Raw genomic sequence first — 57196 nt, 5'->3', positions numbered from 1 at the left:
CGCGCCTCGGTGTCGGCCTGGCCGACCTCGTCGAAGGCCATCACCACCACGGCGGCGCCATAGCGCTTGCACAGCTTGGCGTGGTGAATGAACTGCTCCACGCCTTCTTTCATGCTGATGGAGTTGACGATGCCCTTGCCCTGGATGCACTTGAGGCCGGCTTCGATCACTTCCCACTTCGAGGAGTCGATCATGATCGGCACGCGGGAGATGTCCGGCTCGCCGGCGATCAGATTGAGGAAGGTGACCATGGCCTTCTTCGAGTCCAGCATCCCCTCGTCCATGTTGATGTCGATCACCTGGGCGCCGGCTTCCACCTGCTGCAGGGCGACTTCCAGGGCCTCGGTGTAGTTGTCCTCGCGGATCAGCCGGGCGAACTTGGCCGAGCCGGTGATGTTGGTGCGTTCACCGACGTTCACGAACAGCGAGTTGCGATCGATGGTGAAGGGTTCCAGGCCCGACAGGCGGCAGGCCTTGGGAATGTCCGGGATCTGTCGCGGGGCGTAGCCGGCCACCGCTTTGGCGATGGCGGCAATGTGCCCCGGGGTGGTGCCGCAGCAGCCGCCGACGATGTTCAGGAAGCCGCTCTGGGCGAACTCCTCGATGACCTTGGCGGTTTGTTCCGGCAACTCGTCGTATTCGCCGAATTCGTTGGGCAGGCCGGCGTTGGGGTGCGCCGAGACGTGGGTGCCGGCCTTGTTCGACAGCTCTTCCAGGTACGGGCGCAGTTCGCTGGCGCCCAGGGCGCAGTTCAGGCCCACCGAGATCGGCTTGGCGTGGGCCACGGAGTTCCAGAAGGCCTCGGTGGTCTGGCCCGACAGGGTCCGCCCGGAGGCATCGGTGATGGTTCCGGAAATCATGATCGGCAGTTCGAAACCCAACTCCTCGAACACGCCCTGCACGGCGAAGATCGCTGCCTTGGCGTTCAAGGTGTCGAAGATGGTTTCGATCAGGATCAGGTCGGCGCCGCCTTCGATCAGGCCTTTGGTGGCCTCGGTGTAGTTCTCCACCAGTTCATCGAAGGTGACGTTGCGGTAGCCGGGGTTGTTGACGTCCGGCGACAGCGAACAGGTGCGGCTGGTCGGGCCCAGGACACCGGCGACGAAACGCGGCTTGCCCGGGGTCTCCTGGGTCTTGGCGTCGGCCACCTTGCGGGCCAGTCGTGCGCCCTCTAGGTTTAATTCGTAGGCCAGTTCTTCCATGCCGTAATCGGCCATGGAAATGCGTGTGGCGTTGAAGGTGTTGGTTTCCAGGATGTCGGCGCCGGCATCCAGATAGGCTTTTTCGATGCCGCCGATCACGTCCGGACGGGTGATCACCAACAGGTCGTTGTTGCCCTTGACGTCGCTGGGCCAGTCGGCGAAGCGCTTGCCACGGTAGTCCTGCTCTTCGAGCTTGTAGCTCTGGATCATGGTGCCCATGCCGCCATCGAGAATCAGAATGCGCTCTTTGAGGGCTTGCTTAAGAGCGTGGAGGCGAGCACTGCGATCAGACATGAGAACTACCTGGTAGGGCCATTACGAAGGGCGTGGATCATAGCAAACCTGCATGGTTTTGCGGCATGTGCGGGTTTTGCATGAATATCGCTCATGTTGGTGGCCGGGCGACATCGGTAGAATCGCGGCGTTTTTTTACTTTCGGGACCAGGGACATGCCGTACCGTTTTGTCGTTGCCAGCGCTTTGCTGCTGCTCAGTTCATGGTGCATGGCCCAAGGTCCGGCACCGGCCATTTCCTACACCCGCGACATCCAGCCGATCTTTACCGAGAAGTGCGTGGCCTGCCATGCCTGCTACGACTCTGCCTGTCAGCTCAACCTGGGCAGCGGCGAGGGAGCCGGGCGCGGCGCGTCGAAGATTCCGGTGTACGACGGCGAGCGCAGTCAGGCGCAGGCACCAACCCGGCTGTTCTATGACGCCAGCGGCAAGGCGGCCTGGCAGCGCCAGGGCTTTTATTCGGTGCTCGACGCCCAGGGCAGCCAGGCGGCGCTGATGGCGCGGATGCTCGAACTCGGTCATCGCACCCCGCTGCAACCCAATGCCAAGCTACCCAGTGATATCGCCCTGGGCCTGAGCCGGGAGAACATGTGTCCGCAGCCGGCGGAGTTCGATGCCTATGCCGGCGCCCACCCGAAAGAGGGCATGCCGTTGGCGGTCACCGGCCTCACCGACCAGCAATACCAGACCCTGCAGCGCTGGCTGGCTTCCGGCGCGCCGATCGACGAACAGGGCCTGGCCCCCAGTGCCCGGGAAAGCCTGCAAGTGGCGCAGTGGGAGAACCTGCTTAACGCCCCCGGCGCCCGGGAAAGCCTGGTGGCGCGCTGGCTCTACGAGCACTGGTTCCTCGCCCATATCTATTTTGAAGGCGGCGAGCCGGGGCACTTCTTCCAGTGGGTGCGCTCGCGTACCCCCAGCGGCCAGCCGATCGACCTGATCAACACCCGCCGCCCCAACGACGACCCGGGCACCCAGGTGTATTACCGCCTGTGGCCGGTGCAAGGGGTGATCGTGCACAAGACCCACATCACCTACCCGCTGAGCGCGGCGAAGATGGCCCGGGTCAAGACCCTGTTCTACAGCGGCGACTGGCAGGTCACTGCCTTGCCGGGCTACGGGCCGGCGCGCCGGGCCAACCCGTTCGAAACCTTCGAAGCGATTCCGGCCAAGGCCCGCTACCAGTTCATGCTGGATAACGCCGAGTACTTCGTGCGCACCTTTATTCGTGGCCCGGTGTGTCGCGGGCAGATCGCCACCGATGTGATTCGCGATAACTTCTGGGCGCTGTTCCAGGCCCCGGAACACGACCTGTACATCACCGATCCGGCCTATCGCGGCCAGGCCACGCCACTTTTGGCCATGCCCGGGCAGAACGACGACGTCGGCAGCGTGCTCAGCCTGTGGCTGGCCTACCGCGACAAGCGCAACGAATACGAAGCCCTGCGCCGCGACTTTTATGCCCACGCCCCGGCGCCGAGCTGGTCGAGCCTGTGGGCCGGCAACGACAACGCGTTGCTGAGCATCTTCCGCCACTTCGACAGTGCCTCGGTGACCAAGGGCCTGATCGGCGAGGTGCCGCAAACGATGTGGCTGTTCGACTACCCGCTGCTGGAGCGCACCTACTATCAGCTGGCGGTGAATTTCGACGTGTTCGGCAACGTCTCCCACCAGGCCCAGACCCGGTTGTACTTCGACCTGATCCGCAATGGCGCCGAGCAGAACTTCCTGCGCCTGATGCCTGCCGGCACCCGCGAGGACTTCCTCGACGATTGGTACCAGAACAGCGGCAAGTTCAAGATGTGGCTGGATTACGAGTCCATCGACGACGGCAAGCGCAGCGCGCTGAAGCTCGACCCCAAGGACCCGAAAAAGGACTTCGCCAAGCAGTTGCTGGCCCGCTACGGCGAGCTCAACGCCAAGCCGGACCCGATCAACCGCTGTGACGGCGCCTACTGTTCGCGCCCGAACATCGACCCGGCGCTGCAGGACGCCGAACAGGCCCTGAGCCGCCTGGCGTCGCGCCCGGCGGCGGGGCTCAAGGTCATCGAACAGTTGCCGGAGGCGACGCTGCTGCGGGTCCAGGCCCCGAGCGGCAAGCGCGAGTTCTACAGCATGCTGCGCAACCGCGCCCACAGTAACGTGGCGTTCATGCTCGGCGAGTCGTTGCGCTACCAGCCGGGCCTGGACACCCTGACGATTTTCCCGGGGATTCTCAGCAGTTACCCGAACTTCATGTTCAACGTTCCGGCCGAGCAGGTGCCGGCCTTTGTCGATGCGCTGCAGGCGGTGAGCGATGGCGCAAGTTTCGAGAAGGTCGTCGAGCGCTGGGGCATCCGCCGCAGCCATCCGCAGTTCTGGCAGTACTTTCACGATCAGACCCGCTACCTGCAGGAAGTCGATCCGCTGGAAGCCGGGGTCATGGACATGAACCGTTACGAAAACCTCTGATATAGAGCCGTTATCGGTCCTCGGGACGCCCGCTGGCGGGCCCCCGAGGCGCCCTATACCAAGGTCTATCCCGACAAAAATACTAGGACTTTGTCAGCGGCGTCGATTGGCGTAAACTGCGCCCACGTCTGCGAGGAACCACCATGAGCGCCATAACCATTACCGACGCCGCCCACGATTATCTGGCTGATCTGCTGTCCAAGCAGAACACCCCGGGGATCGGCATCCGCATCTTCATCACCCAGCCAGGGACTCAGTACGCCGAGACCTGCATCGCCTATTGCAAGCCGGGCGAAGAGAAACCCGAAGACAAGGCCCTGGGCCTGAAAAGCTTCACCGCCTACATCGACGCCTTCAGCGAAGCTTTCCTCGATGACGCGGTGGTCGACTACGCCACCGACCGCATGGGCGGCCAGCTGACCATCAAGGCGCCCAACGCCAAGGTGCCGATGGTCAACGCCGACAGCCCGATCAACGAGCGTATCAACTACTACCTGCAAACCGAGATCAACCCCGGGCTGGCCAGCCACGGTGGTCAGGTCAGCCTGATCGACGTCGTTGACGACGGCATCGCCGTGCTGCAATTCGGCGGTGGTTGCCAGGGCTGCGGCCAGGCCGACGTCACCCTGAAGGAAGGCATCGAACGCACCCTGCTCGAGCGCATCCCCGAGCTTAAGGGCGTGCGCGACGTCACCGACCACACGCAGAAAGAAAACGCCTACTACTAAGGCGTTCGCTGCGAACAAAAAAACGGCGCCCCGTGAGCGCCGTTTTTTTATGCCCGCAGCCCGCGCCTCGAAATAAGCCTCCGTAGGAGCCGGCTTGCCGGCGAAAAGGCCCTCAAGCCTTGCACGACGCCAAGATCGCTTTCGCTGGCAAGCCAGCTCCTACACAGGATGTGTGTCAGGGGCGATAGAGGTGCGCGTGTCCGGCGCGATACAGCGATGACTCGCTGAAAACATCCGTGGCCAGCACCCGGCCTACCAGGATCAGCGCCGTGCGCCGGAAGCCCTTGGCCGCGACTTTGTCGGCAATGTCCGCCAGGGTGCCCAGGACCCAGTCCTGGTCCGGCCAGGTGGCCCGGTGCACCACGGCAATCGGGCAGTCGGCGCCGTAATGGGGCAGCAGCTCTGTGACGATCTTCTCCAGGTGGTTGACCCCCAGGTGAATCGCCATGGTGGCGCCGTGGGCCGCGAGGCTGGCGAATTCTTCACCGGCCGGCATGGCGGTCTTGTCCGCATAGCGGGTCAGGATCACGCTCTGGGACACGTCCGGCAGGGTCAGTTCGGCCCCCAGCAATGCGGCGCAGGCGGCGGTGGCGGTGACGCCAGGGATGATCTCGAAGGGAATGCCCAGCTCCCGCAGGCAGCGAATCTGTTCGCCAATGGCGCCGTACAGGCTCGGGTCGCCGGAATGCACCCGGGCCACATCCTGGCCCTGGTCGTGGGCGTGCCTGATCGCCTCGATGATCTGTTCCAGGTGCAGCTCGGCGCTGTTGATCACTCGTATCGCGCTGTGACCTTCGAGGACGGCCTCGGGCACCAGCGAGCCGGCGTAGATGATCACCGGGCAGCGATGGATCAGGCGCTGGCCCTTGACGGTGATCAGCTCCGGGTCGCCGGGACCGGCACCGATGAAATAGACAGTCATGGCTGTGTCCTGTGCAAAAAAAGGCGGGAGCAGAGCGGCATATGAAGAACGCTCATGTTCGAAGAAGGGAATTGTCGGCGATTCTACCGGGCAGTGGCCAATGCCAGGGTGGCCTGGGCGCATTTTTGCCTGGGAACCAGCAGTTCGGCCGGGCCAGCGGACAGCTGTTCGGCCAGGGCCAGGGCGGCGCTTTCGGCAACGCCATAGCAGCCGCTGTGTTCAAAGGCGATCTGTGAACGATGGCTCAGGCGCGGCGCATAAGGCGCCAGTTGGCTGCTGCTGAAGCAGGTCAGCGGCAGGGCCAGCTGTTCTGCCAGTTGTAGCAGTCCGGGTTCGTTGCGCTTGAGGTCGATACTGGCCAGGGCCAGCAATTGCCCGCTCTCCAGGCCGTGGGCTTGCAGCACCTGCTCAAGCAGGGCGCGCAGCGTGGTCACCGAGCAGCCTTTCTGGCAGCCCAGGCCGACCACCAGGGTCGGCGCTGCGCGCCTTTCGATCATGCCGGGTACAGGTCCGTGTTCTTGCGTCGGAACAGCCAGGCGCTGATCAGCCCGAGGGCCAGCCAGAACGCCGCATTGGTCAACTGCGAGGCGATCTTGAACTGCGCTTCCAGCTCTTCCGGGGCCAGCATCGAATGCACTAGCGGCTGTGGCGCGCCGATCATATGGGGCACGGCGATGATGGCCGCGCCGAGGATCTTCAGCAGCCAGTTCCGGGCGAACACGATCAGGGCAATACCCACCGCAGTGGACGCGGCGGTGCCGACCCACCAGATCTGCCGTTGCGCCAGGTCGGCGGCAGCGGTGCCCGGCAATTCCGGTGGCAGGCCCAGGGTCGGCGCCAGGCAGAAGGTCGCATAACCGGCCAGCCCCCAGAGCAGGCCCTGGGACGTGCGGTTGGGCGCGCGCAGGGTGTAGAGCCCGGCCAGCATCAGGGCGAAGCCGACCGCCACCACCAGGTTGCCGCCGGTGGTGGACAGGGTGCGCTGCCAGCCGTCTTCCGGCTCCCAGGCCTCGGCATCATGGCTATGACCGGCCATGGCGCCTTCGGCGTGTTCGTGGACTTCGGCCGCCGGGGCCTTTTCATAGGTTTCCGCCTGCAGAATCAGCGGGGCGACCCAGAAGCTTTGCAGCAGGGTCAGCAGCAGGGCGGCCAGCAGCCCGGTGAACCCCGCGGTTTGCGCGATACGCTTGATCATGTCGGCGGTTCTCAGTGGCAAGGGAAGGCAGCGCTGTGGCGGGTATCGTGGGCGGCGTTGTGCACCGCTTCGATATGGGAGAAACCGGCGAAGTACACCAGGCAGGCGCCGAGAATCGAAGCGCCGATGGCGGCCACCAGGCGCTGGCTCAGGGTGGAGGTTGTGCTGGCGGAATGGCTGGTGCTGCTGATGATCGACATGGCGCGTCCCTTTTGGAGTGTCGGCAGGGAGTAGCGCAGGAAAACCCCGCGTGAGGAGCACGCAGGGTTTGCAACAGCGCCCGCCCACCGCGGGTTTGTTATGTAAGTGTTGCGGGCCGGTCTCCGGGCTCGCGAGGGGCAGGGGCCGACTCATGTCGTACCGTGCCGAAAAGTGTCGCCTTCCCATGCCGTGGCACAGTGGATCTGACACTTCGCTCGCTTACCGTTGCGGGGGCAGCACCGGACTGGCCACGGCTTTTTAGTTAAGCACGTGATTCACCGGTTTCCCGTTTCACCCTGTGAAGGGCACCCGTAACAAGGCGCGTAGGAAATCATGGGCGGGGCAGGGGCGTCAATTGCCGTGAACGAGGGGCTTGCCGAGCGGCACCGGCGCATTGCCGATTGACCGTCCCCCGCGCTCTGCGTAGCCTTGCGCGTTCGAGGTTCTTCGGCCAGCGGTCGAAGCTAAGAAGGGAACGCGGTCGATGCCGCGGCTGCCCCCGCAACTGTGAAGGGTTTGGTTTCTGCAAGGCCACTGCATTGGCGTCCACAACGCCGGCGGGAAGGCGCAGCAACCGCCGGTCCAACGACTGGCAAGCCCTCAGCCAGGAGACCTGCCTCGATCCCAGATTCTCACTACAACCGGGCGGGGTGATCCGGTGGCGAAATCTCCGCGCGCCTCTGCGCTGCGGCCCTCGTCCCGTATGCCCGCCACCTTTGCCAAGGGGCATCCGATGAAAACACTGGCCAAACTTCCCGTCACCATCGTCACCGGCTTCCTTGGTTCGGGTAAGACCACCTTGCTGCGGCACATGCTGGACAACGCCCAGGGCCGGCGCATCGCGGTGATCGTCAACGAGTTCGGCGAGCTGGGCATCGACGGCGAGATCCTCAAGCAATGCTCCATCGGCTGCACCGAGGAAGAGGCCAGCGGCCGGGTCTACGAGCTGGCCAACGGCTGCCTGTGCTGCACCGTGCAGGAAGAGTTCTTCCCGGTGATGCGCGAACTGGTGGCGCGTCGCGGCGACCTGGACCACATCCTTATCGAAACTTCCGGCCTGGCCCTGCCCAAGCCCCTGGTCCAGGCCTTCCAGTGGCCGGAAATCCGCAGTGCCTGCACCGTCGATGCGGTGATCACCGTGGTCGACAGCCCGGCCGTGGCCGCCGGCACCTTCGCCGCGTTCCCCGAGCAAGTGGACGCCCAGCGCAAGCTCGACCCCAACCTGGACCACGAATCGCCGCTGCACGAGCTGTTCGCCGACCAGCTGTCCAGCGCCGACCTGGTGATCCTCAACAAGACCGACCTGATCAACCCCGAAGACCTGGCCAAGGTGCGCCTGGAAGTGGCCGAGGAGCTGCCGCCGGCGGTGAAAGTCATCGAAGCCAGCAGCGGCCGCCTGCCCCTGGACGTGCTGCTGGGCCTGGGTGCCGGTTCCGAGGAACACATCGACGGCCGTCACAGCCACCACGACCATCACCACGACGGCGATGACGATCACGACGACCACGATCACGACGCCTTCGACTCCATCTCCATCGAGCTGCCCCAGGCCGACGAAAGCCTGCTGCTGGACGCCCTGACCCAGCTGGTGGTCAAGCACGGCATCCTGCGGGTCAAGGGCTTTGCCGCGATCCCCAACAAGCCGATGCGCCTGCTGATCCAGGGCGTGGGCACGCGCTTCGACAAGCACTTCGACCGCAAGTGGGGCGCTGACGAAGCCCGCACCACGCGCCTGGTGCTGATCGGCCAGGAACTGGACGCCGCCCAACTCGAAGCGCAACTGCGCGCCGCCCTCAGCGTGTAAGCCATGCACCTGCTCAGGACCCAGCCCGGCGGTTTCGTCTCGGATGACAACATTGCCGACCTTGGACAAACCCCCGCCGAGTTGGTGATCCTGTGCAGCGGCGATTCCAGCCTGGCGCTGCTGGCCGATGCCGCCGAGCAGTTGCCCGAGGATTACCCGAGCTTTCGCCTGGCCAACCCGATGCAGGTGCAGAACCACGCTTCGGTGGATCTGTATGTGGACCAGGTGCTGCGCCACGCCAAGGTGATCCTGATTTCCCTGCACGGCGGCATCGGCTACTGGCGCTACGGCGTCGAGCGGCTGGTGGAGCTGTCCCAGCGCGGGGTGCAGCTGATTCTGGTGCCGGGGGACGACCGCCCCGACCCGGAGCTCAGCGACCTGAGCACCGTGGGCCCCGTCGAGCGCGATCGCCTGTGGCAGTTCCTGCGCCAGGGCGGGCGCGACAACGCGCTGAATTTCTATCGCTGCCTGGCCAGCGGTCTGCTGGGGCGCGACTACCCCTGGAGCGAACCGCAAACCCTGCCACGCACGGCGATCTATCACCCACACAAAAGCCAGGCGGCCCTCAGCGACTGGCAGGCCGATTGGCAGCCGGGGCAAGCCGTGGCCGCGCTGCTGTTCTACCGCTCCCACCTGCAAGCGGCCAACACCGGCTTTATCGACCTGTTCTGCCAGCGCTTGCAGGCGGCGGGGCTCAATCCCTTGCCGATCGCCGTGGCCAGCCTCAAGGAGCCCGGCTGCCTGAGCCAGGTGGAAGACTGGCTGGATGCAACCGCGGCCGGGGTGATCCTCAATACCACCGGCTTTGCCCAGTCCAGCCCCGAGGCCCCGCACCTGCGGCCGTTCCGGCGCAATATCCCGGTGATCCAGGCGATCTGCGCCCAGGACAACGAGCCCGGCTGGCGCGACAGCGAGCAGGGCCTGGGCCCGCGGGACCTGGCCATGCACATCGCCTTGCCGGAACTGGACGGGCGCATCATCAGCCGGCCCATCAGCTTCAAGGACCTGGCCTGGCGCAGCGAGCGCAGCCAGTCGGACGTGGTGTGCTACCGCGGCCAGCCCGAGCGCATGGATTTCGTCGCCGAACTGGCCCGGCGCTGGGTCGAGCTGGGGCGCCTGGACAACGGCCACAAGCGCATTGCCCTGGTGCTGGCCAACTACCCGACCCGCGACGGGCGCATCGGCAACGGCGTCGGCCTGGACACCCCGGCGGCGGCGCTGAACATCCTCAAGGCGCTGCACGCCGAAGGCTATCCGCTGCCTGCCGAACTGCCCGCCAGCGGCACCGAGTTGATCCAGCAGTTGCTCGGCGGGGTCAGCAACGACCTGGACAGCATTGACCTGCGTCCGTGTCAGCAAAGCCTGGCCCTGGATGACTACGCGGCGCTGTTCCAGGCCCTGCCCGAGGCCAACCGCGAGGCGGTACTGCAGCGCTGGGGCGCGCCGCAGCAAGATCCGATGTGCCGCGACGGGCGGATGATGATCGCCGGCCTGCGCTTTGGCCTGACTTTCGTCGGCATCCAGCCGGCCCGGGGTTACCAGGTGGACCCCAGCGCGGTCTACCACGACCCGGACCTGGTGCCGCCCCATGGCTACCTGGCGTTCTACTTCTGGCTGCGCCAGGCCTACGGCGCCCATGCGCTGATCCACGTCGGCAAGCACGGCAACCTGGAATGGCTGCCGGGCAAGGGTGTCGGCCTCTCGGAACACTGCTGGCCGGATGCGCTGCTGGGGCCGCTGCCGAACATCTACCCGTTCATCGTCAACGACCCGGGGGAGGGCGCCCAGGCCAAGCGCCGCACCCAGGCGGTGATCATCGACCACCTGATGCCGCCGCTGACCCGTGCCGAAACCTACGGCCCGCTGCGTAACCTGGAACTGCTGGCGGACGAATACTACGAAGCCCAACTGCTGGACCCACGTCGCGCCCGCGAGCTGCAACGGGACATCCTGCAACTGGTGCGCGAAACCCATATCGACCGCGAGCTGCAACTGGAAGGCGCGCTCGACAGCGACGCCGACGCCGCCATCTGGCTGCCGCGCCTGGACACCTACCTGTGCGACCTCAAGGAATCGCAGATCCGCGATGGCCTGCATGTGTTCGGCGAATCCCCCGAGGGCCGCCTGCGCCTCGACACCCTGCTGGCCCTGCTGCGCATTCCCCGGGGCGATGGCAAGGGCGCCCATGCCAGCCTGCTGCGGGCCTTGGCCAAGGCCTTCGAGCTGGGCTTCGATCCGCTGGATTGCGCCCTGGCCGAACCCTGGACCGGGCGCCGCCCGCAACCGTTGCGGCAGATCAGCGAGGCGCTGTGGCGCACCGCCGGCGACGTGCGCGAGCGCCTGGAGCTGTATGCCGCCGAGTTGATCGAGGCGGCGCTCCAGGGCCCGGTGGCGCAGCTGGATGAACCCGGCTGGGAGCCGGTGCAGAGCATTATCGACGGCCTGCGCGAGGTGGTCGCGCCGCGCCTGGACGCCTGTGGCCCGGCGGAAATGCGCGGCCTGCTGGAGGCCCTGAACGGGCGTTTCGTCCCCGCCGGCCCCAGCGGCGCGCCAAGCCGCGGGCGTCTGGACGTGCTGCCCACCGGGCGCAACTTCTATTCGGTGGATGTGCGCAACCTGCCCACCACCACCGCCTGGCGCATCGGTTTCCAGTCGGCCAACCTGATCCTCGAACGCCATTTGCAGGACCATGGCGATCACCTGCTGCACCTGGGCCTGTCGGTGTGGGGCACCGCGACCATGCGCACCGGCGGCGACGACATCGCCCAGGCCATGGCCCTGATGGGCGTGCGTCCGGTGTGGGCCACCGGCAGCCAGCGGGTCGATGACTTTGAGATCCTGCCCTTGAGCCTGCTGGACCGGCCCCGTGTCGACGTGACCCTGCGGGTGTCCGGGTTCTTCCGCGACGCCTTCGCCAACCTGATCCGCCTGTTCGACGCGGCGGTGCAAGCAGTGGCGGCCCTCGATGAGCCCGAGGACATGAATCCGCTGGCGGCCAGGGTCCGCGCCGAGCGCGAGGCCTTGATCGCCTCCGGCCTGGAGCAGGACGCGGCCGCGCGTCAGGCCGGCTGGCGGATTTTCGGTGCCAAACCCGGGGCTTATGGCGCCGGGGTCCAGGGCGCCATCGACGGTCGCCTGTGGCAGAGCCGCGAGGACCTGGCCGAGGTCTACCTGAACTGGGGCGGCTACGCCTATGGCGGCAGCGATGAGGGCACCGCCGCCCGCGAGCAGTTCGCCACCCGTCTGAGCCAGGTGCAGGCGGTGCTGCAGAACCAGGACAACCGTGAGCACGACCTGCTCGATTCCAACGATTACTACCAGTTCCAGGGCGGCATGCTGGCGGCGGTGGAAAGCCTCAGCGGGGCCAAGGCTGCCAGCTACCACGGCGACCACAGCCAGCCGGACCTGCCGAAGATCCGCACCCTCAAGGAAGAACTGAACCGGGTGATCCGCTCGCGCGCGGCCAATCCGAAATGGATCGAAGGGGTCAAGCGCCATGGCTACAAGGGCGCCTTCGAAATGGCTGCGACCCTGGACAACCTGTTCGCCTTCGACGCCACCACCGAGCTGATCGACGATCACCAGTACGCCTTGCTGGCCGATGCCTATCTGCTGGACGACTCGACCCGCGAGTTCGTCCGCCAGCATAATCCCCACGCCCTGCGCGACATGACCGAGCGCCTGCTGGAAGCCCAGCAGCGCGGCTTGTGGCAAGAGCCCGGCGATTATCGTGAAGCCCTGGAGCACCTGCTGCTGGATATAGAAGAAGATTCCTGAACCGGCGCGGATCGCGAGCAAGCTCGCTCCTACAGGGCTGGCATTGCCGTTGTAGGAGCGAGCTTGCTCGCGAAAGCGTCCCCACGGACACCCCCGACCCGACCCAAGCGAGACCCTGACATGAGCGACACCCCCCATTTCCCGCTGTCCGCCGTGGTCGGCGCCGAAGGCCTGAAACTGGCCCTGTGCCTGACCGCCATCGACCCGAAGATCGGCGGCGTGCTGATCGAAGGCCCACGAGGCATGGCCAAGTCGACCCTGGCCCGGGGCCTGGCCGACCTGTTGGCCAGCGGGCAGTTCGTCACCTTGCCCCTGGGCGCCAGCGAAGAGCGCCTGGTGGGCACCCTGGACCTGGATGCCGCCCTGGGTGAAGGCCGCGCGCAGTTTTCCCCGGGGGTGCTGGCCAAGGCCGACGGCGGCGTGCTCTACGTCGATGAAGTCAACCTGCTGCCCGATCACCTGGTGGACCTGCTGCTGGACGTGGCCGCCAGCGGCACCAACCTGATCGAGCGCGACGGCATTTCCCATCGCCATTCGGCGAAGTTCGTGCTGATCGGCACCATGAACCCGGAAGAGGGCGAATTGCGTCCGCAACTGCTGGACCGCTTCGGCCTCAACGTCGCCCTCAGCGGCCAGCCCGCCCCCGAAGAGCGCGGGCAGATCATTCGCCGTCGGCTGGATTTCGACAGCGATCCCCAGGGCTTCTGCGCCCAGTGGGCCGAACCCCAGGCGGCGTTGCGTGAGCGCTGCCAGCGGGCGCGGGCGGCCTTGGCCGACATCCCGCTGGACGACCAGGCCCTGGCGCTGATCACCGAGCGCTGCTTTGCCGCCGCCGTGGACGGCCTGCGCGCCGACCTGGTCTGGCTGCGCGCGGCCCGCGCCCATGCCGCCTGGCGCGGCGCCCCGGCGATTGCCGAGGAGGATATCGACGCCGTGGCCGAGTTCGCCTTGCGCCACCGGCGGCGGGAGACGCCGCCCAACGCGCCGTCGTCAGGCTCAAGCCCCCAGGCACCGGCGCCCGCCAACGCCAACCCCAGCGAAGGCCAGGGCCAATGGGGCGAAATGCCGGCCCGGGCCCTGCCCACCGGCGCCCGCCGTGAAGTGCCGAGCTGGCCAAAAAAGCCCTAGGCATCCGCCCCCGTACTGACCGGGGGGCGGATGCCAGGCCCCGGGCGGGGCACCTGGATCAAGGTCGGCACGGCGCCAGTCGCGCAGCCGGCAGCGGTTCGATCAACTGGCCCGGCACCTTGCTCAAGGGCCGGCCACGGTTGCGCGAAGACCTGCTGTTTCGCCTGCGCAGCCGTTCGCCCCATGAGCTGTGGCTGGTGATCGTCGACGCCTCGGCCTCGACCCGTCGCCACAGCGCCCTGAGCGACGCCAAGGGCCTGCTGGCGCAACTGTTCGACGACGCCTACCGCCAGCGCGCGCGCCTGGCCCTGCTTACGGTCAGCGGCCGCGCGCCGAACTGGCAAGTGCAGGGCCTGAAGGCCTCCAAGGACCTGTGGCACTGGCTCGACGGCCTCGGCGCTGGCGGCGGCACGCCCTTGCCGCAAGCCCTGAGCGAAGCGGCCCAGTGGCTGGAGCAGCGCCAGCGCCGCCTGCCGGCGGAGCAGCAGCGTGTACTGCTGATCACTGATGGCCGGCTGAAAAGCCTGCCGCTGTTGCAGCCCCTGAACTGCCCGACCTTACTGCTCGACATCGAACGCGGCCCTATCCGCCTGGGCCGGGCCCGGGAACTGGCGATGCGGCTCAACGCCACCTACCAGCACCTCGACCTGTAATTCTGTATCTGTGCGTTGGTGCATCTGTGTGGCCGCTGCCGAGCCCGCGAGGCTGCGATCGCCGACGCAGTCGGCGCAATGCTCCCCCCGTCCTTTACAAAAAACAACGCAGCGCCCGTCCCGGCGAGCCCTTCGGGCCCGTTCGCAGCCTGCGGCAGCGGCTACACTGCCTGCGCCAACACAGGAGTGACTTCATGCGGGTACTGGTGCGTAACGATAAGGACGATTTTCGGGTCAAGGCCTACGCCGGGACCAACGGGGTGCTGCTGGCCATGGACCTGGACGCTTCGCGGCGCCAGGGCCTGCTGGGGTTCGCCATCGAGAAGCAGACTGGCAGCAAGCCCTGGCTGTTTCTGTTCAACAGCCTGACCTTTCCCGGCAAGGCCCACACCTTTCCCCAATACAACGCCACCCCCAGCGATCAGGCGCCGCTGCAGAAATTCCGTTGGGCCGACTACGCGGTCAACCCCGGCACCACCCTCAACTACCGGGTGCACCTGGTGTATGGCAGCCCGGAGGCGCCGCAACTGGGCGAAGCCCTGGAGTTGAGCATCAGCGCCGACAACGGCCAGCCTCCCGGCCAGCGGGTGATCTTCAATCGTGCGGTGGCCGCCAGTCAGGCGTTCTCGCGCAAGTTTCCCGAGCTCGATGCGCTGCTCAGCGCCAACAAGAACCTGGCCATCGAAGACTGGCCGGACGCGCCCCGGCAATGGCTGGAAAACGGCCTGCTGGAGGAATTGCTGGGTTTTATCCAGCGCGCCACCGACGCCAGCTGGAGCCTGGACATCGCCATCTACGAGTACCAGTTGCAGGCGATCATCGAGGCCGTCAACGCCGCCTTCGACCGTGGCGTGCAGGTGCGGGTGCTGTACCACGCCGCCCCCGGCGATGCCGACACCACGCTGAACCAGGCCAGCCTGCAACACCTGCCGCAGGACTGTAAACGCGGGCGGGTGACCCACGCCATCTTCCACGACAAGTTCATCGTCCTCAGCCGCCTCGACGCCGCCGGCCAGCGCCAGCCGCAGTCGGTGCTCTGCGGCAGCACCAACTTCACCGCCAACGGCGTCTACCGCCAGGCCAATGTGCTGCACAGCCTCGACCGCGCCGACCTGGCCGCGCGCTACCTGGAGGTGTTCGAACAGGTCTGGGCGACCCCGGCGGACGTGGGCGCCACCCGTCAATGGCTGACCCAGAACAATCCCATGCAGCCGCAGGCGCCGCTGTTCGCCGGGTTTTCCCCGCGCAGCGGTCAGGGCGATCTCAGCGAATTCGTCGACATCATCAACGGCGCCCGCCGCGACCTGCTGTTCGTCACCGCCTTCGCCTTGCCCGACAGCATTCTCGATGCCTTGCTCGGCCAGCCCCACGACGATGTGCTGCGTTATGGCCTGCAGAACACCGCCAGCCGCATCACCGGCTTCCACGCCGACCGCAGCGCCGAGTTCGCCGCCACCGCTTTGCTCAACAACGGCCTGGAAGGCTGGCTCAAGGAAGGGCTCAAGGGCCAGAAGGGCAACCTGCTGGTGCACACCAAGGCCATCGTCACCGACTTCACCAGCGAGGCGCCGGTGATCATCAGCGGCAGCCACAACCTCAGCGTCGGCGCCAGCCAGAGCAACGACGAGAACTTCCTGATCATCCGGGGCGACACCGACCTGGCGGACCGCTACGGCCTGGAGCTGCTGCGCTTCTACGAGCACTACCGGTTCCGCTACTTCGCCAAGCAGCTGGCCCTCAAGCAGGTACAGCCGCTGGCGGTGGACGACAGCTGGAGCAACCCCTACTACCTGGAAGGGGATCTGCGCCAGCTGTCGCGGCTGCGTTTTTCCGGGCGTTGAAGCCGCGGCGAGTGTGTTTCCCCAGGTTGGACAGGGGCGACCCGAGTGGGTAGTTTCCATGCACTGCGCACAAGGAACCTGGCATGGCCCCGGACCTGACTTCCATCGAGCTGTTTCTCAAGGCCCTGACCCTGGGCAACCTGTCCCGCGCGGCGGAGCAGTCGCACCTGTCGCTGTCGGCCGCCAGCCGGCGCCTGTCGCTCTTGGAGCAGCACTTCAAGGTGACGTTGCTGATCCGCACTTCCACCGGGGTGCAGCCCACGGCGGCGGGGCTGGCCCTGGCCGAACACGCGCGAAGCCTGCTGCGGGCGGTGGATGTGATGCACGCCGACCTGGCCGACTTCGCCAAGGGCGCCACCGGCCGGGTCAGCCTGTATGCCAACAGCTCGGCCATGAGCCAGGAGCTGCCCCGGCAATTGACCCAGTGGAGCGACCTGCATCCGGGGATTCGCGTGGACATCCGCGAAGAGCGCAGCCGCGAGATCATCCTCGCGGTGCGTGACGGTGTGGCCGATGTGGGCATCGTCACCACCCGGCCGCGGGGCCAGGACCTGCACTACATCCCTTATTGCCGCGACCGCCTGTGCCTGATCGTGCCCCAGGCTCATCCGTTCAAGATGAGCCATGCGCGCTTCCAGGACTTGCTCGGCTACGACTTCGTCGGCCTGGAAGACAACGCCGCCATCACCCCGCTGATCACCGAAGCCGCGGCCGCGGTGAGCATGCCCCTGCGCCTGCGGGTGCAGGTGCGCAGCTTCGAGGCGGTGTGCCGGCTGATCGCCGCCGGGCAGGGCGTGGGGGTGCTGCCCCAGGGCGCGGTGCAGATCTTTCGCAAGGAGATGGCCTTGCGTTTTATCGAAATCGACGACCCTTGGGCCGACCGCCAGATGTTCCTCTGCAGGCGCCGCGAGCAACCGTCCCTGGCCAGTCGCGAGCTGTTCGACTACCTGGCCGGCTGCGGGCAGGCCGGGGCGCAGGCTGGCTAGTTGCTGCTCTAGGCAGGCCCCCTCTGACGCGTCTTCGAATTTTGCGAAGGCGGTTTCCACAATGAGCAATTCCCCTGGGCGCTTCCCCGTGCCCAGAATGGGCTCGCCCGTGCGCTTGACCTGCCTCCATAAGAACAACACGTCAGACCAGGAGAGACGGCTTGTCCAGGACCAATCCCGCTGTAAAACCTCCCCATCGCATCGCGGTGATCGCCGGTGACGGCATCGGCCGCGAGGTGGTTCCCGAAGGCTTGCGCGTGCTGGAAGCCGTCGGCCGGCGCTTCGGCATCGCCTTGCAGTTCGATCATTTCAACTGGTGCAGCGAGCACTACCAGGTCCACGGCAGCATGATGCCCGCCGACTGGGCCGAGCAGATCGGCGACCACGAGGCGATCTTCTTCGGCGCCGTGGGCGCGCCGGACATCGTGCCCGACCATATTGCGGTATGGGATTCGCTGCTGAAGATCCGCCGCCAGTTCGACCAGTACGTGAACATCCGTCCGGTGCGGCTGATGCCCGGGGTGCCATGCCCGTTGGCCGGGCGGGTGCCCGGGGACATCGATTTCATCGTGGTCCGGGAAAACACTGAGGGCGAGTATTCCAGCGTCGGCGGGCGCATGTGGGAGGGCACCCCGCGGGAGATCGCCCTGCAGGAGTCGGTGTTCTCCCGTCACGGTGTCGACCGGGTGGTGAAGTACGCTTTCGAGCTGGCCAGCCGCCGGCCCCGGCGCAATCTGGTGGCGGCCACCAAGTCCAATGGCATCGCCATCACCATGCCGTTCTGGGACGAGCGGGTGGAGCAGATCGCTAAGGCCTATCCCCAGGTCGACTCCCGCAAGTTCCACATCGACATTCTCTGCGCGCACTTTGTCCAGCACCCGGACTGGTTCGATGTGGTGGTGGCCTCCAATCTGTTCGGCGACATCCTTTCCGACCTGGGCCCGGCCTGTACCGGGACCATCGGCATCGCGCCCTCGGCCAACCTCAACCCCGAGCGCCTGTATCCGTCATTGTTTGAACCGGTGCACGGTTCGGCGCCGGACATCGCCGGGCTGGGCGTGGCCAACCCGATCGGCCAGATCTGGTCGGCGGCGCTGATGATCGAACACCTGGGGCAGGGCGATGAGCTTTACCAGCGGGCCGCGGCGGCGATTGTCGAGAGCATCGAGACGGTGCTCGCCGAAGGCCCGCGCACCCGGGAAATGGGCGGCACTGCCAGCACCGTGGACGTCGGGCGGGCGATTGCCGAGTGTCTGGCAGGCAACAGGAGCTGATGAAAATGAGCCTCGAACACTACATCGACAACCAATGGCAAGCCTCGTCCTGGGCCGAGGACATTCCGGTACTCGACCCCAGCACCGGCATCGGTTACGCGCGGATCGCCCGCGGCACCGCCGAGGACATCGACCTGGCGGTACAGGCCGCGCAGCGGGCGCTGGGCGACAACTTCGACGGGCCCTGGGGCGGCCTGTCGGCCCTGGAACGCGGGCGCTTGCTGGCGCGCCTGGGCCAGGCGGTGCTGGAACACCACGAAGAGCTGGCGCAGATCGAGGCCCGGGACACCGGCAAGGCGCTGAAGGTGGCCCGCGCCGATGCCACGGCCCTGGCGCGCTATTTCGAGTACTACGCCGGGGCCGCCGACAAGCTGCATGGCGAGACCTTGCCCTATCAGGCCGGCTATACCGTGCTCACGGTGCGCGAGCCCCATGGCGTCACCGGGCACATCATTCCCTGGAACTACCCGATGCAGATCTTCGGCCGCAGCGTCGGCGCCGCCCTGGCGGCGGGCACCGCTTGCGTGGTCAAGCCCGCCGAGGACGCCAGCCTGTCGCTGCTGCGCCTGGCGGAACTGGCGGCCCAGGTGGGTTTTCCGGCGGGCACGATCAACGTGGTCAGTGGCTACGGTCATGAAGCGGGCGCGGCGCTGTGCGCCCATCCTGGCATTGCGCATATCTCCTTCACCGGCTCCACCGGCACCGGCGCCCTGGTGGCCAAGGCCGCCGCCGAACGGCATTGCCCGGTGACCCTGGAGCTGGGGGGCAAGTCGCCGCAGATCGTGTTTGCCGACGCCGATGTGGAGCGCGCGCTGCCGGTGCTGATCAACGCCATCGTGCAGAACTGCGGGCAGACCTGTTCCGCCGGCAGCCGCCTGCTGGTGCAGCGCAGCCTCTACGAACCGCTGCTGGAACGCCTGGCCCAGTGCTTCGGCCAACTGCGCGCCGGGCCCTCGGAGCTGGACCTGGACATGGGCCCGCTGATCAACCAGAAGCAGCTGCGTCAGGTGCGCGAGTTTGTCCGCGAAGCCGAGGCCGCCGGCATCCCGGTGGCGGCCCGCGGGCAGGTGGTGGCCGAAGCCGGCAGTGGCGGCTATTTCCAGGAGGCGGTGCTGTTTCGCGATGTGCCGCCAGACAGCCGTCTGGCCCGGGAGGAGGTGTTCGGCCCGGTGCTGGCGGTGCTGCCCTTCGAGGACGAAGCCGAGGCCATCCGCCTGGCCAACGACAGCGCCTTCGGCCTGGTGGCCGGGGTCTGGACCCGGGACGGTGCGTGCCAGCTGCGCATGGCCCACAAGCTGCGCTGCGGCCAGGTGTTCATCAACAACTACGGCGCCGGCGGCGGCGTCGAACTGCCCTTCGGCGGGGTCAAGGCCAGTGGTTATGGCCGCGAGAAGGGCTTCGAGGCCCTGCTGGGTTTCACCACCTTGAAGACCATCGCCATTCGTCACGACTGACGGCCGCACGGCGGTACATAACAACAAAAACAGGAGTCACTCCCATGCGTCTAGCAAACAAGACTGCCATCGTCACCGGCGCCGGTTCCGGCTTTGGCGAGGGCATCGCCAAGACCTTCGCCCAACAGGGCGCCAACGTCATCGTCGCCGACATCAACGCCACGGGCGGCCAGCGGGTGGTGGAGGAGATCCGCGCCGCCGGCGGGCAGGCCCACTTCGTCGAGGTCAACGTGGCCCAGGACGCCAGCGTCGGCGCCTTGCTGCGCGACACCCTGGAGCAGTACGGCGGCCTCGACATCGTGGTCAACAACGCCGGCACCACCCACCGCAACCGGCCGATGCTGGAAGTGGACGAGGCCGAGTTCGACCGGGTGTTCGCGGTCAACGTCAAAAGCATCTTCCTCAGCGCCAAGCACTTTGTGCCGCATTTCCGTGGCCAGGGCGGCGGGGTGTTCATCAACATCGCTTCCACGGCGGCGATCCGTCCGCGTCCGGGGTTGGTCTGGTACAACGGCAGCAAGGGCGCGGTGGTGGTGATGAGCAAGACCATGGCCGCCGAGCTGGGGCCGGACAATATCCGCGTCAACTGCGTCAACCCGGTGGTCGGTGCCACGGCGCTGCTCAGCGAGTTCATGGGCGTGCCGGACACCCCGGAAAACCGCCAGAAATTCATGGCCACCATTCCCCTGGGGCGCTTCTCCACCCCGCAGGATGTGGCCAACGCCTGCCTGTACCTGGCCTCCGACGAAGCCGCGTTCATCACCGGCACCTGCCTGGAAGTGGATGGTGGACGTTGCGTGTGATGACCTGTAGAAACCTGTTGGCCAGATCTGAACCAGCTACGGAGTGCAGTCGACATGTGTGGGATCGATAACGACAAGAATCACCCCAATACCCAGCAGCTTCTTGAAGGCCTGCCGAAGAACTGGGGCAAATGGGGCCCGGACGACGAGGTCGGCGCCCTCAATTATCTGCAACAGGCCGAGGTGCTGCGTGGCGTGGCCGCGGTGCGCCAGGGCAAGACCTTCACCCTGCAGGTGCAAATCGGCCACCCCGGCGGTGACCCGATGTGGCCGGCGCGCAACCCTTCGATGCGCTTCAACACCCTGGACCGCAGCCACTATCAGGCCGGCAAGCAACCGTCGATGACCGGCGGCGCCGAGTACTGCGACGACGTGATCTTCATGCAGTTGCAGGGCTCGACCCAGTACGACGCCCTGGGCCACGCCTGGTATGACAACCAGCTGTGGAACGGCTACGACGCCAGCAGCACGGTGGGCGGCATGGCCAAGGCCAGCGTGCTGCCGATTGCCGAGCGCGGCGTGGTAGGCCGCGCGGTGCTGATCGACATGGCCCGCCATCGCGGCAAGAAGTACCTGGGCCGTGGCGAAACCTTCAATCACCTGGACCTGCTGGCCGCCGCCAAGGCCCAGGGCGTGGCCATCGAGAAGCGCGACATCCTGATCATCCGCACCGGCTCCATGGGCGCCTTCTACGAGTACGGCAAGACCGAGTTCTTCAAGGACCTGGTGGAGCCCGGGCTGACCTACAGCCGCGAACTGGTGGACTGGTTCAACCAGATGGAAATCCCCAACCTGGTCACCGACACCATCGCCAACGAAGTGATCACCGACCCGGTATCCGGGGTACAGATCCCGCTGCACTGCGCGCTGATGCGCAACCTGGGCATCGCCTTCACCGAGATCGTGCTGCTCGAAGACCTGGCCGAGGATTGCGCCGCCGACGGCCAGTGGACCTTCCTCTACACCGCTGCGCCGTTGAAGATCGTCGGCGGCAGCGGGGCACCGGTGAATCCCATCGTCATCAAGTAACCGGCGCCGCGTCATGCCGGCCGGCATGCCGCGGCACTGGCGGGCCGCAGGTCATGGGGTTACCCTGCGGCTCATTTTTTGAGACCGATATGGACCTTCGCCTCCCGTGACCGATACCTGCCCGCCCAACTGCGCGCATTGCGCCGATTACCCCGACCACCAGAGCGCCCACCAGGCCGTGGTCGAAGCCCTGCAAGTGATGGGCGCCCATCCCGAGGCCAGCGAAGACGAGATCGTGCAGATGCTCCAGGCCCGTGGCTACTCAGCCATCGTCGCCGAGAAGCTCAACGCCTTCGTGCCTTCGGCCCTGAGCTGGCCGCTGCTCAAGCGCCTTGGAGTGGAGACTTTCGTCGGGCACTTCATCGCCTACGACGACAATGACCAGGAGGTGCAGATCCCGGTTTCCAGCCAGCACTATTTCACCGCCGCCTTGATGCTGGCCTACAACACGCTCGAAGACGGCTGGAGCGAGGAGTTGCCCCACAGCACCTTTGTCAGCGTGACGCAACACAGCGCCGAGATGAACGCCGCGAATAAGCTGCTGAACCAGGGCGGCAGCCTGGAGGGCGGGACGATCGGGCCCCTGCAGTTGCTGCGGCTGAGCGCCAGCGAGGTGCTGGGGCAAGCGTCTAGCTGATGTAGATGATCTTCGACACCAGCTCGGCGCTGTTCTTGGCCTGCAGCTTCTTCATCAGCCGGGCGCGGTGCACCTCCACCGTGCGGTGGGAGATCGCCAGCTTGCGCGCTACTTCCTTGCAGGTCAGGCCGTTGACGATGTGCAGCGAGATCTCGCGCTCGCGTGGGGTCAGGTGCACCGTCGGCGCCAATTGCCGGTCCAGGCGTTCGAAGTGCCAGATCATCAGCCCGAATGGGTCGTCCGGGGTCAGCGAGAAGCCGTGGGCCCGGGCCCAGAACACCTCGCCGTTGCGGTGCTGCATAAAGCGCTCGTCGGTGTAGGACGCGCCCTGGCCGTTGCGCAGCCAGTGTTCGCTGCGTTCGCCAATGCTCTGGTAATCGGCCTGGGACGGGTACAGCAACAGGGTCAGGTGATCCAGCAGCTGCTCGCGCTCATAGCCGAACAGGCGCAGGAAGGCCTGGTTGCAGTCGAGCATGCGCCGATGCCCGGTGATCAACTGCGGTGCGGGGGAAACCTGGAAGGCCAGGCGCTCAAGGTCCTGGAGCTGCTGGGCATATACGGTCATGGGGCATCCTGCCTCGTGGAAGTCGTTGCGCCGCTCTGGCAAGCCGGGCACTACTTACTGGTGTACGTAGTTGCCCTAACTAGCGTCTGATTGTGGCGCTCGCCATTGTAGGGAACGTCCGCTTCAAGCACAGAAGAAAATCACCATGAATCATGCTTCCGTATCCATTGTCGCTGCCGCCCACACATCCTTCGGTCGCCTCCAGGGTGTGACCCTAGAGGACCTGATTGTCCAGGTCACCCGCGAGGCCCTGGCGGATGCCGCGATCGATGCCGCCGAGATCGACGCGCTGTTTCTCGGGCACTTCAACTCGGGCCTGGTGCCGGACGGTTTTCCCGCCTCGCTGATGCTCCAGGCCGACCCGCAATTGCGCTTCAAACCGGCCACCCGTTGCGAAAACGCCTGCGCCTCGGGCTCGGCGGCGATCCTCGCGGGGGTCAATGCGATCCGCAGTGGCGCCGCGGAGCTGGTGCTGGTGGTGGGCGCGGAAAAGATGACCAGCAACTCCACCGCCGAAGTGACCCAGGCCCTGGCCGGTGCCGGTTACCAGAACGATCCGCAGGAGGCCGGCCTGAGCTTTGCCCAGCTGTTTGCCCGGGTCGCCCAGCAGTACACCGAGCGCTACCACAGCCCGCTGGCCTCGATGGCGGCGATTGCGGTGAAGAACCATGCCAATGCCATGGCCAACCCCCTGGCGCAGATGCACCGGCCGATGGACTTCGAGCATTGCAACCAGGTGTCCCAGAGCAATCCGCTGATCGCGCCGTCGCTGCGCCTCACCGACTGTTCGCTGATCAGTGACGGCGCGGCGGCGATTGTCCTGGCTTCGCCGCAGCGCGCGCGCTCGTTCCGCCGCGAAGTGGCGATCCGCGCCCTGAGCCAGGTCAATGACCTGCTGCCGATGGCCAGCCGCGACATCCTGGCCTTTGACGGCCCGCAGCGGGCCATCCACGGCGCCTTGCGCGAGGCCGGGGTGAGCCTGGGCGACATGAGTTTTGCCGAGGTCCACGACTGTTTCACCATCGCCGAGTTGCTGATCTATGAAGCCATGGGCCTGGCGCCCAAGGGCGAAGGCCATCGGGCCCTGGACGAGGGCATCGTGCGCCCCGGCGGGCGTTTGCCGGTCAACCTCTCCGGCGGGCTCAAGGCCAAGGGCCACCCGGTGGGCGCCACCGGCGTGTCGATGCATGCCCTGGGCTTTCGCCAATTGATCGGCGAGCCGATTGGCCTGGGCGTGCCCCGGGCCGAGTTCGGCCTGCTGTTCAACATGGGCGGCATGGCCGTGGCCAACTACGCCTCGGTCCTGCAAGCGCTCAGGGCCTGAACATGAACATTGCCCACTGGTTGCTGGACGCGGCCCAACGCTGGCCGCAGCGCCCAGCGCTGTTCGAGGGCTGCCGCCAGGTGGCCGACTACCAGGGCTTCGCCGCGCGGGTCCGGGCCCGTGCCCTGCACCTGCGGCATGCGCACGGCATCGCCGCCGGGGACCGGGTGGCCTTGCTGCTGAAGAACAGCTGCGCCTACCTGGAACTGCTCTACGCCATCTGGTGGAGCGGGGCGGTGGCGGTGCCGGTCAATAGCAAGCTGCATCCGCGGGAGGCGGCCTGGATCGTCGGCAACGCCGGGGCGCGGCTGATCTTCACCGACGGTGGCCGGACCTTCGAGCTGCCGGACTTGCCCGCCGATTGCCGCGAGCTGCCCGCCGCAGTCATGCCGGCGCCGGCGGGCGCCGCGGACACCGAGCTGCGCGAGCCCTGGCCGTGCGCCGACCACGAGCTGGCCTGGCTGTTCTACACCTCGGGCACCACCGGCCGTTCCAAGGGCGTGATGCTGTCCCACGGCAACCTGATCGCCATGTCGCTGTGTTACCCGCTGGATGTCGACCCTTTGCAGGCCGGCGATGCGCTGGTGTATGCCGCGCCGATGTCCCACGGCGCCGGGCTGTACAACTTCATTCACGTGCGCTGTGGTGCCCGGCACGTGGTGCCGGAGTCCCGGGGGTTCGATGCGCCCGAGCTGTTCGGGCTGGCGCAGCAACTGGGGCAGGTCAGCCTGTTTGCCGCGCCGACCATGGTCAAGCGCATGGTCGAGCAGGCCCGGCAGCAAGGCTATGACGGCACGGGCATCAAGACCATCGTCTACGGCGGGGCACCGATGTACCAGGCGGACCTGGCCCAGGCCCTGGACACCTTCGGTCCGCGGCTGGTGCAGATCTACGGCCAGGGCGAGTGCCCGATGAGCATCAGCGCGCTGTCCCGGGAGCTGATCGCCGAGCGCCAGCACCCGGACTGGCCGGCTCTGGCGGCGTCAGTCGGGCGCCCGCAGGCCTGTGTCGAGGTGCGCATCCTCGATGCCCAGGGGCAAGCCCTGCCAGCCGGCGAGCCCGGGGAAATCGCCGTGCGCGGCGCCCCGGTGATGCACGGCTACTGGGACAACCCGGCCGCCACCCGGGCGACCCTGGTGGACGGCTGGTTGCTCACCGGCGATATCGGTTTTCTCGACCACCGCGGTTTGCTGACCCTGACCGACCGCTCCAAGGATGTGATCATTTCCGGCGGCAGCAACATCTACCCGCGGGAAGTGGAGGAGGTGCTGATGCAGCATCCCCAGGTGTTCGAGGTGTGCGTGGTGGGCGAGGCGGATGCCAAATGGGGCGAGTCGGTGGTGGCCTTCGTGGTTGCGCGCGACCCCGACAGCCTCGACCCGCAGGTGCTCAACCAGTGGTTCGTGACGCGCATGGCGTCGTTCAAGAAACCGCGCAAATACCTGTTTTGCGCCGAGCTGCCGAAGAACAGCTACGGCAAGATTCTCAAGACCCGCTTGCGTCAGTGGCTGCAGGACCCGACAGGGACCATCGCCGAGCGCTGACGCACTTTCCCATGGACCGCAGTACGACAGGAGTCTCCCAACATGGACGTGTCCTCTTGCAACCCCCAGCGCCAGCGGCGCCGGGCCTTTATCGGCGCCACTTCCGGCCACTTGATCGAGTGGTACGACTACGGCGTCTACGGCTTTCTGGCGGTGTACATCGGCCAGGCGTTCTTCGTCTCCGATGACCCCACCAGCAGCCTGCTGGCGAGTTTCGCGGCCTTTGCCCTGAGCTTTTTCATCCGCCCCCTGGGCGGCCTGTTCTTCGGCCCGTTGGCGGACCGCATCGGCCGGCGCCAGACCCTGATCACCGTGCTGGTGCTGATGGCCGGCTCGACCTTCCTCCTGGGCCTGTTGCCAACCTACGCCAGCATCGGCATCGCCGCGCCGATCCTCCTGGTGCTGATCCGCTGTGTGCAGGGGTTCTCCGCCGGTGGCGAGATCGGCACCATCACCAGCTTCATTGCCGAATACGCCGGCCCCGGGCGCCGCGGCTTTGCCACTTGCTGGCTGATGGTCACCGCGGTGCTCGGCCTGTTGCTGGGCGGCGCGGTGGCCAATGGCATGACCTGGGGCCTGGGCGCGGAAGTGATGCAGGACTGGGGCTGGCGCATGCCGTTCCTGCTCGCCGGTCCTCTGGGCTTCATCTCGCTGTACATCCGCCTGAAGCTCGAAGACAGCCCGGAGTTCCTGGCCCTGGCGCAGGCCGGGCAGACCTCCAAGGCACCGCTGCGCGAAGTCTGGCAGTGGAAGCGCTCGATTGCCCTGGTGTTTTTCATCATCACCCTGCACAGCTCGATCTTTTACCTGGTGCTGACCTTCGCCTCGACCTACATGTCCAACACCCTCAAGTTCGACAGCGGCACCACCTTGCTCTACGTGTTCGTCGCCAGCCTCTCGGCGGCGCTGGTCATGCCCCTGGGCGGGGCCTTTACCGATCGCTACGGACGCAAGCCGTTCCTGATGGTGATCGGCACCCTGGCCACCCTGGCCATGTACTGGTTCTTCAAGACCGCGCCCAACGCCACCCCGGCCACGCTGTTCTGGCCGTTGATGGCGGTGGCGATCCTGTTCGGGCTCTACGCCTCATCGACCTACGCGCTGATGAGCGAACTGCTGCCCACGCGCATTCGTTCCACCGGCATCGCCGTGGCCTACAACATTCCGGTGGCGGTGTTCGGCGGCAGCGCGCCGCTGATCTCCACCTGGCTGATCAAGCTCACTGGCGACATCACCGCGCCCTGGTACTTCTACGTGGCCACCGGCGTGGCGTCGCTGATTGCCCTGGTGGTGCTGCGCAAGGAGGACTTTGTCGCCTGCGCCTCAGGGCACCCGGCAAGGCAGCCAAACGCGGCGGTGAGCCTGCCGAGCGGGGCCTGACGCCGGAGCGGACCTGGGCGCTGCCAGGTCCGTCCAGGCTGGCGCTTGCGCTAGACCACGGGCTGGTTGGCAACTGCCGGCGCGGCCTGTCCCAGGCGCTCGCTGGCGGTCAGCAGGCGGATCAGCGGTGAGGCGATGAAGGTGCTGATGATGGCCATGATCACCAGGATGGTGAAGTACTCTTTGGGCAGCACGCCAAGGTCATAGCCGACATTGAGCACCACCAGTTCCATCAAGGCGCGGGTGTTCATGCAGACCCCGATCAGCGCCGAGTTCCTCGGGCTTTCTCCCAGCAGGCGGCTGGAGCCGTAGGCCCCGAGGAACTTGCTGGCAAAGGCCACCAGGCACACCAGGAAACAGTTGAGCAGGGCGTGACTGCCCTCCAACGAACCTACGTCGGTTCGCAGGCCTGTATAGGCGAAAAACACCGGCAGGAAGAACGCATTGACCAAGCCGCCGACCTTGGCGTTCCACTGGGCGACGAAGGGCCGGTGGGTATGCAGCGCCACGCCCATGATGAAGCCGCCAATGATCGAGAACACCCCTATCAGGTTGGTGATGACGGCGCTGGCAAACAGCACGATCAGCATCAGTGAAATACCGCGCGCCGACAGGGGCCGACGTTCCAGGTCGCCGATGATCCAGCGCAGGATCAAGGGCCGCACCTGCCACAGCACCACGATGATGAACAGTGCCAGGGCCAGCATCCTCAGGAGCGAGGTCCAGACGTTGAAGTTCGAGGCAATGATCGACGTCACGCCGCCCAGGATCAGCCAACCGCAGACATCGTCGATTGCCGCGGCGCCGATGGTCAGGGTGGCGACCCGTGATCGCGACAGGCCCAGTTCCATGAAAATGCGCCCCAGAATCGGCAGGGCGGTGATTGACAGGGCGGTGGCGAAGAACAGCTGAAAGGCCAGCAGCGGAGGTCGCTCACCGGTGATCTGCTGCCAGAAAAATTCGGCGCTGAAAAAGCCGCTGGCAAAGGGCACCAGCAAGCCCCCCAGGCTGATGAAGATGATCGAGCGCTTGCGGCCTTTGAGGTGCGCGCCAAATTCGAATTCCAGGCCCACCTGGAACATCAGCAGAATCAGCCCGACCTGAGCCGTCGCGATAAAGGCGGTAGAGGTCTGCGGCACGAAGATGCTGTGCAGCAACTCCGGAAAGAAATACCCCAGCAAGCTTGGGCCCAGCACCAGGCCTGCAAGGATTTCACCGGCCACCGGGGTTTGCCCCAGGCAGCGCGTGCTGAGCCAGGAGATCAGCCGACTGACGGAAAAGATCACGATCAGCTGGATCAGAAACAGCAATGTCAGGTGTTCGGCCTGGGAGCCCACGGCCGATTGCCCCATGGGGGGGCTGGCGGGCTGTTGGGTTGTCGCACTGGTGGTTTGCATAGAGACTTCCTATCCCTTGAAGTGTGAAAGCGCTGGCTTGAGCCAGCCACCAAACTGAGTGTCCAGAAATACCGCGGCGTCCAGCAGCAATGCGTCCTGGCCGGGGCCGGCAACCAGCTGCACGGCCACCGGGCAGCCTTGATCCAGGCGCCCCATCGGCACACTGAGGGCCGGCAGGCCCAAGGCGTTGAACAGGGCGCAGTAAGCAACGTCAAAGGGGCGCTTGAGGGCATGCCCGTGTTCCGGCGCGACGCCTGGCGTGACGGGCATCAGCAGCACGCTGTGGCCGTCGAAGAGCTCGGCGAAGGCCTGTTGCAAGTGATCGCGCTGGGCAAGAAAACGCCCCAGCCCCGGATTGCCCAGGGCGTCGCCGACACTGTCCAGCCAGGTCGCCAGCAACGGCCCCGTAGCATGTCGCGCACGTCCGGCGAGGCTGGCGCGGGCTGCCCGCCAATAGCTCAGCGGCTGCCCATCGCCCAGGTAGTCCGCCAGGCGGACCTGCGCCTCCAGCTTCAGCACCGCCAGCCAGATGAAAAACGCGTTGTGCATGCCAGGTTCCTGCCAGGCCTGCAGCGTGGCGCCCTGGCTGGCCAGGCATTGCCCTGCGTCGTTCAAGGCCCGGGAGACGGCCTCGGACACCGGGCTGCTCCATTTCATCTTGTCGGGCAGGTACAGGTGGACCCGCTTGAGACGCGCGGGCTCGGCAACGGGCACGTACCGCGAATGGATATTGCGGTCGATGCCATCGGGGCCGGCGATGATCTGCAGGATTTCGCTCAAGTCCTCGGCATGTCGGCACAGCGGGCCGGCCGCAAAATGAGCGGATACCGCCTGTGCGTTGGCTTGCTCGCGGCCACGCTCGTCCAGCGGCAAATGACCGCTCAAGGGCACCAGGCCGCGCGACGGCTTGAGCCCAAAGACTCCATTGAACGCGGCGGGAATGCGCACCGAGCCTGCGCCATCGGTGCCAAGGGCAAATGGCACGCAGGCGCTGGCCACCAGGACCGCATCGCCGCCGCTGCTGCCCCCGGCGGTGCGCGAGGCGCGATACGGATTGAGCGTGCGGCCATAGAGCAGGTTGTCGGTTTCCGGCCACAGGGCCATCTCCGCCTGGTTGCCCAGGGCCACGGGAATGCCCCCCGCGGTTATCAGGCGCTGGGCGACCGTCGCCGTCGAGGACGCCGTGACCTGCCGACGCAAGGTCGAGCCGCAGGTTTGTGGCCAGCCCGCCAGCCCCAGGCCTTCCTTGATCGAGAAGGGCACGCCGTGCAAGCGCCCCAAGGGCTGGCCGCGCAACACATCGGCCTCTGCCCGACGCGCAGCACTGCGGGCGCCGCGGTACAGTTCGACGGCGATCGGGTTGCACAGGGCCTGGACCTCTTGGCAGCGCTCGATGGACTGCTCCACCAGTTCGACCGGCGAGATTTCCTTGCGCTTGATCAGGCGCGCCAGTTGCACGGCGCTCAGCTCCAGCAACCCGGACGCGCGGAAGCCGGAGGCCGTTGGCGTCAGCGCGGACATCAACGGCGGGCCAGGTCGAGAAAGCCGCCGTCATTGCCAAACGGCGACTTCAGCAGTTCCGGCGACTCGCCATATTTGTAGAACAGCGAGGGTTTGAGCCTCAGGCTCAGGGATCGCGCCAGATCCTGCACCACGCCGCAGCTGTGGCGCAGCAACAGCTTCAAGTGCCGTGGCGTCGGCGACCACTTGACCATCTTCATCAGGCGGATCCGCAGCGCCGCCGAACGCAGGTAGTAATGCGCGGCATACAGCGGCCGGGCACGATTTTCGGCTTTGTACAGGTCGAAGTTGATGGTGCGCGAGTACAGGTTCGGCATCATCTCCGGGCTCAGGCCCGGGTTGGAGCGGCGGACTTCCTGCAGCAGGCAGGCAAAGGGCAGGGGCGAAGGCTGCAACTCCCGGGGGTAGCGCGGCAGCAGGTCGGCAAACTGCTGGGCCTGGTGCCCATCGAGGAAGTCGCCGGTCATGTACATCGGCAGCACGACGTGGAAGTAGGCCATGTTGGCGAACAGCAGGGTCCAGCCCATCATGAACGGGTCGTCCATGACCTCGTACCATTTGCTCCAGGTGTCCTGCAGCGCCAGTTGCGCCTGAATGTGAGACTCCAGGCAGTTGACATAGGCCGGGGTCAGGCTGGCATGGATGTCCTTTTCGATCATGGCCGCGATCTGCGGAATCTGCTGTGCGACATACGCCAGCCCGGCGCTGTTGGCCGGATCGAAGGTGAACGCGGCGTCGCCGAGCAGGAACCAGCCATCGGTGGAGTAGTACTGCTGGGCTTCATACATGTAGTTGTACATGGCGTGGGCATCGATCACCTGGCCGCTGGCGATGAGTTCGGTGATCACCGGATGGTCGGCCATGACCTTGTCGTTGAACTGTTCGAGGGTGCTGATCTTCTGCTCGATCATGTCCGGGCGGTAGGTGATGCCGATGCTGATCATGTCTTTGCCATCGTCGCTGCGCATCGGGATCATCCAGATCCAGTAGCCCTTCCCGTAGAAGTGATGGGTGACGTAATAGGGGTCGTAGCAGTGGTGCTTGACCTTGTGGATGTTGATGTTGGACAGCAGGGTGCGGTCGAAGTCCTTGAGGCGGAACCAGAAGGTGCTGCGCTGGTAGGTCGGCTCCTTGTGCAGCTTGAGCTTCTTGGCCATGAAGCGGTTGCGTCCGGTGGCATCGATGATCCAGTCCGCGGTCAATTGCTGGGGCGCGTCGGTGTCGCTGCGCAAGGTCAGCAGGTGAGTGGCATGCTCGCCCTGGTGCAGGTCCACCGCGCTGACGTCGGCCTCGATCAGTTGCACTTGATGCGCGTCGACGATCCGCCGCAGGTCGCGGTCAAAACTGAACCGGTTGAGGTTGTAGGCCGGCATGCGAATCACCCCCGGTGCCTCATGCACGACATAGTTGCGGCACTCCGGGTTGTTGCGCAGCTTCAGGTAATAGGTCAGGCCGTACTTGTGGTAGTGCTTTTCCTCCAGCAGGCTGCCCAGCCCCAGGCCCTTGAAGAAGTGCGTGGTCAATTCCACCGTCGACTCGCCCACCACCGGGCGCTTTCGATCCGGGCGACCGATCAGGATGACCTCGACTCCGGGGAGGCGTTTCTTGAAGTACAGGGCAGCCAGGTGACCGGCGACGCCGGCCCCCATGATAGCGATACGTTTCATTGGCTCAGTCCGTGAACAAATAGGCAGGGCCGAAGGCGCGACGGCCTTCGGCGGAGGTTGATCGGTTTAGCGGCCAACGGCCTCGAGCAGGGTTTGCGGTTCGACGCGCTCCGAGTAGTCGACATTGACAAAGGCGTGGCGAATCACCCCGTCCTGGCCAATCACAAAGGCGCTGGCCATTGGCAGTGTCAAGGCATCCGAGCCGTTGAAGACTTTCAAGTCGGCGCCCAGGGAGCGGTAGACCGCGTCCAGTTCATCCTCAAGCTTGAAGACAATGCCGTACTGCTTGGCCAGGCGGTTTTCCGCGTCGCTGAGCAGCAAGTAGCGAATGCCCAGTGCTTCACGGGTCTTGGCCGAGGATTGCGGTGTCTGCGCCGATACCGCGACCAGGGTGGCGCCGGAGGCCGCCAGGTCGCCGACCATCTGCTGGTAGGCGCTCAAGGCCAGGTTGCAGAACGGGCACCACAGGCCGCGGTAGAACACCAGCACCAGGGGGCCCTTGTCGAGCAACCGGCGCAGGTCGACATCCTGGCCATCCGGGTCCTTGAGTACCGCCAGAGGCGCCTTGTCCTGGGCTTTCAGGGCTTTCGCGGCCAGGCCACTGTCGACCAGCGACTGCAGTGATGCGCCGAATTTGTGCAGGATCTCGCCCGGCAGTTGTTCGGCCATCTGCTGTTTGGCAGCTTGCAGTTTTTCCTTGAGAGACATGAGTAACTCCTTTTTCTAGTGAGACAGGCTTCGGGTAGCCCGGGTGTGAATCCTGTGGGAGGCCTTGCAACTGGGCGGGTAGCGTTGAAACAGCTGGCGCACCCAGTCCGGGCGCGTTTTGCTGGCATCGTTGAGCCAGTTGGCGACAGAGTCCTGGGGGTATTTCTGGCTTTCAGCAAGCAGCGGGATCAGCAGCGGTTCGGCTAATTCCGGGGTGCTCTTGAGGGCGCCGATGTGCTCGCACCAGACGCCTCGGGGGCGCAGGATCTCAATGCTGAAACGGCGGATCAGCGGGTCTTCGCTGAGCGTGTATTGGCGCAGCAGGGACAGGGCTGTCGCCAGGTCCTGGCTGAGCAAGGGCCGCAAGGCGATCCAGGCCCACTCGCGCACGCCGAAGTGGCTGTCGCAGGCAAAGTGCAACTGGCTGTGGATCGCGCTGGCCAGGGACTGGTTGCGTTCGCGGTAGGCATTGGCGAAGGCCGCCCAACTGCGCACGGTGTCCGATGGATGGGCCTGCAACAGGCTCCAGGCCCTTTGGCGCGCGGGCGGCGCGGCGAGCTCCAGCCATTGCCCGAGAGCCAGCCCCAGGGCGGCGATTCTTTTCGAGATGCCCTGTTTCTCGGTTGCCTGGGCAGCGGCGATCAGGGCTTGCCCCAGGCTCTCGTCGAGCTGGCCGGCAATGGCCGTGGCCAGCGCGGTCTGGTCAACGGCCAGGCACTGCGCCAGGTTGCGGGTCTGGATCAGTCCCTGATTGATCAGCTGGGTGGTGTCTTCACTCATGGCAGGCTACCGGCTCGGGGGTGGCAAGGGGCGCTCGGGTGTCGACAGGCAGGCAGTAGCGGCCTGGCGAGAGCAGGTGATGGGGATCCAGGGCGTGCTTGAGGCGCGCGCCCAGTTGCCAGGCGGGGTGCTCCTGGTCGGCCAGCAACGGCATGAACGCCACCGGCACGCGATAGGGCACGATCCCCTGAGCCTTGCCCAGCTGGAACAGTTGCCGATAGCAGTCATGGGCCCGAGCGGATGCCAGAGGGTCGTTGCGTGCAAACAGCAGTGGCACGGTGCAGTCGATGGCCCGGGTCGAAAGCGTGGTCAGGGTGATCGGACACAGCATGTCCTGCGCCTGGCACTGCTCGCTCATGGCGTGCAGGAAGTCTTCGATCAACTGCTTCTTGAACGGCAGTACCGGGGCGTACCAGATCAGCCCGCAGTGGTCGCGCGCGGGGTTCAATCCTGGCCCGGGAGGCGGCTTGGCCCCTGCGCTGTAGGCCAGCGGCAGGGCGACTTCGTTGGGGCGCCCTTCCATCAGTTCAACGCCGAGCAACATCTTTTCCAGGGTCCGCTGCCAGCGCCGCGCCCAACTCCCCGGCAGCCGCTGCAACAGGCCGTGGGCCAGGCTCAACTGGCGCCGGGTCTTGAACATCGAGCGACTGGCAAACCCCTTGAGTTCGCGCAGGATCATGCGCTTGAGCGAGGGCAACTGGTCCGCGTGGCAATAGATCGAGCCGACCCCCATCCAGGCCGGCAGCCCGAGGCTGTCGGCGCTCTGGCGCAGTTGTTCGCGGGGCAGTCCGGCGATGCCCTGGCCTTCACTGGCCATGGTCAGCAGGCGAGTGCGGTTCATGAGGTTGATTCCGCCCACCTGACCCTGGGCCTGGTCGATGATGCGCCGCACACCCTCCAGCGCCGCGCCCAGCCGGGCCGGGTCCTCGATCCAGAAGTAGAACGGCTGGATGACCTGGGGCTTTCTCACCAGGGCGAGGCTCATCTGGGTCACGATGCCCAGCCCGCTCTGGCTGAACAGACCGTCCAGATAGGGGCCCACTCCCCATTTGAAGCAAGGACTGGCAGCCCCCAGCGCCAGCGGCGAGCGGTAGATCTGGCCGTCTGGCAGCACCGCTTCCAGGGCCAGCACGGCCTGGAAGTGGTCGGTCTGCGGAGTAATCCCGTAACCCCGTTCCAGAGCGTTGCCCAGCAGGCTGCAAGAGGGGCCGGCACCGGTCACCGGTGTCAGGTAGGGCAGGTCGCGTTCTTGCAGATACTGTGCCAATGCGCCTTGGGTAACGCCCGGCTCAAGGGTGACCACTGACAGTTCTTCGTCGAACGACAGGATCCGCGCCATGCCCGACAAGTCCATCACCACGCAGTGCTCCCGACCGGTAGCGGCGCAACCGTAACCCCAGTTGTGACCGGTGCTGATGGGGTGCAGGGCGATGCGGTGCCGCTGGGCAATGACCACACAGGCCGCCACTTGTTCGCTGGAGAGGGGCGCGATCACCGCCTGGGCATAGGCCGGTGAATGCATGGTGTCGTGCTGGACGTGGGCGATGCCGGCGTGATCGAGGCGAACCTGCGACGCCCCCAGCACTCCGCGCCACTGCTCCAGGGCAGCTTGCAGGCGGGTGCCTTCAGAAAGCACTGGCCAACCCTCCCAACCGCAGGAACAGGCGCAGTTGCTGTACATCGGCCTTGCGGCTGGCTGGCAGCGCGGCATAACGGCGCTTGAACTCCGGCTTCATGGTCTTGACGCAGCGCCGCTTGGGCGTGCGGATCACCATCATCAGCGGGCTCAATGCGGTGCTGTAGACCCGGGCGCAAGGCCCCAGGTAGCTGGCCGCCAGCGTCTGGAACTCTTCTAGGGAGAAGGCCGCCAACAGCGAGTTGCGGTAGTCCAGCAGGGTTTCCTGATCGGCGCCGTCGCTGGCGCGCTGGACGAAGTAATCCACCGATTCGGTCGATTTCAGGCGTCCGAAGTCATTCAGGTAAATGGCGCGATCGTTACGCAGCACCCGGGCAATGTTCCTGAAGGTCGACTCCAGCTGTTCCAGGCTCTCCAGGTGGTGCAGGGCCATGGAGGAAATCACCACATCGACACTGCGATCGCCGATCCTGCCCAGGCGAGTCATGTCATCCTCGATCAGCTCGACGTTGTCGATACCTTGTTGCCGGATCGAATCCCGGGCGATGTCGAGCATGTTCTTCGATAAGTCGACCCCCACGAATTCGGCCCGCGGGTTGAGTCGCGCCACCTGCAGCAACAGGCTGGCGGGCCCGCAGCCGATATCCAGGACAACGTCCCCGGGCTTGATCAGCGCGCACATCTGCGCCGCGTGGTACAGGTAGGTTCCCGACAGTGCCTGGCCCTGTCCGGCACTGCTGGCATAGGACTCCACGCTGGGCTGGGCCTCCATGACCAACTCCGGTTCCGGTGTGCGAGTGAACGGCTGTTTAGTGGTTATTTCTCTGTAAATCGCCCGCAGCAATCCCGTATCCATGACTCATCCTCCATGAAATGATGTGTGAAAATCGGCAGGGGAAGGGCGTGTTTACGCCAGGGCCAGCGCCCGTTTGACGCGCTTGCCCAAGTGCCTGTCATGCACCCCGCAGCGAGCCATGTGGATCAGCACGTCCTGCTCCTGCCAGCGATGCACGCCCGCATCGGCCGGCAGGCGAATCGCATCGAAGTCGCGCTGGCAGAAAAAATCGAAGAAGTTGGTGCGCTGTCCCGCCACCGCAAATTTGACGCTGGAGGACTGGTAAACACTTCTGAAGGTGTCCTGGGCGTCTGCCAGTCCCAGTGACAAGGGCTGCGAAAGCGCGCCGTTGAGTTTGGTGTAGCGCTCCACGCGACCCATCGGCGAGAAGAACAGCACCTTGCGATAAAAGGAGCTGGCCCTGGGGTGTACGGCGATCAGCAGCTTTTCAATCCCACGGTAGTGCATTGCCCAACGGAACATCGCGTTGTAGAGCATCAGCGGCACGCCCTTGCCACGATAGTGCGTGGACACCGCCAGGGTCCCGACCTCGGCCAGGCGCTGGCCGGACAGACGCTGCAGCAGGACTTCGTTGCCGTGAACGTCCTCCATCGGCAAGCCCAGCATCGAATCTTCGATCAATGACACCGTGCCGATGATCTGCTGTTCCTTGATCGCGACGAAGGTCGTGGTGCCGGGCAGCAGGTGAAAGGCAGAAAAGCGCATGCCGGCACGGCAGACCGTGGAGATTCCCCGACGCGCATAGCTTTCATTGACCAGCCGCAGGGCCTCCTCCAGCTCGAAGAGGCTTTGTACCGGGCGAAATTCGAAGCCTTCGATGGCCAGCGGGGCGCGGGCTATGCGGGTGAGAAACAGATGGCGGTAGAGGGGGGGAGGAATGTAACGCTCCAATGAGGCCAGGCCATGCCTGAGCGTGTCGACGCCACTGTGAAGACGCGGCTTCCTGCCGAAATTGGTCATTACCTTTTGACTCTGCAACATCAGTCACCTCCATGTGTTGCTACTACCGTTGACGCCCGGTGCTAATCCCCGTCAGGAGGTTGCAGTGCCAGAGCGGGGCTTGCAGAAATGCAATAGATCGCTTCGGTCAGTGCCTGGCGTTGTTCCGCGCTCAGGCCTTCGATAATGCTGCAGATCCAATCCGTGTGATCGGCAAAGACTTCGTCCACTACCTGCCTGCCTTCCGGGGTCAGGCTGATGATCAGCTTGCGTCGATCCGTCGGGTCGGGCTTGCGCCTGATGAAGCCATCGCCTTGCAGGCCATCGAGCAGTCCGGTCACGGTGCCGGTGGTGATGGACAAGCGCGTCGCGAGTTCCAGTGGCGAGAGTTTTCCGCCCGCACTCTTGAGGGTCAGCATGATCACGAAGCGCCCCTCCGAAAGGCTGTAGCGGGCAAGCCGCACAGCACAGACGCGGTTGATTGCCGCTGCGGCCGATAGCAGTTCGAAGCACAGTCTGACGCTCTCGCGAGCGTCGGGAGAAATGTTCTCCAGTGCCTGCAGCATGATGTGATGTTTGTTCTCTAAAATATTCATAAGGCGCAGTTTATCTTGGCGCCTTACTAAGTCAACGGTTAATTCTTGTACTCAATCTTGTTGATTTTAAGCTGTTGTTTTATAAGGATTTAAATCTATTTTTGCAGCGTGATGAGGGGCGCGAGGAGGGCTTGAATGGTGACTTATTTGTGTCATTCATTTGGCGCCGAAAATACGCCTTTGCAGGTGGGGTGACGCTCGACCCTGGCGGGGGGCGGCAGGTAGCACCGTTCCTTGGTGCTACGGGGCGCTGGTTGAGGTTATGAGCGCGCCGCTACCCACCGGCGCTTGCCGCGCCAGCCCAGCTGGTAGGCAATGCCCAGCCAGATAAACCACGCCGGCATCACGCACAGCGCCAGGCGGGTGTCCGGGCGCAGGGCCAGCAGGCACAGCACGAACAGCAGGAAGGCCAGGGCGAACCAGGCCATGGGGACGCCACCAGGCATTTTGTAGAGCGAGCGGGCGTGCAGTTGCGGGTGCTTTTTGCGGTAGGCGATGTAGGAGGCGAGGATGGTCGACCAGGTGAAGATCACCAGGATCGCCGACACCGTGGACACGATGGTGAAGGCGGTCATCACCTCGGGAACGATGTACAGCAGCAGGACCCCCAGCAGCATCAGCAGGGTGGTGAAGCTCAGGCTGATGACCGGCACGCTGTGGCTCGACAGGCGCTTGAACAGGCCAGGGGCATTGCCCTGGTCGGCCAGGCCGAAGAGCATGCGGCTGGCGGAAAACACCCCGCTGTTGGCCGAGGACGCGGCGGACGTCAGCACCACGAAGTTGACGATGCCCGCCGCCGCCGGGAAGCCGGCAATCAGGAACAGCTCGACGAACGGGCTCTTGCTCGGCGACACCTGCTGCCAGGAAGTCACGGCAATGATGCAGGCCAGGGCCAGCACGTAGAACAGGATGATTCGCAGCGGAATGGCGTTGATCGCCTTGGGCAGGGTGCTGTGCGGGTCACGGGTTTCCGCGGCGGCGGTGCCGATCAGTTCGGTGCCGGCGAAGGAGAAGATCGCCATCTGGAAGCCGGCGAAGAAGCCCAGCAGGCCATTGGGAAAGGCCGCTTGCCGGTCCAGCAGGTGGCCCAGCGAGGCGGTCACGCCGGAGGGCGAGACGAACGCGCTGGCAATCAGCACCAGGCTCACGCCGATCAGGGTGAGCACGGCAATGATCTTGATGATGGCGAACCAGAACTCCACTTCGCCGAACAGCCTCACTGTGAGCACGTTGAGGGCGAACAGGGTCAGCATCATGCCGATTGCCGGCATCCAGGCCGGCACCCCGGGGAACCAGTACTGGAAGAAGCCGCCGACCACCACCGCGTCGCCGACCACCGCCACGCTCCAGCTCAACCAGTAGGACCAGCCGAGAAAGAACGCCGCGCGCGGCCCCAGGTAGGCGCCGGCAAAGTCGGCGAAGCTCTTGAATTGCAGGTTCGACAGCAGCAGCTCGCCCATGGCGCGCATCACCAGGTACACGAACAGGCCGATGATCATGTAGATCAGGATGATCGAAGTGCCGGACATGGCGATGATCTTGCCCGAGCCCATGAACAGCCCGGTGCCGATGGCGCCACCCATGGCCATGAGCTGGATATGACGGTTATGCAGGGTGCGTTGCAGTGCAGGGCGCGCAGCGGCCCCGAGGGTATCTGGAGTCATCACAAAACCTCTTGATTTTATAGTTGTCGAGTTTTGGCAGTGAAAGGTGCTGGGGACTGCGCCCTGTGGTTGTAGGTCGGGCGGCGCAGCCGGTTCGGTTCAGGGCGCTGAACAGGGGCACGCGCGGTTGCCCTGTCCAGCGCTCGTCGGGCCGGGCCTCAGCCGCTGGCCAGCCGGCGCAGGGCGCTGGCGGCGGCTTCGGAGGCCGGGCCGATCAGTTGGAACAGGTCCTTGATGTTGGCCGGGGTCGGCACCAGGTGGATCTGCTCGCCGATCCCGTGCTCGCGCGCCAGGTCGTGCAGGTAGCGCAGCGACGAGAAGTCCTCCAGGGCGAAGCCCACCGAGTCGAACACTGTGACCTGGGCGGCGTGCTCGCGGCCCGGTTCCAGGCCCTGGGCAATGCGAAAGTATTCGGTGACCGCAAAGTCCGCCGGCAGTTGCTGGATGTCGCCCTCGATGCGGGTCTGCGGCTCGAATTCGACGATCACCCGGGCGTTGCGCAGGATCTGCGGGTGCAGCTCGGTCTTGCCCGGGCAGTCGCCGCCCACGGCGTTGAGGTGCATGCCGGGCTCGATCAGCTCGGGGGTGAGGATGGTGGCGTAGGCCTTGTCCGCGGTCACCGTGGTGACGATATCGGCGCCCTTGACCGCCTCGGCCACGGAACCTGCGATCCGTACCTTGAGGCCGGGCCAGGCCTCAAGGTTGTGCTGCAGCTTGCGCGAGGCGGCCGGGTCGAGGTCGAAGATCCGCAGCTCGTCGATGCCGAGCATGTCGTGGAAGGCGATGGCCTGGAACTCGCTCTGGGCGCCGTTGCCGATCAGCGCCATGACCTTGCTGTCCGCACGGGCCAGGGACTGCGCCACCAGCGCCGAGGTGGCGGCGGTGCGCACCGCGGTGGTCAGGGTCAGTTCGCTGAGCAGCACCGGGTAGCCGCTGTCGACGTCGGCCAGCACGCCGAAGGCCATCACCGTCAGCAACTGCCTGGCGGGGTTGCCGGGGTGGCCGTTGACGTACTTGAAGGCGTATTGCTGGCCGTCGTCGGCGGGCATCAGTTCGATGACCCCGGTGGGCGAATGGTTGGCCGTGCGCGGGGACTTTTCGAACGCCTGCCAGCGTCGGTAGTCGGCCTGGATATAGCCGGCCATTTCACGGATCGCCCGGGCGATGCCCAGGCGCGAGTACAGGGCGGCGGCCTGCTCCACATCGATAAACAAGGTCATGTTGATTTTCCTCTCGGTCGGAACGTTGAACATTGCTGGAGAGCGCGTCGGTCGCGCGTTAGCGATTGCCATGGCCGTGCAGCACATTGACCGCGTTGATGCCGATCTCATCGACCATGTAGCCGCCTTCCATCACGAACAGCGTGGGCACGCCCACCGTGGCGATGAGCTGGCCCATGCCGAGGAAGTCCTGGCTTTCGAGGAGGAAGTGGCTGATGGGATCGTCCTTGAAGGTGTCCACCCCGAGGGACACCACCAGCAGCTCCGGCGCGAACGTCCGCAGTTGCTGGCAGGCCTGCACCAGGGCCTCGCGGTAGCGCTCCCAGGTGGTGCCCCGGGGCAGGGGCAGGTTCAGGTTGCAGCCTTCGCCGGCGCCGCTGCCGCGCTCCGAGGCGAACCCGGAAAAGTAGGGGTAGGACACCGCCGGGTCGCCGTGCAGCGAGACGAACAGCACGTCGCCGCGGTCGTAGAAGATGTTCTGGGTGCCGTTGCCGTGGTGAAAGTCCACGTCCAGCACCGCCACCCGCTTGGCGCCCCGGGTGACGGCCTGTTGCGCGGCAATCGCGGCGTTGTTCAGGTAGCAGTAGCCGCCCATGTATTCCCGCGCGGCGTGATGGCCCGGCGGGCGGCACAGGGCAAAGGCGCTGTCCTGGCCTTCGTCGATCAGCGCCAGGCCGGTGAGGGCGATATCGGCGCTGGTGCGCGCCGCGTCCCAGGTACTGGCGGTGATCGGCGAGCCGGCGTCCATGGCGAAGAAGCCCAGCTGGCCGTCGATGAACTCCGGCACCTGCTGGTTGGCCAGGTCGCGCACCGGCCACACCAGGGGCAGGGCGTCGTGACGGCGGCCGGTGGCAGTCCACTGGTTCCAGGCGTTTTCCAGAAAGGCCACGTAGCGTTCGCTGTGGGCGGCGACGTAGCAGGCGCGGTCGAAGGCGCGAGGCCCGATGATCTCGCCAAGCCCCACGTGCCTGACCCGGTCACGCACCGTGTCGGCGCGGCTGGGTTGCTCGAACGAGGGCTTGAGCACCCCGTCCTTCAATTCGGTGCCGTGGTGCAGGCGGTGGGATTCGCTGAAGACGGTAAGCATGCTGAAGGCATCCATTGTTATTGTCCGGTGCAAATAGTTTGTTCCGGCATGGCGGCGATTTCTTTGCTTTGTCTTCGGATGAATCTAGAATTTTGGGTAATATTTTTCCTTTGAGTGGCTGATTGTGAAAAAAACGACTAATCGCGTCGCCCTCGACGACACTGACCTGGCGATCCTCGCCCTCTTGCAGCAGGACGCGAGCATCTCCAATGCCGAGCTCAGCGAGCGCCTGTCCCTGAGCCTTACCCCCTGCTGGCGCCGGCGCAAGCGCATGGAAGAAGAGGGGGTGATCAAGGACTATCAGGCCAACCTCGACCGGCGCCTGCTGGGCCTGGACATCATGGCGTTTGTCCATGTGCGGTTCGCCACCCACTCCGACCAGACCCCGGACGATTTCGAGACGGTGATCATGCGTCTGCCCGAGGTCCAGGCCTGCCACAAGATCACCGGCGACGCCGACTACCTGCTGCAAGTGCTGGCCCAGGACCTGGACAGCTACAGCGACTTTGTCGAGCACGTGCTCAGGCGCCAGCCGGGCATTGCCTCGATCCAGTCGAGCCTGGCGCTGCGAGAGGTCAAGGCCACCAGCCGCCTGGCGATCCCGGCGCCGGCGGCGCGCTGAGCAGGGGGGCCGCCAGCGCGGAGCCGATGGGGTTTGGCCCGCGTTCAGGGCCGCTGCGAGATACGCGCCTGGGCCAATGTGCGGCGTACTCCCTCGGCATAGGCGGTCTTGTGCAACGGGCCTATCAGGCGTTGCAGGGCCGAATCGTCGAGGATCAGCGGCGAGCTGATCAGGTAATGCATCTCCACCATCTCCCGCAGCAACGGGTCGAACAGCCCCAGCAGGCGCAGCAGGGGTTTGCCGATCACCCGCTGCTTGAAGGGCACGGCGCCGTGCTGGCGGATCAGCTCCAGCAGTTGGCGCTGGCTGGTGACCCCGGCGCCGCCCAGGTGCCAGGTCTGGCCGAAGGCGCCGGGCTGTTCGATCAAGCGGCAGACCACCGGGCCGACGTCGGGAACGAAGACGAATTCGTGAGGCCGATCAAGGGGGCCCACCAGGTTCGCCGTGCCGCCCTGGAGCGCTGCCTGGAACGCGCCGTGCAGCAGGCTCTTGTCGACCCCCGGGCCGTAGAAGTCCGGCAGGCGCAGCACCGTGGCCTGGATCTTTCCCGCGGCATGGGCCTGCCACAGCACCTGTTCTTGGGCCAGGCGCATGCGCCCCTTGTAGCTGTTGGGCCGGCGCGGGTGATCTTCGCGCACCGGGTTGCCCTGGGCCGGGCCGTAGGGGTAGACGGTGCCGATCAGCAGGATCTTGCGCACTCCGGCGGCGATCGCCCCGTCCAGGGTCTTGCGCATCAGGTGCGGGTGCAGTTCGAACTGCCAGTAGTTGACCCCCACCAGATAGATCAGGGTGTCGATGCCGGCGGCCGCGGCCTCGATGCTGGCGCTCTGGTCGGGGTTCCAGGTCACGCATTCGGCCAGCGGGTCGGCGCCGAAGACCTGTTGCAGGCTGGCCGCATCGCGGCCCACCACCCGATAGGCCTGCCCCTGGCTGCGCAGGCTGCTGGCGATACTTTGACCGATGGCGCCGACGGCACCCCACAAGGCGATGTTTGGCATGACGAGGTTCCTTTTGCTTGACGAGTGCTTGCAGGGTGCAAAATCCTCGGCTAAATGAAAATTGCCTGTTCTTCGATGGTCTCTATAAAAAAATGCATACCCAGACTGACATCAGCCCTCATTGGGATTGGTACCGCAGCTTTCTCGCGGTGCTGGAAACCGGTTCGCTTTCCGCCGCCGGCCGCGCCATGGGCCTGACCCAGCCCACGGTCGGCCGGCACATCGACCAGCTTGAAGCGGCCCTGGGCCTGAAGCTGTTCATCCGCTCCTTCGACGGTTACGCCGCCACCGAAGCGGCGCTGGAACTCAAGCCTTACCTGTTGCAGGTGGCGGCGGGGGAGGCGGCCTTGCGCCGGGTGGCCAGCAGCCACGGACCCGGCGTGCAGGGCTGTGTACGGATCTCGGCCAGCGAAGTCATCGGGGTCGAGGTCTTGCCGCCGATACTCGCCCGCTTGCGCCAGCAGCATCCCCAACTGGTGATCGAACTGGTGCTGTCCAACCGTGCCGACGACTTGCTGCAGCGCGAGGCGGACATCGCGGTGCGGATGTTTCGCCCGACCCAGGAAGCGTTGCTGGCGCGCCGTGTCGGCGATATCGAACTGGGTCTGCATGCCCATCGCGATTATCTGGCGCGTGAGGGCACGCCGCAGACGCAGGAGCAACTGGAGGGCCATGCACTGATCGGCTTCGACCGGGAAAGCGCCTTTATCCGCCGCATGCAACAGCAGTACCCGCTGCTCTCTCGCGGTCGTTTTGCCCTGCGCAGCGACAGCGACCTGGCGCAACTGGCGGCGCTGCGCGCCGGGTTCGGCATTGGCGCCTGCCAGGTCCGGCTGGCCAGCGCCGACCCACGGCTGGTGCGGGTCCTGGCCGCGGAGTTCGCGCCGCGCCTGGAAACCTGGGTGGCCATGCACGAAGACCTGCGCGACAGCCCCCGTTGCGCGGTGACCTTTGCCGCGCTGGCGCAGGGGTTGGCGGCCTACGCCGAGGGCGCTTGACGGCCGGGAACTTGAGAAGCGCTGTCAGGCGGCCCCGGCAGCGGTTTATCATACGCCGTATGTTTAAGCCCTCAGGAGGCAATGCCCATGGCATTCGGCAAGGTATTCATCGCCACTTCGGTGGACGGTTTCATCGCTCGCGACGATGGCGCCATCGACTGGCTGCCCAGCGGCGCATCCGGCGAGGACTATGGCTACGCAGCGTTCATGGACAGGGTGGACGGGATCGTCATGGGCCGCGCCACCTACGACAGCGTGCTGGGTTTCACGCCCTGGCCGTTCGCCAAGCCGGTGGTGGTGCTCAGCCGCACCCTGGGCCAGCAGGACGTGCCGCAGCGCCTGGAAGGCCGGGTGCGCATCAGCGCCGCGCCGCCTGTGGAACTGGTTGCGCAGTTGCAGGCCGAGGGCTGGAAGAGCGCCTACATTGACGGCGGCACGCTGATCCAGGCCTTTCTCCAGGCCGGCCTGATCGATGAAATGACCCTGACCCGGGTGCCGGTGCTGATCGGCACTGGCCGGCCATTGTTCGGCGCCCTGGCGCAGGACCTGCGCCTGAGCTGCATCGATTCCCGGCGCTATCCCGACGGACTGGTCAGCACTCGCTACCGGGTCGAACAAGAGGCCGCCCATGCCTGAGCGCCGCAAGCGCAGCGGCCGCCCCGTGGCGGGTCGCGAGCTGAGCCTGGAGCAGGTTCTCGACGTCGGCCTGGAGTTGCTGGAGGAACTGGGTCCCCAGGGTTTTGGTGGCCGGGCCCTGGCGCGGCAATTGGGGATCACGCCGATGTCGGTGGCCTACCACGTTGGCGACCAGCACAACCTGATGCGCCTGCTGGTGGAGCGGGTGCACGCCGAGCCCTTGCCTGAGCCGGCCGCGTCGTTGCCGCCGGCTCAACGGATCCAGGCGCTGTTGGGCGGGTACATGGCGCGGGTCCGTCGCCACCCGGCGCTGACCTTGTGCATCCTCGGCGATCCGCGGTTGTTCGCCGGTTCCCTGGCGGCCTTCAGCCAGCGCCTACGCGAGGAAGTGCGCGCCTTCGACGCCGACCCGGTGCTGTTCGACCTGCTGGTGGACTACAGCCACGGCCACGCCCTGGCGCTGGCCCTGGCCGGGGAGGCCGGGGCGAGGCTGGACGGAGTATTCGAGGCGGGGCTGCGGCGCTTGCTGCGCTGAACGGCGTTTATCGGGCCGTGTCGGGCATCGCGGCCAAGCGCTGCGTCGACCATTGCCTGGCTGCGGTTGCCTTCTGCTGCGGTCGAGTATCGTCGGGCGAGTCAGCCGCCGCTGTAGCGCCATTCTGCCCCTGGGCATGAAGTGCTCATGCATCGATTAAAGTGGCCCAGGTGCTGGAGCGTACAAAAGTCCTTTTATTCTTGAGTCCAACTCATCCGTGTGGGCCGTTTGCGATTTGGCCGCTGTCGCTGTAACAGGCGCCAGGAACTTCGGCGGCTGATTGGCCATGTCAGAACCTGAAGTGCGAGAAGATTCTTTTGATGAAGCGCTGTCCGCCGGGTTCGAATAGCCCGAATATTCTTTTATACAGTTGTCTTTCTCAATGCCTTCGGGGGCATATTGGCAGGCCTGCCGGGCATTGCGCTTGAAGCATGCGGCGCGTTCCGTCTGCAGCAGGCGGTTCTGGCAGGTGCTCACTGAAAGCAGGACCTGAGCAAGTTTGCCCCAGCCAGTGCCGCCAGAGAATGAGTCGGCGTTGAGGTGGCTGGAGATCAACAGAAAACCGACGAAGACCATCTTCCGATGCAAGTTTGAATTGAACATCCAAGTTGTCCGTTGTGCCAATTTTCGAGTTGTTTAACATGGTTTTTTACGGGCTACAATCGTCAGCGAAAGTGAACTTTTTATTTTATTCATTTAACGCAAGTGCAATATCCGGATGTTATGGAGGCTGTTGTTAGTGTCCGCTAAAAGTGTATTGACTATGGATGGCAAGGCCGTGAAAGGAAGTTTTTGCGTTATCAAGAGTTGAAGCTTTTCACTGTCCAAGCGCCATGGGGTGTCGATCCGCTGACTGCACAACTTATGTTGCCGCGTCATCGGGACAAAGCCCGGCCGTTGGCGCCGGGCTTTGTCTCGGATGTTGCAACAGCTGGGTGGAACGAATGCACTGATCCGGGCCGCCTCAGGCCCGGTGTGCGACGTCCTCGCCGGCCATCGGGCCTGGTGCCGTGCTGGTGGCCGCAGCGTGGGTGGCGCCGATGAACAGGTACATGGCCGGCACCATGAACAGGGTCAGCAGGGTGCCGATGGACAGCCCGGCGAAGATCACCAGGCCCATGTCGTGGCGGCCCGCCGCCCCGGCGCCGGAGGCCCAGACCAGCGGCACCACCCCCAGGACCATGGCCGCGGTGGTCATCAGGATCGGCCGCAGGCGCACCGCCGCCGCCTCTTCGATGGCCTCGCGCTTGCTGTAGCCGGCCAGTTGCAGCTGGTTGGCGAACTGCACGATGAGGATCCCGTGCTTGGTGATCAGCCCCAGCAGGGTCACCAGGCCGACCTGGGTGTACACGTTGATCGAGGCAAAGCCCATGGTGATGAAGGCCAGGGCGCCGAACAGCGCCGGCGGCACCGAGAACAGGATCACCACCGGGTCGCGGTAGCTCTCGAACTGGAACGCCAGGGCCAGGTAGACGATCAGGATCGAGAACAGCAGCAGGCCGACGAAGCCTCCGGACTCCTGGATGAACTGCCGCGATTCGCCGGCGTAGTCGGTGGAATAGCCCGACGGCGCCACCTGCTCCAGGATGCCCCTTAGCTTGGCCAGCAGTTCGCCCTGGGACAGGCCACTGACCCCGGACAGGGTGGCCGAGTTGAGTTGCTGGAAGTGGTTGATCGACTCCGGTTCCGTGGATGTCTCGATATGCGCCACGGTGCTGGCCGGGATCATGCTCCCCGACGGGGTGCGGATGTAGTAGTCGAGGATCTGCTGCGGGTTCAGGCGGTCCACCTGCAGCACCTGGGGGATCACCCGGTAGGAGCGCCCGGCGGTGGAGAAGTAGTTCACGTAGTTGCCCCCCAGGGCCGCCGACAGCGCCGCGCCGACGTCGGCCTGGGTCATGCCCAGGGCGGCGATCTTTTCCCGGTCCACCACCAGTTTGGCCTGGGGCTTGTCGAGCTTGAGGTCGAGGTCGGAGAACCAGAACAGCTGCTGCTTGGTGGCTTCGGCGAGCACCGCCTGGGCCACTTCGTTGAGGTTCGCCACCGACTCGGTGGTGGTGATCACGAACTGCACCGGCAGGCCCTGGGCCCCCGGCAGTGAGGGCAGGGGGAAGGCGGCGATGGCGGCGCCGGGCACCTGGTTCCATTTCTGCTGCAGGTCGAGGATCAACTGCGCCTGGGTGCGGCTGCGGTCTTCCCAGGACTTGAGCAGCACCCCGCCCAGCCCCTGGTTCAGCGACGGCAGTCCGGTGAGCTGGAACATCTGCAGGTATTCGGGCTCCTTGTTGGCGATCTGGAACGCCTGGTCGGCAATCCGTTCCATCTGCTGCGGCGAAGCGGTGGGCGCGCCCTTGATCTGCATGAACACCAGGCCCTGGTCCTCGGTGGGCGACAGCTCGCTCTTGGCGGTCATGCCGCTGGCGGCCACCAGCAGGAACAGCAGGAAGCCGAAGGTCACCAGCACCGGCCAGATATTCAGCCCGGCGGCCAGCACCCGGTGGTAGCGCCCCCGCAACCAGTCGAAGTAGCGGTCCAGGCGCTGGGCGAACCGGCCTTCTTCCTGGCCGTTCTTGAACAATCGCGAGGTCATCATCGGCGACAGGGTCAGGGCGATCACCGCCGACACCGTCACCGCCCCGGCCAGGGAGAAACAGAACTCCTTGAACAGCGCGCCGGTCAGGCCGCTGCGCAGGCCGATGGGCACGTAGGCGGCAATCAGCACCACGGTCATGGCGACAATCGGTCCGCCCAGCTCCCGGGCCGCCAGCAGCGCGGCCTCCAGCGCGCCCTTGCCTTCCTCCTTGATGTGCCGGTCGACGTTCTCCACCACGATGATCGCGTCGTCGACCACCAGGCCGATGGCCAGCACCAGGGCCAGCAGGGTCAGCAGGTTGATGGAGTAGCCCAGCAGGTACATGACGAAAAAGGTGCCCACCAGCGACAGCGGGATCGCCACCAGGGGCACGATCACCGCGCGGAACGAGCCGAGGAACAGGTAGATCACCACCGAGACGATGACCATGGCTTCCACCAGGGTCTTCACCACCTCATAGATCGAGGTGTTGATGAAGGCCGTGGAGTCGTAGACGATCTCGCCGCGCACCCCGGCGGGCAATTGCGATTGCAGGTCGGGGAAGGCCTTGCGCACGTTCTCGGCGACATTGAGGATGTTGGCGGTCGGCGCCGCCTTGATGCCGATGAACACCGAACGCTTGCCGGAGAAGGCCACGCTGCTGTCGTAGCTTTCCGCGCCCAGGGTGACGTTGCCCAGGTCTTCCAGGTACACCAGGGCGTCGCCGTTGTGCTTGACCACCAGGCGCTTGAACTCGTCCACCGTGTGCAGGTCGGTGCCGGCGGTGAGGTCCACGGTGATCATCTGGCCCTTGGTCGAGCCCACGGCGGACAGGTAGTTGTTGTTGGCCAGGGCGCTGGCCACGTCCTGGGCGGTGACGTTGTGGGCCGCCAGCTTGTCGGGATCGAGCCAGGCGCGCAGGGCGAACTGGCGGCCGCCGAGGATCTCCGCGGTCTGTACGCCTTCCAGGGAGTCGAGCTTGGGCTTGACCACCCGCACCAGGTAATCGGTGATGTTGTTGGTGGCCAGGGTGTCGCTGTAGAACCCCAGGTACATGGCGTCGGTGGTCTGGCCCACCGCCACCGTCAGCACTGGTTCCTGGGCCTGGGCCGGCAGTTGGTTCTTCACCGAGTTGACCTGGGTGTTGATCTCGGTCAGCGCCTTGCTCGAGTCATAGTTCAGGCGCAGGGTCGCGGTGATGGTGGACAGCCCGGTGATGCTGCTGGAGGACAGGTAGTCGATGCCCTGGGCCTGGGCGATGGCCGCTTCCAGGGGTTGGGTGATGAAGCCGGCCACTGTCGCCGCATCCGCGCCGTAGTAGTAGGTGCTGATGGTCACCACGGTGTTTTCCGTGCGCGGCCACTGGTTGACCGGCAACTCGAAGATCGAGCGCAGGCCGAGGATCAGGATGAACAGCGAAACCACCACGGCCCAGACCGGGCGCTTGATGAAGGTGTCGGTGAAATTCATGGCCGGGCCCTAGTGTTCTTGTGGCGTCGGGGAGGGATCGTTCAAGGGCGCGTCGCGGTCGACGATCTTCACCGGCGATCCGTTCTTGAGCTTCATCTGGCCGCTGGTGATCACCAGGTCGCCTTCCTTGACGCCGGACAGCACGGCCACCTGGTCGCCCCGGGTCGGGCCGGTTTCGATAAAGGTCTGCTGCGCGCTGAACAGCGCCTCGCCTTGCTCGTTGTTCTTCTGGGTGGCGACGAACACCGTGGTGCCGTAAGGGTTGTAGGTGACCGAGGTCTGCGGCAGGGTCAGGTAGCGCTGAGTGCCGCCAGAGGCGACCACGGCCCGGGCGAACATGCCCGGCACCAGGCTGTGCTGGGGATTGTCGACGGTGGCCTCGACCGTGACGTTGCGGGTATTGGCATCGAACTGGGTGTCGATGGAACTGACCCGACCGCTGAAGCGCTGCTTGGGCAGGCCGTCGGCGCTGACCGTGACGCTCTGGCCGAGGGCGATCTGCTGCACCTGGGTCTGGGGTACGTTGAAGTCGATGTAGATGGGGTCGAAGGTCTGCAGGTTGGCGATCTTGTCGCCGGGATTGAGGTACTGCCCGAGGTTGATCCCGGTGATCCCGATGCGCCCGGCGAAGGGCGCGCGGATGCTCTTTTTCGCCACCAGCGCCCGCTGCTGCTCGGCGGCCGCGAGCTTGGCCTTGAGGTCCGCCTCGTCGGCTTCGACCTGGGCCTGGGACACCGCGCTCACCGCCAACTGGGCCCTGTCGCGCTTGAGTACGGTGCCGGCCAGATTGGCCGTGGCCTCCAGCGCGCGCAGCTGGGCGATGTCGGCATCGGCGTTCAATTGCACCAGCAGGTCGCCCGCCGCCACCTGCTGGCCGGGCTTGAAGCCGATGCTGCGAATGATGCCGCCGACCTCGGTGGTGACGTCCACCCCGCGCACGGTCTTGATCGAACCGACGGCCGAGAGGCTCGGTTGCCAGTCTTCGTATTGCGCCTTGAGCGCGGTGACCACGGCGGGAGGCAGCGGCACCTTGGCCTGGGCGATCAGCTTGGAAATCTGCGCGAACTTGACCCCGCCGATCACCGCGACAATCAGCAGCACCACGCCCAGCATGATCAGCATGGGCCACAGCAGGCGGCGCTTGCGCGGCGTCTGCGGGGCCGCGGCGGGGTGCGCGGTGGAGGGGCTGGAATTGACGTCGGCCATGGCGGATCTCACTTAAGGCAAGGGTGCAGGTCGGGTGGGGGCAGCCGGCGCGGGCGCCGAGCTGTGGACGGCGGCCGCAGCGGGCCCGACGTGAGCCTGGTCGCGGTCATGCGCAGCGGGCGGCGGATACATCTCCTTGAGCGACGGCCAGCCGAAACGATCGGGGCTGCCGAGGCTGGCGGGGTCGACATCGCGACGCTGCCACCAGCCGCCCCCCAGCGCCTGGAACAGCGCGGTGGTGTCGCTGTAGCGAGCGGCCTGGGCCCGGACCCGGCTGACAATGGCGTTCTGGTAGGTCTGCTGGGCGGTGAGCAGGTTCAGGTAACCCACGGCGCCCAGGCGGTACTGGGCCTGGGCCAGATCCAGGCTCTGGCGCGCGGCGCGCTCGGCGGCCACTTGCTGCTCGAGGGCCGCGGCGTCGGCCTCCAGGGCACGCAGGGCGTTGGCCACATCCTCGAAGGCGGCGATCACTGTGCTGCGATAGCGCGCGGCGGCTTCATCGTAGGCGGCCACCGCGGCGCGCTTGCGATGCTCCAGGGCCCCGGCGTCGAAGATCGGCTGGGCGATCGAGCCGGCCAGGCTCCAGACCCCGGTGCCCGAGGAAAACAGCCGGGTGCCGGCCAGCGCCGTGGAGCCCAGGGAAGCGCTGATGCTGAACTGCGGCAACTGATTGGCGATGGCCACGCCGATACTGGCGCTGGCCTGATGCAACTGGGCCTCGGCGGAACGCACGTCGGGGCGCTGCTCGACCAGGGCCGAGGGCAGGCTCAGGGGCAGCTCCTGGGGCAGGTGCAGGGACGCCAGCTGGAACTGCTCGCCGCGGTCCTGGCTGGGCAGGCGCCCGAGGTAGGCCTGCAACTGGTTGCGGGTTTGCGCCAATTGCTTCTGCAACGGCGGCAGGGTGGCGCGGGTCTGGGCCAGTGTCGCTTCCTGGGTCAGCAGGTCGCTGTCGCCGATGGCCCCGAGCCGGCGTTGCGCCCGCAGCAGGTCGAGCTGATCGCTCTGCAGGGCGATCACGCTTTCGGTGGCGGCGATCTGGTCGCGCACCGAGGCCAGGCTGATGACGGTGTTCACCAGATTGGCGCTCAGGGTCAGGTATGCCGCTTCGAGCTGGTAGCGCTGGTAGTCGACCTGCGCGCCGCTGGCCTCGATCTGCCGACGGTTGCCACCAAACACGTCCGGCGCGTAGGACACGCTCAGCGACGCCGAGTTGAGGGTAAAGATCTGCCCGGAGGAGCCACCGGCCGCCGCCGCGCCGCTCGTGCCCAGGGCGCTGGCGGCGGAGGCTTTTTCCCGGGTTTTCGACGCCGAGGCGCTGAGGGACGGAAACAGCGAAGCCTGCTCGGCGTACAGCTGCTCATGGGCCTGACGCAGGGCGGCCTGGGCGGCGTCCAGGTCCGGGTTGGCCCGCAGCGCTTCCTCCACCAGGTCATTGAGCTCCCGGGAGCGGAACAGCGTCCACCATTGCCCGGGGATGTCCATGCCGGCCACCCAACGCTGCGCCGCGCCAGCGTTGGCGATCTGCGCCGAGGCGGTGCTGGCGGGCAGGGGTGTGGCGCTGTAGCCGGCGTCTGCGGCGAGTTCGGGGCGAGTGAAGTCCGGCCCGACCGCGCAGCCGGCCAGCCATGCGCAGCAGAACAGGCTCAAGGGCGGCAGGGCAAAGGCGAACAGGGAAGGGGATCGGGCAGGTTCTCGACCGGAGCGGCCGTTGCCCGGTCGCCGGCCACCGGGGGATGCGGGCGGCAGCTGTCGCTCTTTCATAATCACTCGAATGGCTCGAACGGTGAGTGGTTTCAACGGCCATCTGGGTGCCGGGCCAAGCGCAGGATAGGCACCCCGTCCAGCAGCAAGCTGCCAGAGGTGCCATGAACGTTAATGGATGAGTGGACTAACCGCCAATAGAGGAAATCTTGCGCGGCGCGACAGTCGGTGGCTTGGGGCTATCTCTGACGATGCCCTGTGTCCGTCACCCGCCGCGCCCGCTCGGCGACGCTGACACTACCAGTGATCGAACAACTGCTTGACCTGAACCCCATCCTTGCAGCGCAGCAAGGCCTGGCGAAAGCGCGGGTTGGAAAACAGCCGGGCGGTGTCCGCCAGCAAGTCCAGGTGCTGCTGATCGGCGGGGGCGGGCACCAGCAGCACGAGAATATCGCTCACCGGCTGCTGGTCGGGAGCGGCAAAGGCGATGGCGCTCTGCGGCCGCAGGTACAGCGCGTGGATGCCGTCCAGTTCGGCGAGCCGGGCATGGGGCAGCGCCACGCCGTCGCCGATCGCGGTACTGGCGGCCAGCTCCCGGCGCCACAGACTGGCGGTGACCGCATCGCCCGGCAACTGTCGCGTTTCCTGAAGATGACGGCCCACCTGCTCGAACAGCCGCTGTTTGTTCGAGACGTTGACGGCCAGGAGAATGTCTTCGACCTGCAGATAGCGGGCAAGCTTGCTCATGGGGCTCTCCGGGAGTTTCAGGCTTGGCGTGAGCGTTATTGAAGCGCATTTGCCGGGCACAACGGGGCGCGTGCGCGCATTCTTTACGAACTCTTTAGGTGGGGGCCGGGCCTTGAAGTCGCCGCGTTTGAGCCGACGGCCGGGGCATCGTCCCGTCATCTGCAGCCCGTTCCTGCATGCTTCAGCAAGAACGCGCCGGGCCGCCGTCGCCGGGTTCGGCACCGTCTTGCCCCTGTGCCCGCTGCCGAACGTGCGACAGCGGGCAGCGGACGGTTACTCCAGCTTCAGGGCCAGTCCTTGCGCCTGGGGCAGGGGATTGCGCATCAGGCGTCCGACCACCAGCGCGCCGAGCAGGGCGAGCAGGCCGGCCACGGCCAGCACCAGCCCGAAGCCGCCGACAAACGCCTGCTGCGCCAGGGGCTCAACCAGGTCCCGGGCTTCCGGCGGCAGGCTGGCCAGGGCGCCTTGCATGTCCCCGGCCACCACGCGGGAGGCGATGTCCGGCGCGTGTAGCGCCCCGTTCCCGGGCAGTTGGCGCAGGTTGCCTTGCAACAGTTGCTGGGTATGGCTGGCCAGCAGCGCTCCGAACACGCCGATGGCCAGCATGATGGCGCTGAAGCGCATGGTGGTGCTCATGCCCGACGCCATACCGGTGCGCTCCCGGGGGACGCAGGCCATGATGTTTTTCTGCGTGTCGCCGTTGAGCAGCCCGGCCCCGGCGCCGGTCACGGCAATCGCCAGGGCGAAGCTCAGGTAGCCACCGCTGTGCACCGCCCAGGCACTGAGCAGGTTGCCGCTGCCCACCAGGGTCAGCCCGGCGGCCATCAGCGTCGCCGGGGCGTAACGCCCGGCCAGGCGCGCGCCGATCCGTGGGCAGATCAGCATGGTCAGGGCGAAGGGCAGCATGCCCAGGCCCGAGGCGATGGCCGAGAAGCCCAGGCCGTTCTGCAGGTAGAAGGGCAGCAGGGTCATCATCACCTGGGCGCAGCCGGCGTAGGCGAACATGCCCAGCAGGGCGCCGATGAACCGCGGATGGCGGAACAGCTGCAGATCCACCATGGGCCGACTTTGCAGGCGCTCGATCAGCACGAACAATCCCAACAGGGCGACGCCGGCCAGCAGCCGGGTCGTTGTGGCCGGATGGCTCCAGCCGATGCGGTTGGCTTCGATCAGGCCCCAGATCAGGCACAGCAGGCTGGCGCTGAAGGCCAGGCTGCCCCAGGGATCGAGGCGCGCGGCCTGGGTATCCCGGGATTCGGGCACGTTGCGCAGCACGCTCCACAGCAGCAGGGCACCCACCGGCAGGTTGAAGTAGAAGATCCAGCGCCAGCCGCAGTACTCGGTGATCAGCCCGCCGACGGTGGGCGCGGCGGTCATCGCCATGCCCATGCAGGCGCCCCAGAAGGCCCAGGCCTTGGCCCGCTCCACCTCGTCATGAAAGGTGTGGCCGATGGAGGCCAGGGCCGAGGTCAGCAGCAGCGCCGCGCCCACGCCCTTGAAGGCTCGGGCGATGTCCAGCAGCAGCGCATTGGGCGCGGCGCCACAGCCTAGGGAGGCGAGGATGAACAGGCCGAGGCCGCAGAGCAGGGTCTTCTTGCGCCCGAAGCGGTCGGCCAGGCTGCCCGCCGGCAGCAGCAGGGCGGCAAAGGCCAGCATGTAGGCACTGACCACCCACTCGATATCGGCGAAGTTGGCTCCCAGGTCGCGGGCGATGCTTGGCAGGGCGACGGCGACGATGTTGGTGTCGAGGACGATCAGCGAGCAGACCCCGGAGGCGGTCAGCAGGGTTGCGCGCGGCTTGATGGGGCGGTTCATGGCGCGGTCCGTCGGTTGAGGAGGGTATCGAGCAGGTTCTGGTGAGTGGCCAGGGTGTGGATTGCTTTGTAGGCAATGCCGGCTTGAGTGCGCCCGGCCACCGCGTTATGTGGGCCGCAGCAGACGGTCATTGCCGAAAATAGAGGTTTGACGGGCATGGCAGAGGCTCTCTACTGTGAAGGTCGGCCCAGCTTATCCCGGGCTTTGCGAGCTTTTGTTAGCCGCTGACCGCCAGTTCATTACCTTTGAGCTAATGCCGTTTATGGAAATTCGCCACTTTCGCTACTTCCTCGCCGTGGCCCGGCAACGCAATTTCACCCGTGCCGCCGAGCAGTTGGGGATCGCCCCGCCGACCTTGAGCCGGCAGATCCAGGACATGGAAAAAGCCCTCGGCACCCGCCTGTTCCTGCGTCAGCAGCGCGAGGTCAGCCTCACCGAAGCCGGTGCCGCCTTGCTCATGGAGGCCGAAGCCACGGTGCGCCAGTTCGAGTTCGCCCAGCGCAATGCCCAGCGCGCCGGACGCGGCGAGATCGGTCATATCGAGCTGGGCTATGTAGCGTCGGCGGTGTACGGCGGGTTGCTGCAGAAGCAGGTGCAGGGTTTCAGCCGCGATTGTCCGGACGTCAGCCTGAATGTGCGGGAGTGCCCGATGGCAACCCTGCCGGCGCGGGTCGCCGACGGGCGCCTGGATGTCGGCTACATCCGCTCGCCCATGACCCTGCCCGAGGGCGTGGAGGCCATTGCCCTGGATGCCGAAGGGTTCGTCCTGGCGCTGTCCGCCGAGTCCTGGCTGTGCCGCCTGCCGCAGATCGCCTCCGAGCACCTGCTCAATGAAACCTTCATCCTTCCGGAGCAGATCAGCGGCACCTTGCAGGTGGCGGCCCAGGGAGCCTATGCCCCCAAACTGGGCGCTCAGCCCGGTGGCCTGGTAGCGGTGCTGGCCCTGGTGTCCCTGGGGCAGGGCGTGGCGGTGGTACCCGAATCGGTGGTGGGGCATGTGAACCTGCCCCATGTCGTGTACCGGCCCATAGGCGGTAGCGCGGCAACCTCCTGGCTGTCGCTGATTCACCGGCGTTTCGAACAGGCACCGGCCGTGGTGCGCTACATCGAGCAGGTGCGTCGCGAGTATCGGCGCAAGGCTTGAAACCGAGTGTTCAAGGGCGCGCCCGGCGCGCATAATCCCCGGGCCGTTTCGCACCCCTCGGGAGTTATGCCGTTGATGCTTGATCATCTGGACCATCTGGTACTGACCACCATCGATCCTTTGGCCGCCGAGGACTTCTACGTCCGCGTACTGGGCATGCGCCTGGAAACCTTTGCCGGCGGGCGCAAGGCCTTCAGGTACGGCAACCAGAAGATCAACCTGCATGTGCGCGGCCAGGAGTTCGAACCCAAGGCCCACCTGCCGGTGCCGGGTGCACTGGACCTGTGCTTTATCGCCAGCGTGCCCCTGGAGCAGGTGATTGCTCACCTGCAGCAGGTCAACTGGCCGATCATCGAAGGGCCAGTGCCGCGCACCGGTGCCACGGGGCCGATCCGCTCGGTGTACCTGCGGGATCCGGACCTGAACCTGATCGAGATTTCCGAGCCGCTCTAGCGCCGGCCAAGGGGACGCCGGATAAAATCTTGTAATGATTTCCCGCTGGGGAACCGGCCCGTCCTGCCTGTAATCTCCAAATCCGTTTTTTCACTCAGGACTTGCATGAACACGCTCTCGGAGCCCCCCAGTCGGCGCTCTTTCCTTGTTTCGCCCCATGACCTATCGCGCCATTCGCTCGCACTGAGGCCTTGCTCTTCAGGCAGCCATTCTCCCGGCCGCACTTTTCTGGCATTTGCCGCTTCCTTTTCTGACCAGCCCGCTCCCAAGATCTCGCAGTTCCTGCATCTTGGCGCTCGCTCGCGTCTGGCCGTTTGAATTTTCCGGAGAACTTGAGTCGTCGTTATGGAATGGATTGCAGACCCCACGGCCTGGCTTGGCCTGTTGACCCTGATCGTCCTGGAGCTGGTGCTGGGCATCGACAACCTGGTGTTTATCGCCATCCTCGCGGACAAGCTGCCGCCGGAGCAGCGTGACCGCGCGCGGCTGATCGGCCTGTCCCTGGCGCTGCTGATGCGCCTGGGCCTGCTGGCCAGCATCTCGTGGATGGTGACCCTGACCCAGCCGTTGTTCGAGGTGTTCGAGCACAGCTTCTCGGGTCGTGACCTGATCATGCTGTTCGGTGGTGTGTTCCTGTTGTTCAAGGCCACCATGGAGTTGCACGAACGCCTGGAAGGCCATGTCAGCCAGCGCGCGGGCAGCACCACCTACGCCCTGTTCTGGCCGATCGTGGCGCAGATCGTGGTGCTTGATGCGGTGTTCTCCCTGGACGCGGTGATCACCGCGGTGGGCATGGTCGAGCACCTGGCGGTGATGATGATCGCGGTGGTGGTGTCCATCGGTGTGATGATCGTCGCCAGCAAGCCGCTGACCCGCTTCGTCAACGCCCACCCGACGGTGATCATGCTGTGTCTGGGCTTTTTGATGATGATCGGCTTCAGCCTGACCGCCGAAGGCCTGGGCTTCCATATTCCCAAGGGCTACCTGTACGCGGCCATCGGCTTCTCGATCCTGATCGAGCTGTTCAACCAGATCGCCCG

49 protein-coding genes and 2 riboswitches (2 of these 51 cut by a window edge) are annotated in these 57196 nt (G+C 65.7%); of the genes, 23 read left to right on the top strand and 26 right to left on the bottom strand.

What is annotated here, in order from left to right; all coding sequences use genetic code 11:
• A protein-coding gene (gene metH / locus GWQ44_RS10760) for a methionine synthase (protein WP_275927283.1) crosses the window boundary here: on the bottom strand, nucleotides 1-1496 show its 5' portion. Its footprint begins 2215 nt before the window's first position; only the first 1496 of its 3711 coding nucleotides appear in the window; it begins with the start codon at nucleotides 1494-1496; its stop codon lies beyond the left edge, outside the window.
• 155 nt (nucleotides 1497-1651) lie between these two features.
• On the opposite strand from metH, the gene GWQ44_RS10755 reads away from it, so the two are divergent.
• Both GWQ44_RS10755 and nfuA read left to right on the top strand, forming a co-directional pair.
• Nucleotides 1652-3943, top strand: a complete 2292-nt coding sequence (locus GWQ44_RS10755) for a fatty acid cis/trans isomerase (protein ID WP_016966416.1) — start codon at nucleotides 1652-1654, stop codon at nucleotides 3941-3943.
• A 143-nt stretch (nucleotides 3944-4086) separates the two neighbouring features.
• Complete coding sequence (gene nfuA, locus GWQ44_RS10750; protein ID WP_016966415.1) at nucleotides 4087-4671, top strand: Fe-S biogenesis protein NfuA; 585 nt, start codon at nucleotides 4087-4089, stop codon at nucleotides 4669-4671.
• A 175-nt stretch (nucleotides 4672-4846) separates the two neighbouring features.
• Here the strand turns inward: nfuA and cobM are convergent, their stop codons facing one another.
• From cobM to GWQ44_RS10730, 4 genes are all read right to left on the bottom strand, one after another.
• Nucleotides 4847-5593 (bottom strand): precorrin-4 C(11)-methyltransferase, encoded by a 747-nt coding sequence (gene cobM / locus GWQ44_RS10745; RefSeq protein ID WP_016966414.1) that lies wholly within the window; start codon nucleotides 5591-5593, stop codon nucleotides 4847-4849.
• An 83-nt stretch (nucleotides 5594-5676) separates the two neighbouring features.
• Nucleotides 5677-6090: a cobalamin biosynthesis protein gene (locus GWQ44_RS10740; RefSeq protein WP_275927282.1), complete on the bottom strand. Its 414-nt coding sequence runs from the start codon at nucleotides 6088-6090 to the stop codon at nucleotides 5677-5679.
• Nucleotides 6087-6788, bottom strand: a complete 702-nt coding sequence (locus GWQ44_RS10735) for a CbtA family protein (protein WP_275927281.1) — start codon at nucleotides 6786-6788, stop codon at nucleotides 6087-6089. The genes GWQ44_RS10740 and GWQ44_RS10735 overlap by 4 nt, the downstream gene beginning before the upstream one ends.
• A gap of 11 nt (nucleotides 6789-6799) precedes the next feature.
• A complete protein-coding gene (locus tag GWQ44_RS10730) occupies nucleotides 6800-6988 on the bottom strand; it encodes a CbtB-domain containing protein (RefSeq protein WP_011061932.1) in 189 nt (62 codons plus the stop codon).
• Nucleotides 6989-7084: 96 nt separating this feature from the next.
• Nucleotides 7085-7317, bottom strand: a riboswitch (cobalamin riboswitch).
• A 95-nt stretch (nucleotides 7318-7412) separates the two neighbouring features.
• Nucleotides 7413-7625: riboswitch (cobalamin riboswitch) on the top strand.
• A gap of 97 nt (nucleotides 7626-7722) precedes the next feature.
• Between GWQ44_RS10730 and cobW the strand changes: the two genes are divergently transcribed.
• From cobW to GWQ44_RS10675, 11 genes are all read left to right on the top strand, one after another.
• Complete coding sequence (cobW, locus tag GWQ44_RS10725; protein ID WP_103739650.1) at nucleotides 7723-8793, top strand: cobalamin biosynthesis protein CobW; 1071 nt, start codon at nucleotides 7723-7725, stop codon at nucleotides 8791-8793.
• 3 nt (nucleotides 8794-8796) lie between these two features.
• On the top strand, nucleotides 8797-12570 hold the full coding sequence (cobN, locus tag GWQ44_RS10720; RefSeq protein ID WP_275927280.1) for a cobaltochelatase subunit CobN: 3774 nt from the start codon (nucleotides 8797-8799) through the stop codon (nucleotides 12568-12570).
• A 120-nt stretch (nucleotides 12571-12690) separates the two neighbouring features.
• On the top strand, nucleotides 12691-13698 hold the full coding sequence (locus tag GWQ44_RS10715) for an AAA family ATPase (protein WP_275927279.1): 1008 nt from the start codon (nucleotides 12691-12693) through the stop codon (nucleotides 13696-13698).
• Nucleotides 13699-13751: 53 nt separating this feature from the next.
• Nucleotides 13752-14351 (top strand): VWA domain-containing protein, encoded by a 600-nt coding sequence (locus GWQ44_RS10710; protein ID WP_345894541.1) that lies wholly within the window; start codon nucleotides 13752-13754, stop codon nucleotides 14349-14351.
• Between the two features lie 194 nt (nucleotides 14352-14545).
• Nucleotides 14546-16192: a phospholipase D-like domain-containing protein gene (locus GWQ44_RS10705; RefSeq protein WP_275927278.1), complete on the top strand. Its 1647-nt coding sequence runs from the start codon at nucleotides 14546-14548 to the stop codon at nucleotides 16190-16192.
• A gap of 83 nt (nucleotides 16193-16275) precedes the next feature.
• Nucleotides 16276-17178, top strand: coding sequence for a LysR family transcriptional regulator (locus GWQ44_RS10700; RefSeq protein WP_016967801.1), 903 nt, complete (start codon nucleotides 16276-16278; stop codon nucleotides 17176-17178).
• A 161-nt stretch (nucleotides 17179-17339) separates the two neighbouring features.
• Nucleotides 17340-18452, top strand: coding sequence for a tartrate dehydrogenase (locus tag GWQ44_RS10695; RefSeq protein WP_275927277.1), 1113 nt, complete (start codon nucleotides 17340-17342; stop codon nucleotides 18450-18452).
• Between the two features lie 5 nt (nucleotides 18453-18457).
• A complete protein-coding gene (locus tag GWQ44_RS10690) occupies nucleotides 18458-19906 on the top strand; it encodes an aldehyde dehydrogenase family protein (RefSeq protein ID WP_275927276.1) in 1449 nt (482 codons plus the stop codon).
• 44 nt (nucleotides 19907-19950) lie between these two features.
• On the top strand, nucleotides 19951-20709 hold the full coding sequence (locus GWQ44_RS10685) for an SDR family oxidoreductase (protein WP_016967594.1): 759 nt from the start codon (nucleotides 19951-19953) through the stop codon (nucleotides 20707-20709).
• 54 nt (nucleotides 20710-20763) lie between these two features.
• On the top strand, nucleotides 20764-21738 hold the full coding sequence (locus GWQ44_RS10680; RefSeq protein ID WP_016967595.1) for a cyclase family protein: 975 nt from the start codon (nucleotides 20764-20766) through the stop codon (nucleotides 21736-21738).
• Between the two features lie 106 nt (nucleotides 21739-21844).
• Entirely contained in the window at nucleotides 21845-22375 is a 531-nt protein-coding gene (locus GWQ44_RS10675) for a hypothetical protein (RefSeq protein WP_275927275.1), read from the top strand.
• Here the strand turns inward: GWQ44_RS10675 and GWQ44_RS10670 are convergent.
• A complete protein-coding gene (locus GWQ44_RS10670) occupies nucleotides 22368-22940 on the bottom strand; it encodes a LuxR C-terminal-related transcriptional regulator (protein ID WP_275927274.1) in 573 nt (190 codons plus the stop codon). The genes GWQ44_RS10675 and GWQ44_RS10670 overlap by 8 nt on opposite strands.
• Nucleotides 22941-23085: 145 nt before the next feature.
• On the opposite strand from GWQ44_RS10670, the gene GWQ44_RS10665 reads away from it, so the two are divergent.
• From GWQ44_RS10665 to GWQ44_RS10655, 3 genes are read left to right on the top strand one after another with little or no spacing between them, the layout of a single operon-like run.
• Nucleotides 23086-24264, top strand: coding sequence for an acetyl-CoA acetyltransferase (locus tag GWQ44_RS10665; RefSeq protein ID WP_275927273.1), 1179 nt, complete (start codon nucleotides 23086-23088; stop codon nucleotides 24262-24264).
• 2 nt (nucleotides 24265-24266) lie between these two features.
• Nucleotides 24267-25808 carry an AMP-binding protein gene (locus tag GWQ44_RS10660; RefSeq protein ID WP_275927272.1) on the top strand — a complete coding sequence of 514 codons (1542 nt, stop codon included), beginning with the start codon at nucleotides 24267-24269 and terminating at the stop codon, nucleotides 25806-25808.
• 42 nt (nucleotides 25809-25850) lie between these two features.
• Nucleotides 25851-27188, top strand: a complete 1338-nt coding sequence (locus GWQ44_RS10655) for an MFS transporter (RefSeq protein WP_275927271.1) — start codon at nucleotides 25851-25853, stop codon at nucleotides 27186-27188.
• Between the two features lie 50 nt (nucleotides 27189-27238).
• Here the strand turns inward: GWQ44_RS10655 and GWQ44_RS10650 are convergent, their stop codons facing one another.
• From GWQ44_RS10650 to GWQ44_RS10595, 12 genes are all read right to left on the bottom strand, one after another.
• On the bottom strand, nucleotides 27239-28585 hold the full coding sequence (locus GWQ44_RS10650) for a cation:proton antiporter (RefSeq protein WP_275927270.1): 1347 nt from the start codon (nucleotides 28583-28585) through the stop codon (nucleotides 27239-27241).
• A 9-nt stretch (nucleotides 28586-28594) separates the two neighbouring features.
• Nucleotides 28595-30106, bottom strand: a complete 1512-nt coding sequence (locus GWQ44_RS10645; protein ID WP_275927269.1) for an amidase — start codon at nucleotides 30104-30106, stop codon at nucleotides 28595-28597.
• On the bottom strand, nucleotides 30106-31773 hold the full coding sequence (locus GWQ44_RS10640) for a tryptophan 7-halogenase (RefSeq protein WP_199011728.1): 1668 nt from the start codon (nucleotides 31771-31773) through the stop codon (nucleotides 30106-30108). The genes GWQ44_RS10645 and GWQ44_RS10640 overlap by 1 nt, the downstream gene beginning before the upstream one ends.
• A gap of 66 nt (nucleotides 31774-31839) precedes the next feature.
• A complete protein-coding gene (locus GWQ44_RS10635; RefSeq protein WP_016965410.1) occupies nucleotides 31840-32481 on the bottom strand; it encodes a peroxiredoxin-like family protein in 642 nt (213 codons plus the stop codon).
• Nucleotides 32482-32496: 15 nt separating this feature from the next.
• Nucleotides 32497-33261 (bottom strand): hypothetical protein, encoded by a 765-nt coding sequence (locus GWQ44_RS10630; RefSeq protein WP_253126189.1) that lies wholly within the window; start codon nucleotides 33259-33261, stop codon nucleotides 32497-32499.
• On the bottom strand, nucleotides 33254-34897 hold the full coding sequence (locus tag GWQ44_RS10625) for an FAD-binding oxidoreductase (RefSeq protein ID WP_275927268.1): 1644 nt from the start codon (nucleotides 34895-34897) through the stop codon (nucleotides 33254-33256). The genes GWQ44_RS10630 and GWQ44_RS10625 overlap by 8 nt, the downstream gene beginning before the upstream one ends.
• On the bottom strand, nucleotides 34887-35753 hold the full coding sequence (locus GWQ44_RS10620; protein WP_042941229.1) for a class I SAM-dependent methyltransferase: 867 nt from the start codon (nucleotides 35751-35753) through the stop codon (nucleotides 34887-34889). Before GWQ44_RS10620 ends, GWQ44_RS10625 begins: the two co-directional genes overlap by 11 nt.
• A 51-nt stretch (nucleotides 35754-35804) precedes the next feature.
• Nucleotides 35805-36734 (bottom strand): GNAT family N-acetyltransferase, encoded by a 930-nt coding sequence (locus GWQ44_RS10615; protein WP_275927267.1) that lies wholly within the window; start codon nucleotides 36732-36734, stop codon nucleotides 35805-35807.
• A gap of 41 nt (nucleotides 36735-36775) precedes the next feature.
• The gene (locus GWQ44_RS10610; protein ID WP_042941230.1) at nucleotides 36776-37288 is read right to left on the bottom strand and encodes a MarR family transcriptional regulator; all 513 of its coding nucleotides are present in this window, start codon (nucleotides 37286-37288) and stop codon (nucleotides 36776-36778) included.
• A 260-nt stretch (nucleotides 37289-37548) separates the two neighbouring features.
• Complete coding sequence (locus GWQ44_RS10605) at nucleotides 37549-38952, bottom strand: amino acid permease (protein WP_179601000.1); 1404 nt, start codon at nucleotides 38950-38952, stop codon at nucleotides 37549-37551.
• Between the two features lie 158 nt (nucleotides 38953-39110).
• Nucleotides 39111-40172 carry an ornithine cyclodeaminase gene (locus GWQ44_RS10600; RefSeq protein ID WP_275927266.1) on the bottom strand — a complete coding sequence of 354 codons (1062 nt, stop codon included), beginning with the start codon at nucleotides 40170-40172 and terminating at the stop codon, nucleotides 39111-39113.
• A gap of 58 nt (nucleotides 40173-40230) precedes the next feature.
• On the bottom strand, nucleotides 40231-41259 hold the full coding sequence (locus GWQ44_RS10595) for a histone deacetylase family protein (protein ID WP_275927265.1): 1029 nt from the start codon (nucleotides 41257-41259) through the stop codon (nucleotides 40231-40233).
• A gap of 124 nt (nucleotides 41260-41383) precedes the next feature.
• On the opposite strand from GWQ44_RS10595, the gene GWQ44_RS10590 reads away from it, so the two are divergent.
• Nucleotides 41384-41881 carry an Lrp/AsnC family transcriptional regulator gene (locus GWQ44_RS10590; RefSeq protein WP_275927264.1) on the top strand — a complete coding sequence of 166 codons (498 nt, stop codon included), beginning with the start codon at nucleotides 41384-41386 and terminating at the stop codon, nucleotides 41879-41881.
• Between the two features lie 44 nt (nucleotides 41882-41925).
• On the opposite strand, the gene GWQ44_RS10585 is transcribed toward GWQ44_RS10590, so the two are convergent.
• The gene (locus GWQ44_RS10585) at nucleotides 41926-42879 is read right to left on the bottom strand and encodes an SDR family oxidoreductase (protein ID WP_275927263.1); all 954 of its coding nucleotides are present in this window, start codon (nucleotides 42877-42879) and stop codon (nucleotides 41926-41928) included.
• Between the two features lie 92 nt (nucleotides 42880-42971).
• Between GWQ44_RS10585 and GWQ44_RS10580 the strand changes: the two genes are divergently transcribed.
• From GWQ44_RS10580 to GWQ44_RS10570, 3 genes are all read left to right on the top strand, one after another.
• Nucleotides 42972-43877 carry a LysR family transcriptional regulator gene (locus GWQ44_RS10580; RefSeq protein ID WP_016965091.1) on the top strand — a complete coding sequence of 302 codons (906 nt, stop codon included), beginning with the start codon at nucleotides 42972-42974 and terminating at the stop codon, nucleotides 43875-43877.
• An 87-nt stretch (nucleotides 43878-43964) separates the two neighbouring features.
• The gene (locus GWQ44_RS10575) at nucleotides 43965-44513 is read left to right on the top strand and encodes a dihydrofolate reductase family protein (RefSeq protein ID WP_275927262.1); all 549 of its coding nucleotides are present in this window, start codon (nucleotides 43965-43967) and stop codon (nucleotides 44511-44513) included.
• On the top strand, nucleotides 44506-45048 hold the full coding sequence (locus GWQ44_RS10570; RefSeq protein WP_275927261.1) for a TetR/AcrR family transcriptional regulator: 543 nt from the start codon (nucleotides 44506-44508) through the stop codon (nucleotides 45046-45048). The genes GWQ44_RS10575 and GWQ44_RS10570 overlap by 8 nt, the downstream gene beginning before the upstream one ends.
• A 156-nt stretch (nucleotides 45049-45204) precedes the next feature.
• Here GWQ44_RS10570 and GWQ44_RS10565 read toward each other — a convergent pair whose 3' ends face one another.
• The 7 genes from GWQ44_RS10565 to GWQ44_RS10535 all read right to left on the bottom strand — a co-directional run bounded on the left by GWQ44_RS10565 (nucleotide 45205) and on the right by GWQ44_RS10535 (nucleotide 54717).
• Nucleotides 45205-45651 (bottom strand): hypothetical protein, encoded by a 447-nt coding sequence (locus GWQ44_RS10565; protein WP_146777173.1) that lies wholly within the window; start codon nucleotides 45649-45651, stop codon nucleotides 45205-45207.
• Between the two features lie 361 nt (nucleotides 45652-46012).
• Entirely contained in the window at nucleotides 46013-49090 is a 3078-nt protein-coding gene (locus GWQ44_RS10560; protein WP_275927260.1) for an efflux RND transporter permease subunit, read from the bottom strand.
• Nucleotides 49091-49099: 9 nt separating this feature from the next.
• Nucleotides 49100-50212: an efflux RND transporter periplasmic adaptor subunit gene (locus tag GWQ44_RS10555; RefSeq protein WP_275927468.1), complete on the bottom strand. Its 1113-nt coding sequence runs from the start codon at nucleotides 50210-50212 to the stop codon at nucleotides 49100-49102.
• Between the two features lie 96 nt (nucleotides 50213-50308).
• On the bottom strand, nucleotides 50309-52057 hold the full coding sequence (locus GWQ44_RS10550; protein WP_275927259.1) for an efflux transporter outer membrane subunit: 1749 nt from the start codon (nucleotides 52055-52057) through the stop codon (nucleotides 50309-50311).
• Nucleotides 52058-52294: 237 nt separating this feature from the next.
• The gene (locus GWQ44_RS10545) at nucleotides 52295-52744 is read right to left on the bottom strand and encodes a PTS sugar transporter subunit IIA (RefSeq protein ID WP_016968583.1); all 450 of its coding nucleotides are present in this window, start codon (nucleotides 52742-52744) and stop codon (nucleotides 52295-52297) included.
• A 273-nt stretch (nucleotides 52745-53017) separates the two neighbouring features.
• A complete protein-coding gene (locus GWQ44_RS10540; protein WP_275927258.1) occupies nucleotides 53018-54559 on the bottom strand; it encodes an MFS transporter in 1542 nt (513 codons plus the stop codon).
• Nucleotides 54556-54717 (bottom strand): hypothetical protein, encoded by a 162-nt coding sequence (locus GWQ44_RS10535; RefSeq protein WP_275927257.1) that lies wholly within the window; start codon nucleotides 54715-54717, stop codon nucleotides 54556-54558. The genes GWQ44_RS10540 and GWQ44_RS10535 overlap by 4 nt, the downstream gene beginning before the upstream one ends.
• A 104-nt stretch (nucleotides 54718-54821) precedes the next feature.
• Between GWQ44_RS10535 and GWQ44_RS10530 the strand changes: the two genes are divergently transcribed.
• The 3 genes from GWQ44_RS10530 to GWQ44_RS10520 form a co-directional block, all read left to right on the top strand.
• The gene (locus GWQ44_RS10530) at nucleotides 54822-55703 is read left to right on the top strand and encodes a LysR substrate-binding domain-containing protein (protein ID WP_177435132.1); all 882 of its coding nucleotides are present in this window, start codon (nucleotides 54822-54824) and stop codon (nucleotides 55701-55703) included.
• 75 nt (nucleotides 55704-55778) lie between these two features.
• Nucleotides 55779-56156, top strand: coding sequence for a VOC family protein (locus tag GWQ44_RS10525; RefSeq protein WP_103739618.1), 378 nt, complete (start codon nucleotides 55779-55781; stop codon nucleotides 56154-56156).
• Between the two features lie 345 nt (nucleotides 56157-56501).
• Nucleotides 56502-57196: the 5' portion of a TerC family protein gene (locus GWQ44_RS10520; protein ID WP_275927256.1), read on the top strand. 868 nt of this gene lie beyond the right edge of the window; the window shows 695 of its 1563 coding nt (coding positions 1-695); it begins with the start codon at nucleotides 56502-56504; the stop codon falls past the right edge of the window.

Source organism: Pseudomonas sp. 3MA1 (assembly GCF_029237275.1).
Taxonomy (GTDB): Bacteria; Pseudomonadota; Gammaproteobacteria; order Pseudomonadales; family Pseudomonadaceae; genus Aquipseudomonas; species Aquipseudomonas fluorescens_AP.
This window is presented reverse-complemented; position numbering and strand designations above follow the sequence as displayed.

Bases quoted from the DNA above. Each gene is read 5' to 3' on its own strand.
- GWQ44_RS10565 (WP_146777173.1), bottom strand. From the start codon at position 45,651: ATGTTCAATTCAAACTTGCATCGGAAGATGGTCTTCGTCGGTTTTCTG.
- GWQ44_RS10670 (WP_275927274.1), bottom strand. From the start codon at position 22,940: ATGACCGTATATGCCCAGCAGCTCCAGGACCTTGAGCGCCTGGCCTTC.
- GWQ44_RS10555 (WP_275927468.1), bottom strand. From the start codon at position 50,212: ATGCTGATCATGCTGGGCGTGGTGCTGCTGATTGTCGCGGTGATCGGC.
- cobM (WP_016966414.1), bottom strand. From the start codon at position 5,593: ATGACTGTCTATTTCATCGGTGCCGGTCCCGGCGACCCGGAGCTGATC.
- GWQ44_RS10660 (WP_275927272.1), top strand. From the start codon at position 24,267: ATGAACATTGCCCACTGGTTGCTGGACGCGGCCCAACGCTGGCCGCAG.
- GWQ44_RS10755 (WP_016966416.1), top strand. From the start codon at position 1,652: ATGCCGTACCGTTTTGTCGTTGCCAGCGCTTTGCTGCTGCTCAGTTCA.
- GWQ44_RS10610 (WP_042941230.1), bottom strand. From the start codon at position 37,288: ATGAATATTTTAGAGAACAAACATCACATCATGCTGCAGGCACTGGAG.
- GWQ44_RS10630 (WP_253126189.1), bottom strand. From the start codon at position 33,261: ATGAGTGAAGACACCACCCAGCTGATCAATCAGGGACTGATCCAGACC.
- GWQ44_RS10570 (WP_275927261.1), top strand. From the start codon at position 44,506: ATGCCTGAGCGCCGCAAGCGCAGCGGCCGCCCCGTGGCGGGTCGCGAG.
- GWQ44_RS10595 (WP_275927265.1), bottom strand. From the start codon at position 41,259: ATGCTTACCGTCTTCAGCGAATCCCACCGCCTGCACCACGGCACCGAA.
- GWQ44_RS10560 (WP_275927260.1), bottom strand. From the start codon at position 49,090: ATGAATTTCACCGACACCTTCATCAAGCGCCCGGTCTGGGCCGTGGTG.
- GWQ44_RS10680 (WP_016967595.1), top strand. From the start codon at position 20,764: ATGTGTGGGATCGATAACGACAAGAATCACCCCAATACCCAGCAGCTT.
- GWQ44_RS10715 (WP_275927279.1), top strand. From the start codon at position 12,691: ATGAGCGACACCCCCCATTTCCCGCTGTCCGCCGTGGTCGGCGCCGAA.
- GWQ44_RS10740 (WP_275927282.1), bottom strand. From the start codon at position 6,090: ATGATCGAAAGGCGCGCAGCGCCGACCCTGGTGGTCGGCCTGGGCTGC.
- GWQ44_RS10535 (WP_275927257.1), bottom strand. From the start codon at position 54,717: ATGCCCGTCAAACCTCTATTTTCGGCAATGACCGTCTGCTGCGGCCCA.
- GWQ44_RS10605 (WP_179601000.1), bottom strand. From the start codon at position 38,952: ATGACTCCAGATACCCTCGGGGCCGCTGCGCGCCCTGCACTGCAACGC.
- cobN (WP_275927280.1), top strand. From the start codon at position 8,797: ATGCACCTGCTCAGGACCCAGCCCGGCGGTTTCGTCTCGGATGACAAC.
- GWQ44_RS10575 (WP_275927262.1), top strand. From the start codon at position 43,965: ATGGCATTCGGCAAGGTATTCATCGCCACTTCGGTGGACGGTTTCATC.
- GWQ44_RS10600 (WP_275927266.1), bottom strand. From the start codon at position 40,172: ATGACCTTGTTTATCGATGTGGAGCAGGCCGCCGCCCTGTACTCGCGC.
- GWQ44_RS10620 (WP_042941229.1), bottom strand. From the start codon at position 35,753: ATGGATACGGGATTGCTGCGGGCGATTTACAGAGAAATAACCACTAAA.
- GWQ44_RS10640 (WP_199011728.1), bottom strand. From the start codon at position 31,773: ATGAAACGTATCGCTATCATGGGGGCCGGCGTCGCCGGTCACCTGGCT.
- cobW (WP_103739650.1), top strand. From the start codon at position 7,723: ATGAAAACACTGGCCAAACTTCCCGTCACCATCGTCACCGGCTTCCTT.
- GWQ44_RS10525 (WP_103739618.1), top strand. From the start codon at position 55,779: ATGCTTGATCATCTGGACCATCTGGTACTGACCACCATCGATCCTTTG.
- GWQ44_RS10650 (WP_275927270.1), bottom strand. From the start codon at position 28,585: ATGCAAACCACCAGTGCGACAACCCAACAGCCCGCCAGCCCCCCCATG.
- GWQ44_RS10645 (WP_275927269.1), bottom strand. From the start codon at position 30,106: ATGTCCGCGCTGACGCCAACGGCCTCCGGCTTCCGCGCGTCCGGGTTG.
- GWQ44_RS10580 (WP_016965091.1), top strand. From the start codon at position 42,972: ATGCATACCCAGACTGACATCAGCCCTCATTGGGATTGGTACCGCAGC.
- GWQ44_RS10665 (WP_275927273.1), top strand. From the start codon at position 23,086: ATGAATCATGCTTCCGTATCCATTGTCGCTGCCGCCCACACATCCTTC.
- GWQ44_RS10540 (WP_275927258.1), bottom strand. From the start codon at position 54,559: ATGAACCGCCCCATCAAGCCGCGCGCAACCCTGCTGACCGCCTCCGGG.
- GWQ44_RS10690 (WP_275927276.1), top strand. From the start codon at position 18,458: ATGAGCCTCGAACACTACATCGACAACCAATGGCAAGCCTCGTCCTGG.
- GWQ44_RS10530 (WP_177435132.1), top strand. From the start codon at position 54,822: ATGGAAATTCGCCACTTTCGCTACTTCCTCGCCGTGGCCCGGCAACGC.
- GWQ44_RS10550 (WP_275927259.1), bottom strand. From the start codon at position 52,057: ATGAAAGAGCGACAGCTGCCGCCCGCATCCCCCGGTGGCCGGCGACCG.
- GWQ44_RS10735 (WP_275927281.1), bottom strand. From the start codon at position 6,788: ATGATCAAGCGTATCGCGCAAACCGCGGGGTTCACCGGGCTGCTGGCC.
- GWQ44_RS10585 (WP_275927263.1), bottom strand. From the start codon at position 42,879: ATGCCAAACATCGCCTTGTGGGGTGCCGTCGGCGCCATCGGTCAAAGT.
- nfuA (WP_016966415.1), top strand. From the start codon at position 4,087: ATGAGCGCCATAACCATTACCGACGCCGCCCACGATTATCTGGCTGAT.
- GWQ44_RS10615 (WP_275927267.1), bottom strand. From the start codon at position 36,734: ATGTTGCAGAGTCAAAAGGTAATGACCAATTTCGGCAGGAAGCCGCGT.
- GWQ44_RS10700 (WP_016967801.1), top strand. From the start codon at position 16,276: ATGGCCCCGGACCTGACTTCCATCGAGCTGTTTCTCAAGGCCCTGACC.
- GWQ44_RS10655 (WP_275927271.1), top strand. From the start codon at position 25,851: ATGGACGTGTCCTCTTGCAACCCCCAGCGCCAGCGGCGCCGGGCCTTT.
- GWQ44_RS10635 (WP_016965410.1), bottom strand. From the start codon at position 32,481: ATGTCTCTCAAGGAAAAACTGCAAGCTGCCAAACAGCAGATGGCCGAA.
- GWQ44_RS10705 (WP_275927278.1), top strand. From the start codon at position 14,546: ATGCGGGTACTGGTGCGTAACGATAAGGACGATTTTCGGGTCAAGGCC.
- GWQ44_RS10545 (WP_016968583.1), bottom strand. From the start codon at position 52,744: ATGAGCAAGCTTGCCCGCTATCTGCAGGTCGAAGACATTCTCCTGGCC.
- GWQ44_RS10730 (WP_011061932.1), bottom strand. From the start codon at position 6,988: ATGTCGATCATCAGCAGCACCAGCCATTCCGCCAGCACAACCTCCACC.
- GWQ44_RS10685 (WP_016967594.1), top strand. From the start codon at position 19,951: ATGCGTCTAGCAAACAAGACTGCCATCGTCACCGGCGCCGGTTCCGGC.